The 56,040-nt window shown below is 65.4% G+C and carries 54 protein-coding genes and 1 pseudogene (1 of these 55 only partly in view); 33 read left to right on the top strand and 22 right to left on the bottom strand.

The genetic code is table 11. The annotated features are described in order from the left end of the window. Positions 1–14: the beginning of an ABC transporter substrate-binding protein gene (locus tag QX126_RS22900; RefSeq protein ID WP_315783819.1), read on the bottom strand. Its footprint begins 1,582 nt before the window's first position; 14 of the gene's 1,596 nt are visible here — the first part of the coding sequence; the start codon lies at positions 12–14; the stop codon falls past the left edge of the window. Positions 15–232: 218 nt separating this feature from the next. Between QX126_RS22900 and QX126_RS22895 the strand changes: the two genes are divergently transcribed. From QX126_RS22895 to QX126_RS22850, 10 genes are all read left to right on the top strand, one after another. After that, the gene (locus tag QX126_RS22895; RefSeq protein ID WP_409999117.1) at positions 233–1,882 is read left to right on the top strand and encodes an ABC transporter substrate-binding protein; all 1,650 of its coding nucleotides are present in this window, start codon (positions 233–235) and stop codon (positions 1,880–1,882) included. A 192-nt stretch (positions 1,883–2,074) separates the two neighbouring features. Then, positions 2,075–3,028, top strand: coding sequence for an ABC transporter permease (locus QX126_RS22890; RefSeq protein WP_315783817.1), 954 nt, complete (start codon positions 2,075–2,077; stop codon positions 3,026–3,028). A gap of 28 nt (positions 3,029–3,056) precedes the next feature. After that, on the top strand, positions 3,057–3,935 hold the full coding sequence (locus tag QX126_RS22885; protein ID WP_315783816.1) for an ABC transporter permease: 879 nt from the start codon (positions 3,057–3,059) through the stop codon (positions 3,933–3,935). Between the two features lie 5 nt (positions 3,936–3,940). Further along, positions 3,941–4,990 carry an oligopeptide/dipeptide ABC transporter ATP-binding protein gene (locus tag QX126_RS22880; RefSeq protein WP_315783814.1) on the top strand — a complete coding sequence of 350 codons (1,050 nt, stop codon included), beginning with the start codon at positions 3,941–3,943 and terminating at the stop codon, positions 4,988–4,990. 28 nt (positions 4,991–5,018) lie between these two features. Continuing rightward, positions 5,019–5,216 carry a hypothetical protein gene (locus QX126_RS22875; RefSeq protein WP_006611297.1) on the top strand — a complete coding sequence of 66 codons (198 nt, stop codon included), beginning with the start codon at positions 5,019–5,021 and terminating at the stop codon, positions 5,214–5,216. Further along, positions 5,213–6,625: an amidase gene (locus QX126_RS22870; protein WP_315783812.1), complete on the top strand. Its 1,413-nt coding sequence runs from the start codon at positions 5,213–5,215 to the stop codon at positions 6,623–6,625. Before QX126_RS22875 ends, QX126_RS22870 begins: the two co-directional genes overlap by 4 nt. Positions 6,626–6,880: 255 nt before the next feature. Further along, entirely contained in the window at positions 6,881–7,864 is a 984-nt protein-coding gene (locus tag QX126_RS22865; protein ID WP_315783810.1) for an ABC transporter ATP-binding protein, read from the top strand. Positions 7,865–7,988: 124 nt separating this feature from the next. Next, entirely contained in the window at positions 7,989–8,258 is a 270-nt protein-coding gene (locus QX126_RS22860; RefSeq protein ID WP_315783808.1) for a GlsB/YeaQ/YmgE family stress response membrane protein, read from the top strand. Positions 8,259–8,452: 194 nt separating this feature from the next. Next, a complete protein-coding gene (locus QX126_RS22855; RefSeq protein ID WP_315734816.1) occupies positions 8,453–10,195 on the top strand; it encodes a type I secretion system permease/ATPase in 1,743 nt (580 codons plus the stop codon). Further along, positions 10,192–11,532 (top strand): HlyD family type I secretion periplasmic adaptor subunit, encoded by a 1,341-nt coding sequence (locus QX126_RS22850; protein WP_315753615.1) that lies wholly within the window; start codon positions 10,192–10,194, stop codon positions 11,530–11,532. Before QX126_RS22855 ends, QX126_RS22850 begins: the two co-directional genes overlap by 4 nt. 217 nt (positions 11,533–11,749) lie before the next feature. Here the strand turns inward: QX126_RS22850 and QX126_RS22845 are convergent, their stop codons facing one another. The 3 genes from QX126_RS22845 to QX126_RS22835 form a co-directional block, all read right to left on the bottom strand. Next, complete coding sequence (locus QX126_RS22845; RefSeq protein WP_315783806.1) at positions 11,750–12,232, bottom strand: CinA family protein; 483 nt, start codon at positions 12,230–12,232, stop codon at positions 11,750–11,752. A 108-nt stretch (positions 12,233–12,340) separates the two neighbouring features. Continuing rightward, complete coding sequence (locus QX126_RS22840; RefSeq protein WP_315783805.1) at positions 12,341–13,651, bottom strand: MFS transporter; 1,311 nt, start codon at positions 13,649–13,651, stop codon at positions 12,341–12,343. A gap of 120 nt (positions 13,652–13,771) precedes the next feature. Then, the gene (locus QX126_RS22835; protein ID WP_315783803.1) at positions 13,772–14,692 is read right to left on the bottom strand and encodes a transcriptional regulator GcvA; all 921 of its coding nucleotides are present in this window, start codon (positions 14,690–14,692) and stop codon (positions 13,772–13,774) included. Positions 14,693–14,805: 113 nt separating this feature from the next. On the opposite strand from QX126_RS22835, the gene QX126_RS22830 reads away from it, so the two are divergent. Then, complete coding sequence (locus tag QX126_RS22830) at positions 14,806–15,009, top strand: DUF1127 domain-containing protein (protein ID WP_315734806.1); 204 nt, start codon at positions 14,806–14,808, stop codon at positions 15,007–15,009. A 78-nt stretch (positions 15,010–15,087) separates the two neighbouring features. Next, a complete protein-coding gene (locus tag QX126_RS22825; protein WP_315734804.1) occupies positions 15,088–15,702 on the top strand; it encodes a GNAT family N-acetyltransferase in 615 nt (204 codons plus the stop codon). A gap of 158 nt (positions 15,703–15,860) precedes the next feature. Here QX126_RS22825 and QX126_RS22820 read toward each other — a convergent pair whose 3' ends face one another. Further along, positions 15,861–16,562, bottom strand: a complete 702-nt coding sequence (locus tag QX126_RS22820) for an SDR family NAD(P)-dependent oxidoreductase (RefSeq protein ID WP_315734802.1) — start codon at positions 16,560–16,562, stop codon at positions 15,861–15,863. Positions 16,563–16,657: 95 nt separating this feature from the next. Beyond that, entirely contained in the window at positions 16,658–17,677 is a 1,020-nt protein-coding gene (locus QX126_RS22815) for a glutathione S-transferase family protein (RefSeq protein ID WP_315783801.1), read from the bottom strand. Positions 17,678–17,787: 110 nt separating this feature from the next. On the opposite strand from QX126_RS22815, the gene QX126_RS22810 reads away from it, so the two are divergent. Continuing rightward, the gene (locus QX126_RS22810) at positions 17,788–19,572 is read left to right on the top strand and encodes an acyl-CoA dehydrogenase family protein (protein WP_315783800.1); all 1,785 of its coding nucleotides are present in this window, start codon (positions 17,788–17,790) and stop codon (positions 19,570–19,572) included. A 41-nt stretch (positions 19,573–19,613) separates the two neighbouring features. Beyond that, complete coding sequence (locus QX126_RS22805) at positions 19,614–20,702, top strand: Zn-dependent alcohol dehydrogenase (RefSeq protein ID WP_315783798.1); 1,089 nt, start codon at positions 19,614–19,616, stop codon at positions 20,700–20,702. 188 nt (positions 20,703–20,890) lie between these two features. Here the strand turns inward: QX126_RS22805 and QX126_RS22800 are convergent, their stop codons facing one another. The 3 genes from QX126_RS22800 to mbfA form a co-directional block, all read right to left on the bottom strand. Then, a complete protein-coding gene (locus QX126_RS22800; RefSeq protein WP_315783796.1) occupies positions 20,891–22,360 on the bottom strand; it encodes an amidase in 1,470 nt (489 codons plus the stop codon). Positions 22,361–22,443: 83 nt separating this feature from the next. Beyond that, positions 22,444–22,974: a cytochrome b gene (locus QX126_RS22795; RefSeq protein WP_315783794.1), complete on the bottom strand. Its 531-nt coding sequence runs from the start codon at positions 22,972–22,974 to the stop codon at positions 22,444–22,446. A 78-nt stretch (positions 22,975–23,052) separates the two neighbouring features. After that, positions 23,053–24,024, bottom strand: coding sequence for an iron exporter MbfA (gene mbfA, locus QX126_RS22790; RefSeq protein WP_315713729.1), 972 nt, complete (start codon positions 24,022–24,024; stop codon positions 23,053–23,055). A gap of 202 nt (positions 24,025–24,226) precedes the next feature. On the opposite strand from mbfA, the gene QX126_RS22785 reads away from it, so the two are divergent. Then, positions 24,227–24,949 (top strand): hypothetical protein, encoded by a 723-nt coding sequence (locus QX126_RS22785; RefSeq protein ID WP_315753591.1) that lies wholly within the window; start codon positions 24,227–24,229, stop codon positions 24,947–24,949. 72 nt (positions 24,950–25,021) lie between these two features. Here QX126_RS22785 and QX126_RS22780 read toward each other — a convergent pair whose 3' ends face one another. The 4 genes from QX126_RS22780 to QX126_RS22765 form a co-directional block, all read right to left on the bottom strand. Next, positions 25,022–25,399, bottom strand: a complete 378-nt coding sequence (locus tag QX126_RS22780; RefSeq protein WP_315734788.1) for a hypothetical protein — start codon at positions 25,397–25,399, stop codon at positions 25,022–25,024. 95 nt (positions 25,400–25,494) lie between these two features. After that, on the bottom strand, positions 25,495–26,565 hold the full coding sequence (locus QX126_RS22775) for an alpha/beta hydrolase (RefSeq protein ID WP_315783987.1): 1,071 nt from the start codon (positions 26,563–26,565) through the stop codon (positions 25,495–25,497). Positions 26,566–26,817: 252 nt separating this feature from the next. Then, positions 26,818–28,356 (bottom strand): acyl-CoA synthetase, encoded by a 1,539-nt coding sequence (locus QX126_RS22770; RefSeq protein WP_315783792.1) that lies wholly within the window; start codon positions 28,354–28,356, stop codon positions 26,818–26,820. A gap of 169 nt (positions 28,357–28,525) precedes the next feature. Beyond that, positions 28,526–29,698 (bottom strand): acetyl-CoA C-acetyltransferase, encoded by a 1,173-nt coding sequence (locus QX126_RS22765; RefSeq protein WP_315775533.1) that lies wholly within the window; start codon positions 29,696–29,698, stop codon positions 28,526–28,528. 138 nt (positions 29,699–29,836) lie between these two features. Between QX126_RS22765 and QX126_RS22760 the strand changes: the two genes are divergently transcribed. The 8 genes from QX126_RS22760 to QX126_RS22725 all read left to right on the top strand — a co-directional run bounded on the left by QX126_RS22760 (position 29,837) and on the right by QX126_RS22725 (position 39,108). Beyond that, positions 29,837–30,496 (top strand): TetR family transcriptional regulator, encoded by a 660-nt coding sequence (locus QX126_RS22760; RefSeq protein ID WP_315783790.1) that lies wholly within the window; start codon positions 29,837–29,839, stop codon positions 30,494–30,496. 83 nt (positions 30,497–30,579) lie between these two features. Next, entirely contained in the window at positions 30,580–31,338 is a 759-nt protein-coding gene (locus QX126_RS22755; protein WP_315783788.1) for an SDR family NAD(P)-dependent oxidoreductase, read from the top strand. Between the two features lie 153 nt (positions 31,339–31,491). Then, entirely contained in the window at positions 31,492–32,298 is an 807-nt protein-coding gene (locus tag QX126_RS22750; protein ID WP_315775530.1) for an enoyl-CoA hydratase/isomerase family protein, read from the top strand. A gap of 41 nt (positions 32,299–32,339) precedes the next feature. Then, positions 32,340–34,208 (top strand): AMP-binding protein, encoded by a 1,869-nt coding sequence (locus QX126_RS22745; RefSeq protein ID WP_315783786.1) that lies wholly within the window; start codon positions 32,340–32,342, stop codon positions 34,206–34,208. A 135-nt stretch (positions 34,209–34,343) separates the two neighbouring features. Next, on the top strand, positions 34,344–35,471 hold the full coding sequence (locus QX126_RS22740) for an acyl-CoA dehydrogenase family protein (RefSeq protein ID WP_315783784.1): 1,128 nt from the start codon (positions 34,344–34,346) through the stop codon (positions 35,469–35,471). Positions 35,472–35,591: 120 nt separating this feature from the next. After that, a complete protein-coding gene (locus QX126_RS22735) occupies positions 35,592–36,836 on the top strand; it encodes an acyl-CoA dehydrogenase (protein WP_315783782.1) in 1,245 nt (414 codons plus the stop codon). 122 nt (positions 36,837–36,958) lie between these two features. Then, positions 36,959–38,206: an acyl-CoA dehydrogenase gene (locus QX126_RS22730; protein ID WP_315783780.1), complete on the top strand. Its 1,248-nt coding sequence runs from the start codon at positions 36,959–36,961 to the stop codon at positions 38,204–38,206. Positions 38,207–38,460: 254 nt separating this feature from the next. Beyond that, complete coding sequence (locus QX126_RS22725; RefSeq protein WP_315783985.1) at positions 38,461–39,108, top strand: nitroreductase; 648 nt, start codon at positions 38,461–38,463, stop codon at positions 39,106–39,108. Between the two features lie 632 nt (positions 39,109–39,740). Here the strand turns inward: QX126_RS22725 and QX126_RS22720 are convergent. The 4 genes from QX126_RS22720 to QX126_RS22705 all read right to left on the bottom strand — a co-directional run bounded on the left by QX126_RS22720 (position 39,741) and on the right by QX126_RS22705 (position 43,302). Then, positions 39,741–40,424, bottom strand: a complete 684-nt coding sequence (locus tag QX126_RS22720; RefSeq protein WP_315734768.1) for an acyl-homoserine-lactone synthase — start codon at positions 40,422–40,424, stop codon at positions 39,741–39,743. An 82-nt stretch (positions 40,425–40,506) separates the two neighbouring features. Next, positions 40,507–41,241, bottom strand: a complete 735-nt coding sequence (locus QX126_RS22715) for a LuxR family transcriptional regulator (RefSeq protein ID WP_315734766.1) — start codon at positions 41,239–41,241, stop codon at positions 40,507–40,509. Between the two features lie 157 nt (positions 41,242–41,398). Beyond that, the gene (locus QX126_RS22710) at positions 41,399–42,193 is read right to left on the bottom strand and encodes an enoyl-CoA hydratase/isomerase family protein (protein WP_315783778.1); all 795 of its coding nucleotides are present in this window, start codon (positions 42,191–42,193) and stop codon (positions 41,399–41,401) included. After that, on the bottom strand, positions 42,190–43,302 hold the full coding sequence (locus tag QX126_RS22705; RefSeq protein WP_315783775.1) for a cyclic nucleotide-gated ion channel: 1,113 nt from the start codon (positions 43,300–43,302) through the stop codon (positions 42,190–42,192). The genes QX126_RS22710 and QX126_RS22705 overlap by 4 nt, the downstream gene beginning before the upstream one ends. A 293-nt stretch (positions 43,303–43,595) precedes the next feature. On the opposite strand from QX126_RS22705, the gene QX126_RS22700 reads away from it, so the two are divergent. The 4 genes from QX126_RS22700 to QX126_RS22685 all read left to right on the top strand — a co-directional run bounded on the left by QX126_RS22700 (position 43,596) and on the right by QX126_RS22685 (position 46,337). Then, a complete protein-coding gene (locus tag QX126_RS22700; protein ID WP_315713745.1) occupies positions 43,596–44,264 on the top strand; it encodes a cyclic nucleotide-binding domain-containing protein in 669 nt (222 codons plus the stop codon). 19 nt (positions 44,265–44,283) lie between these two features. Beyond that, the gene (locus QX126_RS22695) at positions 44,284–45,165 is read left to right on the top strand and encodes a DUF6537 domain-containing protein (protein ID WP_315783773.1); all 882 of its coding nucleotides are present in this window, start codon (positions 44,284–44,286) and stop codon (positions 45,163–45,165) included. A 294-nt stretch (positions 45,166–45,459) separates the two neighbouring features. Continuing rightward, complete coding sequence (locus tag QX126_RS22690) at positions 45,460–45,810, top strand: DUF3307 domain-containing protein (protein WP_315735691.1); 351 nt, start codon at positions 45,460–45,462, stop codon at positions 45,808–45,810. Positions 45,811–45,944: 134 nt separating this feature from the next. After that, entirely contained in the window at positions 45,945–46,337 is a 393-nt protein-coding gene (locus QX126_RS22685; RefSeq protein ID WP_315735689.1) for a hypothetical protein, read from the top strand. Positions 46,338–46,361: 24 nt separating this feature from the next. On the opposite strand, the gene QX126_RS22680 is transcribed toward QX126_RS22685, so the two are convergent. Next, on the bottom strand, positions 46,362–46,682 hold the full coding sequence (locus QX126_RS22680; protein ID WP_315734757.1) for a YkgJ family cysteine cluster protein: 321 nt from the start codon (positions 46,680–46,682) through the stop codon (positions 46,362–46,364). Then, positions 46,675–47,373 carry a YafY family protein gene (locus tag QX126_RS22675; RefSeq protein WP_315734755.1) on the bottom strand — a complete coding sequence of 233 codons (699 nt, stop codon included), beginning with the start codon at positions 47,371–47,373 and terminating at the stop codon, positions 46,675–46,677. The genes QX126_RS22680 and QX126_RS22675 overlap by 8 nt, the downstream gene beginning before the upstream one ends. A gap of 218 nt (positions 47,374–47,591) precedes the next feature. Here QX126_RS22675 and QX126_RS22670 point away from each other — a divergent pair, with 218 nt between their 5' ends. After that, complete coding sequence (locus tag QX126_RS22670) at positions 47,592–48,320, top strand: glutathione S-transferase family protein (RefSeq protein ID WP_315734752.1); 729 nt, start codon at positions 47,592–47,594, stop codon at positions 48,318–48,320. A gap of 194 nt (positions 48,321–48,514) precedes the next feature. Here QX126_RS22670 and QX126_RS22665 read toward each other — a convergent pair whose 3' ends face one another. Continuing rightward, complete coding sequence (locus QX126_RS22665) at positions 48,515–49,147, bottom strand: pyridoxamine 5'-phosphate oxidase family protein (protein WP_315783771.1); 633 nt, start codon at positions 49,145–49,147, stop codon at positions 48,515–48,517. A gap of 120 nt (positions 49,148–49,267) precedes the next feature. On the opposite strand from QX126_RS22665, the pseudogene QX126_RS22660 reads away from it, so the two are divergent. After that, positions 49,268–50,151 (top strand): annotated as a pseudogene (locus QX126_RS22660) (LysR family transcriptional regulator). A 222-nt stretch (positions 50,152–50,373) separates the two neighbouring features. On the opposite strand, the gene QX126_RS22655 reads toward QX126_RS22660, so the two are convergent. Further along, entirely contained in the window at positions 50,374–50,787 is a 414-nt protein-coding gene (locus QX126_RS22655; protein ID WP_315783770.1) for a PaaI family thioesterase, read from the bottom strand. A gap of 411 nt (positions 50,788–51,198) precedes the next feature. On the opposite strand from QX126_RS22655, the gene QX126_RS22650 reads away from it, so the two are divergent. The 4 genes from QX126_RS22650 (at position 51,199) to QX126_RS22635 (ending at position 54,772) form a co-directional block, all read left to right on the top strand. Next, positions 51,199–52,215 (top strand): TRAP transporter substrate-binding protein, encoded by a 1,017-nt coding sequence (locus QX126_RS22650; RefSeq protein WP_315783768.1) that lies wholly within the window; start codon positions 51,199–51,201, stop codon positions 52,213–52,215. Between the two features lie 242 nt (positions 52,216–52,457). Then, the gene (locus QX126_RS22645; RefSeq protein WP_315734741.1) at positions 52,458–52,967 is read left to right on the top strand and encodes a TRAP transporter small permease; all 510 of its coding nucleotides are present in this window, start codon (positions 52,458–52,460) and stop codon (positions 52,965–52,967) included. Positions 52,968–52,973: 6 nt separating this feature from the next. Next, the gene (locus tag QX126_RS22640; RefSeq protein WP_315734739.1) at positions 52,974–54,293 is read left to right on the top strand and encodes a TRAP transporter permease; all 1,320 of its coding nucleotides are present in this window, start codon (positions 52,974–52,976) and stop codon (positions 54,291–54,293) included. Further along, positions 54,293–54,772 carry a DUF3237 domain-containing protein gene (locus tag QX126_RS22635; protein ID WP_315783766.1) on the top strand — a complete coding sequence of 160 codons (480 nt, stop codon included), beginning with the start codon at positions 54,293–54,295 and terminating at the stop codon, positions 54,770–54,772. Before QX126_RS22640 ends, QX126_RS22635 begins: the two co-directional genes overlap by 1 nt. A gap of 302 nt (positions 54,773–55,074) precedes the next feature. On the opposite strand, the gene QX126_RS22630 is transcribed toward QX126_RS22635, so the two are convergent. Then, on the bottom strand, positions 55,075–55,434 hold the full coding sequence (locus QX126_RS22630) for a hypothetical protein (protein WP_315783765.1): 360 nt from the start codon (positions 55,432–55,434) through the stop codon (positions 55,075–55,077). Positions 55,435–56,040: the final 606 nt, after the last annotated feature.

Here is a 56,040-nt window from a genome sequence, read left to right as displayed (position 1 = left end):
TTGAGGATACGCATGCGGGTGAAGCTCCGTGGCAATCGGATCAATTCGATCCGCGAAACCTGCAATCCGGGTGCCAAGCCCCGGTCGTGATCATTTGAGTACAAACGGTTGTGACCTCGCGTCGCAGGGCCGTGCGCGAAGGCACCGCTGGCATAGCCGTTGCATAACGATGCACAGAATTTAGCCAGCTTGATCGGAGATGTTGATCGTGCTTTCGCGTATTGCGACCTCAATGAAGGAACGTGCGGCTGTTGCGGCTGCCATGATGACGACGGTCTCGGCCCTCGCGCTGCCGGTGCAAGCCAGCGCGGAATCCGTGCTGCGCATCGGCATGACTGCGGCGGACATTCCGCGCACGCTCGGCCAGCCCGACCAGGGCTTCGAGGGCAACCGCTTCACCGGCCTCACCATGTATGACGCGTTGACGGCGTGGGACCTGTCGTCGGCGGACAAGCCGAGCGTCGTCATTCCCGGCCTTGCCACCGAATGGAAGGTCGACGACGCCGACAAGACCAAATGGACGTTCAAGCTGCGTCCCGGCGTCACCTTCCATGACGGCGCGCCGTTCAACGCCGATGCCGTGGTGTGGAACGTCGAGAAGGTGCTGAAGCAAGACGCGCCGCAGTTCGATCCGAGCCAGGTCGGCGTCACCGCCTCGCGCATGCCGACGCTGGCGTCTGCGCGCAAGATCGACGACCTCACGGTGGAGCTGACGACCAAGGAGCCGGACAGCTTCCTGCCGATCAACCTCACCAACCTGTTCATGGCGAGCCCGACCAAGTGGCAGAAGCTCTATGAGGCCGCGACCGGCGCCGACGACAAGGCGAAGTCGCAAGCCGCCTGGGCCGCCTTCGCCAAGGACGCCTCTGGCACCGGCCCGTGGAAGATGACCAAGTTCACGCCGCGCGAGCGGCTCGAGCTGTCGAAGAACGAGGCCTATTGGGACAAGGCGCGCGTGCCGAAGTCCGACAAGATGATCCTGCTGCCGATGCCGGAAGCCAATGCGCGCACCGCGGCGCTGCTGTCCGGTCAGGTCGACTGGGTCGAGGCGCCGGCGCCGGATGCGCTGCCCGAGATCAACCAGCGCGGCTTCAAGCTCTACGCCAATGAGCAGCCGCATGTCTGGCCCTGGCAGTTCTCGCGCGTCGACGGCTCGCCGTGGAACGACATCCGCGTCCGCAAGGCCGCCAATCTCTGCATCGATCGCGAAGGCCTGAAGGATGGTCTGCTCGCCGGACTGATGGTGCCGGCGACCGGCACCTTCGAGAAGGGCCATCCCTGGCGCGGCAACGTCACCTTCGAGATCAAGTACGACAAGGCGGCCGCACAGAAGCTGATGCAGGAGGCCGGCTACGGCCCGAACAAGAAGCTCGAGGTCAAGACGCAGACCTCGGCGTCGGGCTCGGGCCAGATGCAGCCGCTGCCGATGAACGAGTATCTGCAGCAGGCGCTGGCCGAGTGCTATTTCGACGTCAAGCTCGACGTCATCGAGTGGAACACGCTGTTCACCAACTGGCGCCGCGGCGCCAAGGATCCCTCGGCCAACGGCGCCAACGCCACCAACGTCACCTACGCGGCGATGGATCCGTTCTTCGCGCTGGTCCGCTTCCTGCAGTCGTCGATGGCGCCGCCGGTCTCGAACAATTGGGGCTTCATCAACAATCCGAAGTTCGACGAGCTGGTGAAGAAGGCGCGCCAGACCTTCGATCCCACCGAGCGCGACAAGGCGCTCGCCGAGCTGCATGCGGCCTCGGTCGACGATGCGGCGTTCCTCTACGTCGCCCACGACGTCGGCCCGCGCGCCATGAGCCCGAAGGTCAAGGGCGTGGTGCAGCCGAAGAGCTGGTTCATCGACTTCTCGCCGATCTCGGTGGAGCCGTAGCATCAGGCGGTGCTTACCCTCTCCCCTTGTGGGAGAGGGTGGCTTCGCGAAGCGAAGCCGGGTGAGGGGTTGTCTCCGCGAATCGGATCTCTCACTCAGGGCACAGTCCGCGGATAAAGCCCCCTCATCCGTCGCGGACTGCGTCCGCGCCACCTTCTCCCACAAGGGGAGAAGGTAAGAACAAGGTGACTCGTGCTCTCTTATGCTGCCAGGCGGATGGTCTATGCGATTCCGATCATCATCGGCGTCGCGCTCGTCTGCTTCATGCTCGTTCACATCACGCCCGGCGATCCCCTGGTCGCGGTGCTGCCGGCCGACGCGTCGCAGGAGCTCGCGCAGCAGCTCCGCGTCGCCTATGGCTTCGACAAGCCGCTGCCGGTGCAGTTCGGATTGTGGCTGTGGCGCGCGGTCAATGGCGACCTCGGCAACTCCATCGCCACCGGCCGTCCCGTGCTGGCGGAGGTGCTGCGCGCGGTGTCCAACACGGTGACGCTCGCAATCGCCGCCGCCATCATCGGCTTCTCGCTCGGCCTGTTCTTCGGCCTCGTCGCCGGCTATTTCCGCGATAGCTGGATCGACAAGGTGGCGACGTCGATCGCGATCGCCGGCGTCTCGGTGCCGCATTACTGGCTCGGCATGGTGCTCGTCATCATCTTCTCGGTCGAGCTGAACTGGCTGCCCGCGGTCGGCGCGGGTCCGTCCGGCTCGGGCGCGTGGTCATGGGACTGGGCGCATATCCGCTTCCTGGTGCTGCCCGCGATCACCACGTCGGTGATCCCGATGGGCATCATCACCCGCACCGTGCGCGCGCTGACGGGCGACATCCTGAGCCAGGATTTCGTCGAGGCGCTGCGCGCCAAGGGGCTGCGCGAGACCCATGTGTTCCGCCATGTGCTGAAGAACGCCGCACCGACGGCGCTGGCGATCATGGGGCTGCAGCTCGGCTACATGCTCGGCGGCTCGATCCTGATCGAGACCGTGTTCTCATGGCCAGGCTCGGGCCTGCTGTTGAACTCGGCGATCTTCCAGCGCGACCTGCCGCTGCTGCAGGGCACGATCCTGGTGCTGGCGATGTTCTTCGTCATCCTCAACCTCGTGGTCGACATCGCGCAGGCCGCGATCGATCCGCGCATCAAGCGAGGCTAGTGCGGTGAGCGTCAGTCCCACGAGCACGATGAACGACGCCTCTCTGCAGGCCGCCCCGGTGGCGAATGCACGCGGCTATTGGGCAACCGTCGGCCGCCGCATCATCAGGGACAAGGTCAGCATGGTCTGCGTCGCGATCCTGCTGCTGATCCTGCTCTCCGCATTGCTCGCGCCCTACCTGCATCTCGCCGACCCCTATCAGGGCTCGATGATCCGCCGTCTGCGCCACATCGGCACGCCGAGCTATCCGCTCGGCACCGACGAGCTCGGCCGCGACATGCTGGCGCGGCTGATCTATGGCGGCCGGCTGTCGCTCTTGATCGGCATCTCGCCGGTGATCCTCGCCTTCGGCATCGGCACCCTGCTCGGCCTCGTCGCCGGCTATGTCGGCGGCTGGGTCAACACCGCGATCATGCGCACCATCGACGTGTTTTACGCCTTCCCCTCGGTGCTGCTGGCGATCGCGATCTCCGGCGCGCTCGGCGCCGGCATCACCAACTCCATCGTCTCCTTGACCATCGTGTTCGTGCCGCAGATCACCCGCGTCGCCGAGAGCGTCACCACGGGTGTGCGCAACCGCGATTTCGTCGAGGCGGCGCGGGCCTCCGGTGCCTCATCGTTCACGATCATGCGCGCGCACATGCTCGGCAACGTGCTCGGGCCGATCTTCGTCTACGCCACTGGCCTGATCTCGGTATCGATGATCCTCGCTGCGGGTCTCTCGTTCCTCGGTCTCGGCACCAAGCCGCCGGAGCCGGAATGGGGCCTGATGCTGAACACGCTCCGCACCGCGATCTACGTCAATCCGTGGGTGGCGGCGCTGCCGGGCGCGATGATTTTTGCTGTCTCCATCTGCTTCAACCTGCTCAGCGACGGCCTGCGCAGCGCCATGGACATCCGGAGCTGATGATCATGAGTGAAGCAACGGCAGTCACCGGCCTGGAGCCGATCGAGGACCTCGGCGGCAAGGCGCAGCCGCTGCTGCGGGTCGATGGTCTCACCAAACATTTCCCGGTGCGTGGCGGCCTGTTCGGCGCACGCAAGACGGTGCGCGCGGTCGATGATGTCTCGTTCGTCATCGGCAAGGGCGAGACCGTCGGCATCGTCGGCGAGTCCGGCTGCGGCAAGTCGACGACGGCGCGGCTTTTGATGCACCTGATGGAGCGGGATGCCGGCGAGATCATCTTCGACGGCCGCCAGGTCGGGCATGAGATGTCACTGCGCGAGCTGCGTCGCGGCATGCAGATGGTGTTCCAGGATTCCTATGCCTCGCTCAATCCGCGGCTGACGATCGAGGAGTCGATCGCGTTCGGGCCGAAGGTGCACGGCATGACCGACATCGCGGCGCGCTCGCTCGCCCGCGAGCTGCTCGGCAAGGTCGGCCTGCGGCCCGAAACCTTCGCCAACCGCTATCCGCACGAAATCTCCGGCGGCCAGCGCCAGCGTGTCAACATTGCGCGGGCGCTGGCGCTGTCGCCGCGGCTCGTCATTCTCGACGAGGCGGTGTCGGCACTCGACAAATCGGTCGAGGCGCAGGTGCTCAACCTGCTGATGGACCTCAAGCGCGAGTTCGGCCTGACCTATCTGTTCATCAGCCACGACCTCAACGTCATCAACTATATCTCGGATCGGGTGCTGGTGATGTATCTCGGCGAGGTCGTCGAGCTCGGCCCGGTCGAGCAGGTCTGGGCCAGGCCGGCGCATCCCTATACACGGGCGCTGCTGGCGGCGATGCCGTCATCCGATCCGGACCGGCGCACCGAGACGCCGCCGCTCTCCGGCGATCCGCCGAATCCGATCGATCCGCCCCCGGGCTGCCGTTTCCACACCCGCTGCCCGTTTGCGGAAGCGCCCTGCTCGAATGTCGCGCCAAGATTGACGGAGCTGGATACAATGGGCCATCAGGCCGCCTGCCACATGGCGATATCAGGTTCGGGACACAGCCGTGCGCCGGCCGCCTGAAGGGCAGACACCAGCAGCGAGAAGCGGAATGACCAGACCCACGCCCCAACAAGTCAGTGCCATCGCGGAGGCCTCCGGGCTGCCCGTCGACAAGGAGGTTGCGACCCGCATCGCCGACTCGATCGGACCGGCCTTCGACAACTTCGCCGCGGTCGCCGGCACCCTGCCGTTCGACCTGGAGCCTGCGAGCTACGTCGTGGCGCAGACGCTGAAGGTGGGCCGATGAGCACCGAACCTGCCTTGATGACCCTGACCGACGTCGCGAAGGCGATCGCGGACAGGAAGCTCTCTTCGGTCGAGGTGACGCGCTCCTGCCTGCACCGCATCGCGCAGTGGCAGCCGAAGCTGAACGCCTTCATGGCGATCGAGTCCGAGCCGGCGTTGAAGGCGGCCGCCGAGGCCGATTCCGCCCTGGCCAAGGACGGCCAGAAGGGCCCGCTGCATGGCGTGCCGCTCGCCCACAAGGACATGTACTACGAGGCCGGCCACATCTCGACCTGCGGCTCGCTGATCCGGCGCGACTTCGTGGCGACGACGACGTCGACCGCGCTGCAGCGGCTGAAGGATGCCGGATCGATCCGGCTCGGCACCTTGCAGATGGCCGAGTTCGCCTATGGCCCGACCGGCCACAACGCGCATTACGGTCCGGTGCACAATCCCTGGAAGCTCGGCTACGTCACCGGCGGCTCGTCGTCCGGCTCCGGCTCGGCGGTCGGCGCGCGTCTCACCTTTGCGGCGCTCGGCTCCGACACCGGCGGCTCGATCCGCATGCCCGCGAATTTCTGCGGCGTCACCGGCCTGAAGGTCACCTGGGGCCGCGTCAGCCGCGCCGGTGCGATGCCGCTGTCGCAGTCGCTCGACACGGTCGGACCTCTTGCTCAGACTGCCGAGGATTGCGCGTTGCTGCTCGGGCTGATGGCTGGTCCTGATCCCGAGGATCCGACCGCCAGCGCCGCGCCCGTGCCGGACTATGTCGCGGCCACCCAGGCCTCGATCAAGGGTCTCAGGATCGGCGTGCCCAAGGCGTTCTATGTCGACGACCTCGATCCTGAGGTGGCGCGCTGTCTCGATGCGACGATCGCGGTCCTGAAGACCGAGGGCGCCGATGTGGTTCAGGTCGAGCTGCCGGATCAGCGCCAGCTCACCGCGGCCTGCCAGCTCGTGCTCGCGGTCGAGGCGGCCGCCTTCCACAAGCGCTGGATGATCGAGCGGCCGCAGGACTACGGCCCCCAGGTGCTGATGCGGCTGCAGAACGCGCTGGCCGTCTCCGGCGTCGCCTATCTCGAAGCGCTGCGCTGGCGCGGTGCGGCCCTGGCGGCGCATGTCGCAGCGACGTCAGGCGTCGATGCGGTGGTCGCACCGGTGTCGCCGCTGGTGACACCTTCGATCGTCGAGAGTGACGTTGGCGGCGCGCCGGGTGCGGAGGCCGTGATCCAGCGCATCACCCGCTTCACCCGCCCGGTGAACTATCTCGGCCTGCCATCGCTGGCGATCCCGACCGGCTTCACGTCGATGGGTCTTCCGGTCGGCATGCAACTGATCGGCCGCGCGTTCGATGAGGCTACGATCCTGACCATCGGCGCCGCCTTCCAGCGCGCGACTGATTTCCACGCCAGGGTGCCGACGCTGCCATGAGGGAGACCTGTGCATACCGTCCGACGATCTCACCCTCCCCTGGAGGGGGAGGGTCGATTGCGCATGGCATGCGCAATCGGGGTGGGGTGACGGTCTTTCCGTTTGAGTGCGAGTCAATGGAGGGGCTTTCACCCCACCCCGGCTCGCATTTCGCTGCGCTGCATGCGCGCCGACCCTCCCCCTTCAGGGGAGGGTGGCGGTTTGGATCGGCAATCTGCCAAGGCGCTCCTGAAGGCAAGGTGAAGTAGACCCGCCATGACCAACCTCGTCGAGATCGAGAACCTCACCATCCGCTTCACCGGCGAGCGCACCGTGCATGCCGTGAACGATGTCAGCCTGTCGCTCGCCGACGGCGAGGTGCTGGGGCTGCTCGGCGAGTCCGGCTCGGGCAAGAGCGTGACGATGCGCGCGCTGATGCGGCTGTTGCCGAACAAGCGGACGCAGATCTCCGGCAGTGTCAAGGTGCTGGGCCGCGACGTGCTGGCGATGAACGACGAGGAGCTGTCGCAGTTTCGCGGCCGCTCCGTGTCGATGATCTTCCAGGAGCCGGGGCTTGCGCTCGATCCGGTCTATACCATCGGCCGGCAGATCGCCGAGACCGTCATGCGGCACGAGGGCAAGAGTTTTGCAGAAGCGCAGGCGCGGGCGCTGGAGATGCTCGACGTCGTCAGGATTCCCTCGGCGAAGCGTCGCCTGGAGTCCTATCCGCACGAGATGTCCGGCGGCATGCGCCAGCGGGCGATGATCGCGCTGGCGCTGGCGTGCCGGCCGAAAGTGTTGCTGGCGGACGAGCCCACCACCGCACTCGACGCCACCGTGCAGATCCAGATCCTGCTGCTGCTGCGCGAACTGCAGCGCGAGTTCGGCATGTCCGTCATCTTCGTCACCCACGACATCGGCGTCGCGATCGAGATCTGCGACCGCCTCGCCGTGATGTATGCCGGAGAGATCGTGGAGCAGGGCAGCTTGCGCGAGATCGTGCGCCAACCCGTGCACCCCTACGCGCGCGGCCTACTGGCTTCGACGATCCACGGTGCCAAGCGCGGCGAGCGGCTGCAGACCATTCCCGGCACGCCACCCTCGCTCGACCGGGCGCCGCGGAGCTGCTCGTTCGCACCGCGCTGCAGCCTGGCGCAGCCGCGCTGCTCGGTGGCGATGCCGCCGAACATTGCGCTCGGGCCGCAGCGGCTGGCGCGCTGTATCCTGGCCGAGGCGCCGGCAAGTGTGGCGGCGACGTAACGGTTCGCCCGAAACGCGCTACTCACCGGCCGAAACCGTGCATCGCGTGTCGAAGCGTCGCGGCGGCCTCGCTAAGGTGCTGGCACGCGTGGGACCGATCGTCCGCGCCGGATGAGGACGCGCCATGCACGTATCGAACGAAGGTATCCTGGTCATTCTGTTCGTTGGCCTGGTTGCAGGCTGGCTCGCGGGCAAGATCGTGCGCGGCACCGGCTTCGGGCTGGTCGGCGACATCGTGATCGGCGTGCTCGGCGCTTTGGTCGCGAGCCTGATCTTCCCGCGGCTTGGCGTCCGGATCGGGACCGGCCTCGTGTCGGAAATCGTCTATTCCGTGCTCGGCGCCATCATTCTTCTGCTGGTGGTGCGGCTCGTGCGGACCGGCGGGCGGCTCTAGGGCTTGCGATCCGGCGCGGCTGAACGTTTGCACTGCGCCACGCGACATACCTAAGCACATAGCTAATTTACGCTAAAGTGAGCATCGTTGGACGCTCACCGCAGGAATCAGTATATTTCGCCTTGTTTGCCGCCAGTTTGTGCTTTTGATCGGCGGTCATGCAGCTCATTTGATCAATTGAAGAGATGGTGGTGATGGCGGCCGCACCTCACGTGAGGCAATCCGAGCTCAGCGATGCCTTGCGCGGTTGCCGCAGCGCCTTCATCGGCGTTGGGGCGATGAGCTGCATCATCAACCTGCTGTACCTCACCGGCTCGATCTTCATGCTCGAGGTCTACGACCGGGTGCTGCCCAGCCGGTCCGTGCCGACCCTGATCGGCCTGATCATCATCGCCGCCGGGCTTTACGCCGCTCAGGGCGCGCTCGACATGATCCGTAGCCGTATTCTCGGCCGCATCGGCACCGCCCTGGATGAGAGCCTGAACGCGCGGGTGTTCGACACCGTGGTGCGGTTGCCGCTGGCGGCCGGCGGTCGCAACGAAGGGCTGCAGCCGTTGCGCGACCTCGACAACATCAGGAGCTTTCTCGGCAGCCAGGGGCCGGGCGCGTTCTTCGATCTGCCGTGGCTGCCGCTGTATCTGGCAATCTGCTTCGCCTTTCACGTGATGCTCGGCGTCACCGCGCTGGCCGGCGCCATCATCCTCGTCACCCTGACGCTGATCACCGAATTCCTCACCCGCACTCCCGCAAAGGAGGCGATGGGGCTCGCCGCCCGCCGCAATGATCTCGCCACCGCAAGCCGGCGCAACGCGGAGGTGCTGGTCGCGATGGGCATGACCGGGCGCATGCTGTCGCGCTGGAGCGAGACCAACGAGAAATATCTCGCCGGCAACCAGCGCGCCAGCGACGTCGCCGGCGGCCTCGGCGCCATCGCCAAGGTGCTGCGCATGATGCTGCAGTCCGCGGTGCTCGCGGTCGGCGCCTATCTCGTGATCCATCAGGAGGCGACCGCGGGCATCATCATCGCCGGCTCGATCCTGAGCGCGCGGGCGCTGGCGCCGGTCGATCTCGCGATCGCGCATTGGAAGAGCTTCGTTGCCGCGCGCCAGAGCTGGCGCCGTCTCAGCCATCTGTTGCAGACGATGCCGCAGCGACCGGCGCCGACCCTGCTGCAGCCGCCGGTCGGCAAGCTCTCGGTCGAGGCCATCTCGATCGTCGCGCCCGGCGATCAGAAGGCGATCGTGCAGGACGTGAGCTTCGCGCTGTCCGCCGGCAACGGCCTTGGCATCATCGGCCCGAGCGCGTCGGGCAAGTCGTCGCTGGTCCGCGCGCTGGTCGGCGTCTGGCGTCCGGTGCGCGGCCATGTCCGGCTCGACGGCGCGGCGCTCGACCAATGGTCGACGGACGAGCTCGGCCGCCACATCGGCTATCTGCCGCAGGATGTCGAGCTGTTCGGCGGCACCGTGGCGCAGAACATCTGCCGCTTCGATCCGAAAGCCTCCGCCGACGGCATCATCGCCGCCGCCAAGGAGGCCGGCGTGCACGACATGATCATCAAGATGCGCGACGGCTACGATACAGAGATCGGCGAGCAGGGCGCCGCGCTCTCGGCGGGCCAGGCGCAGCGCGTGGCGTTGGCGCGCGCGCTCTATGGCAACCCGTTCCTGATCGTGCTCGACGAGCCCAACTCCAATCTCGACACCGAAGGCGACGAGGCGTTGTCGCGCGCGGTGCGCTCGGCGCGGGCGCGCGGCGCGATCGTGGTCATCGTCGCACACCGGCCGATCGGCATCGAGGCGGTCGATCAGGTCCTGGTGATGAAGGATGGCCGCGCGCAGGCCTTCGGTCCGAAGGAGACGGTGCTGGCGCAGGTGCTTCAGCCGCGCCCGCCGGCACCGATCAAGATCGTCTCGGAGGCCGGAGTGACGAAGTCATGAGCAGTCAGGTCGTCGCTGGTCCTCTTCCGAGGGCGCGCAAGCCGGAGAGCGTGCGCGAGTCGATAAGGCGTCACCTGCTGGTCGGCATGGGCGTCGTCGTTGCAGTCGCCGGCGGGCTCGGCGGCTGGGCCGCGACGCAGCAGATCTCCGGCGCGTTGATCGCGCCGGGCCAGATCGTGGTCGAATCCAATGTCAAGAAGGTGCAGCATCCGACCGGCGGCGTGGTCGGCGAGCTCCGGGCGCGTGACGGCGACGTCGTCAAGTCCGGCGACATCGTGGTGCGGCTCGACGACACCGTGACCAAGGCTTCTCTCGCCATCGTCACCAAGAATCTCGATGCGTTGCAGGCGCGCGCCGCCAGGCTCGAGGCCGAGCAGCGCGGCTGGGCCAAGATCCTGTTTCCGCCGCAGTTGCTGCAGCGCATGAGCGATCCCGAGGTCAAGAGCCTGACGGCGAGCGAGACCAAGCTGTTCGAGGTCCGCGTCAACGGCCGCATCGGCCAGAAGGCGCAGCTGCGCGAGCGCGTCACCCAGCTGAACGAGGAGATCGAGGGCCTCTCGGCGCAGGTCAGCGCCAAGGACCAGGAGATCGCGCTGGTGCAGAAGGAGCTCGACGGCGTGCGCCAGCTCTATGAGCAGCATCTGGTGCAGCTGTCGCGGCTGACGACGCTGGAGCGCGACGCCGCCCGCCTCAACGGCGAGCGCGCGCAATTCATCGCGGCGCGGGCGCAGGCCAAGGGCAAGATCAGCGAGACCGAGCTGCAGATCATCCAGGTCGACAAGGACATGGTCAGCGAGGTGTCCAAGGATCTGCGCGAGACCACCGACAAGATCGGCGAGTTCGTCGAGCGCAAGGTCACCGCCGAGGACCAGCTCCGCCGCGTCGACATCCGCGCGCCGCAGGACGGCATGGTGCTGCAGTCCTCCGTGCATACCGTGGGCGGCGTCATCACCGCCGGTGACACCATCATGCTGATCGTGCCGCAGAGCGACGACCTCCAGGTCGAGGCCAAGGTCAATCCGCAGGACATCGACAAGCTGCAGGTCGGCCAGAAGACCTTGCTGCGGCTCTCCGCCTTCAACCAGCGCACCACGCCGGAATTGAATGGCGTCGTCAGCCGCGTCTCGCCCGACGTCACCACCGACCAGCGCACCGGCCAGAGCTATTACACCATCCGCGTCTCGATGCCGCCGGAGGAGATCGCCCGGCTCGGCGACGTCAAGCTGATTCCGGGCATGCCGGTCGAAGCCTTCGTCCAGACCGGCGATCGCACTGTGATCTCCTATCTGATGAAGCCGCTGCACGACCAGCTGATGCGTGCGTTCCGGGAGAAGTGAGGCAAGGGCGACACGCCGCTGCTTCGAGACCATTGGCGCTGCCCCAAACTCAGTGTCATCCCCGCGAACGCGGGGATCCATAACCACCGGCGGACATTGGCTTGCCCGAAGGCTCAACGTGTGGCCTGCCTCAAGCGAGATCACGCGGTATGGGTCCCGGGTCGGCGCCCGCTGACGCTTTGCGTCACCGGGCTTGCCCGGGACGACACCGGAGCACTTACTGTTCGAGCTTCGTCAGCAACAACTCCAGCGCGCTCTGCGCGAACAGCTGCATGTTGGCAAAGCGGTCGCTGCGGCCGCTCTCCAGAGTGACCACAGCGGTCGCGGGGCCGGCCACCGCGAAACAGGCATGGCCAGCGGCGTCGCCATAGCGGTTACCGGTCGGGCCGGCCGCGCCGGTCTCCGACAAGCCCCAATCGGTCGCAAAGCGTGTCCTGATCTGCCGCGCCAGCAGCTCCGCATAGGGCTCTGACGCCGAGCGAATGCCCTTCATCGCCTCGTCCGGAATGTCCATCAGCACGCGGCGGCCGTCGCGCGTATAGACCACGGCGCCGCCGAGGAAATAGGCGGAGGCGCCGGGCACCGCGAGCAGCGCCGCCGCGATCAGGCCGCCGGCGGAGGACTCCGCAACGGCAATGGTCTGCTTGTTGGCGATCAGCCGCGCCGCGACCTTCTCGGCGACAGCGATGAGGTGCTGCATGGCGGTCATCCTTCGGCAGCGTCGACACCCGCTGCCGCCGGCTGCTGTTCATTCCCACCATCATGCGCCGAAAGCGCGCGCCAAGGAAGGCGCTGCCCCTCGCAGCGATCACGCAATGACCGGCTCGCGCGCCGCGACGGCCTGGCGGCCGCCGCGATAGACGGTCATCGCTGCGATGATACCGAGCACGGCGGCGCACATCAGCCAGTAGCCGGGCGAGGCCTTGTCGCCGGTCTTGTTGATGAGCCAGGTCGAGACCGCCGGCGTCGCGGTGCCGAACAGCCCAGCCGCCAGCGCAAAGGCGATCGAGAAGCAGGTGGTGCGGACATGCGCAGGCACGATCTCGACCAGGCAGCCCAGCATGGTGCCGCTGTAGACGCCGAAATAGAACGAGAACAGCATTTCGACCGCGAGCAGCTTGCCGAAGCTCGGCGCCGCCGCGAGCCAGTGCAAGGCGGGATAGGCGGTCAGCAACGCCAGAGCCGCGATGGTTAGCAGCACCGGCTTGCGTCCGATCCGATCCGACACCGCGCCGCCAACCGGATTCCATAAGAAGTTGGTCACGGCGACCAGCAAAGTGACGAGCAGTGAATCCGCCGCCGACAGCTTCAGTTCCTTGCCGAAACCGGGACCGTAGACGGTGATGAAGTAGAACATCGTCGTGGTCAGGACCGCGATCATCATGCCGAGGATCACGATGCGCCAGTTCTCCAGCGCCGAGGCGAACACTTCGCGCGCGGTCGGGTGCTTCTTCATGGCGAGGAAGGCCGGCGTCTCCTCCAGCGTGCGGCGCAGGAAGAAGATCAGCGGAATGATCAGGCAACCGATGAAGAACGGGATGCGCCAGCCCCAGGCCGCCACCATGTCCGCCGGCATGGCCTGGTTGAGCACATAGCCGATGACCGACGCGACGAAGATCGCGACCTGCTGGCTGGACGACTGGAACGAGGTGTAGAGGCCGCGATTGCCGGGCGTGGAGATCTCGGACAGATAGACCGACACGCCGCCGAGCTCGACGCCGGCCGAGAAGCCCTGCAACAGCCGCCCGAGCAGCACGATGATCGGGGCCGCGATGCCGATCGTCGCATAGGTCGGGCAGAACGCGATGACAACGGTGCCGACCGCCATGATGCCGAGCGTCACGATCAGGCCCTGGCGCCGGCCGATCTTGTCGACATAGGCACCGAGCACGATCGCGCCGACCGGCCGCATCAGGGCGCCGAGCCAGAACACGCCATAGGCATTGAGCAGAGATGCAGTCTCGTTCTCCGATGGGAAGAACGCCTTGGCGATGATCGGGGCATAGAACCCGAACAGGAAGAAGTCGAACTGCTCGAGGAAATTGCCGCTGGTGGCGCGCAGGATCGCGCCGATGCGCGAATGGATCGTAGCCGGCTGCGGGATTGACGTTGAGGACACGCGGGGAAACTCCTACCGTCGAGAGGCTCGTGCGGAGGATTTCTACGCCGGCCGAGGGGAAAGGTGCGACAATCTGCCACGCCAGGCCCTGGCGGCCAATAGCTTTGCGCTCAAGGCGCCCTAGGCCTGAACAGAATTGCCGGCGGCCGCCTTCTGCTGCGTTGCATCCTTCAGCCATTGCCGGAACGCCTTCAGCTTCAGCGGATCGGTTCGTCCCTCCGGGGTCACCAGATAGAACCCGGCGTCGCTCGGCAGCGCCATCTTGAACGGCACCACCAGCCGGCCCTTGGCGATGTCGTCCTGGACGTAGGCCGTGCGGCCGATCGCGACGCCGAGCCCGTCGATCGCGGCCTGGACGGTCATCAGCGACAGGTCGAAGCTCAGCCGGCCCTGCCTCGACATCTCCACCGGCAGACCCGCCGCGGTCAGCCAGAGCCGCCAGTCGTCGTCATAGCCGCCGCTCGCCTGCAGCAGCGTGTGATGCGCGAGGTCCTCCGGACAACGTAGCGGCTTGTCGCCCTGCAGCAGCGCCGGACTGCACACCGGAAACAGCTCGTCGGCCATCAGCCATTCGGCCCGGACGCCCGGCCAGTGGCCGCGGCCATAGCGGATCGCAGCGTCGACGTCGTCCTTGCGGAAGTCGACCAGGGTGGTCGAGGTCGTGATCCGCACGTCGATGCCGGGATGGGCTTCCTGGAATGCCGTCAGCCGCGGCAGCAGCCATTTGGCGGCCAGCGAGGCGATGGTGGAGACCGTCAGCACCTTGGCGTTGTCCTTGCGCACCAGCCGCTCGGTCGCCAGCCGGAGATCGTCGAACGCCGCCCGCACCAGCGGGAGATAGTCGCGGGCCTGCGGCGTCAACGCCAAGCTACGGTTCTGGCGGACGAAAAGGCGCAGCCCGAGCTCATCCTCCAAGCGCTTGATCTGATGGCTGATCGCGGTCTGCGTCACGTTCAGTTCGGAGGCCGCGCGGGTGAAGCTCAGATGCCGCGCCGCGGCCTCGAACGCCCGCAATCCATTCAGCGACGGCAGCCGGGTCACTCAGGGTCTCCCGTTTGCATGACGTTATATCATCCGAAGCGGTAGTAAATGTCGTTTGTAGATGAAAGGCAAGCCTCCGATAGTGCAGGTTCAGTGCAATACAGGAGGCTTTCATGTCTTTCTACGTCTCCTCGTCAATGACGAAACATCATACTCCCGGCTTCTGGTCGGGGGTGGCCGAGCTACTCGCCGCCTGGCGCCTCCGCTACCGCACACGGCACGAGCTGGCGCAATGGTCGGAGCGCGACCTGCACGACCTCGGCCTGTCCCGTAGCGATATCGCCGCCGAGATCGACAAGCCGTTCTGGCGGGGTTGAGCCCCTCACTCGTCCCGTCGCGCCGGCGCCGCTCCGCAAAGGAGGGCGCCGGCAATTTGATCTCCGCCGGAGTCCGTCATGCCGACGTCCGCCGTTGCCGATTTCGCCGCCGCGTCCAACGCCATTCACACCCGGCGTGGCGACGAGGTGCGGCTGCGCTTCGTGACATCGGCTGATGCCGAGGCGCTGCAGACCTATGTGCGCTCCTTGAGCCCGCGCTCGCGTCACAAGCGTTTCCTCGGCGCGCTGAGCGAACTGCCTCCGGCTGTGCTCGACGATTTCGTCGCGCTCGGCCGCAACGACCGTTACAGCCTGATCGGCGTGATGGATCACGACGGCGTCGAGAGCATCGTGGCCGAAGCGCGCTACGCGCTCGACCGCGATACCGGCCGCGTCGAGTTCGGCCTGTCGGTGCAGGACCGCTGGCAGGGCCACGGCATCGGCCCGGCGCTGATCGCGAATCTCGAGCGCCGCGCGGTTGCGCTCGGCGGCGTCACGCTATCGGGCGATGCGCTGCGTACCAACGACGTGATGATTGCGCTCGCCAGGAAGTCCGGCTTCGATCTTCGCCAGTATCCCGATGACTGGACCTTGGTGCGATTCGAGAAGGAGCTGAGGCACCGGTCTACGGAATCGCCAAGCGGCGGCCTGAGGGTAGTGGACCGTGAGCCGCGCATCATAGCACATTCATGATATGACGTCCGTCATGCCACGCGCAGGCGGAGTATCCCATGCGCTGCGGTCTGTCCACGTTCCTCTCCGCGAGCTGCGCGTACTGGATCGCCCGGTCAAGCCGGGCGATGACAGTCGTTGTGAGGCGAGCATCGGCAATCGAATGACTACGCCGCGCCTCAAAACATCTCCACCCACGGCCTGAGCTCGATCTCCCAGCTCCAGGCGCTGCGCGGCTGCTGAAGCACGCTCCAATAGCTGGCAGCGATGGCGTCCGGGTCGAGCATCGAGTCCGGGCGCTCGGCGGGCTCCTGCCTTGCCGCACTCCTGATCCCGCCGTCGATGACGAAGTGCGCGACGTGGATGCCCTGCGGCGACAGTTCGCGCGCCATGCTCTGGGCGAGGCCGCGCAGCGCGAACTTGCCCATCGCGAACGGCGCCGACTGGGCGTAGCCCTTCACGCTGGCGGAGGCGCCGGTGAACAGGATGGCGCCGTGCTTGTTCGGCAGCATGCGCTGTGCCGCCTGCTGCGCCACCAAGAAGCCGCCGAAGGCGCTGACGGCAATCGACTGCTGCACGTCGGCCGGCACGAGATCGGTGAGCGCTCCGCGCGCCCGCGCGCTGGCATTGTAGACCACGAGATCAGGCGCGCCGATCTCGCGCTCGACGATGCCGAACAGCCGCTCGACCTCCTCCGGATTGGTCGCATCGCAGGGGTAGGCGCGGGCGCCGGTCTCGTTGCAGAGCGCGCCGAGCTTCTCGATCTTGCGCGCAGCCAGCGCCACGCGGATCTTCTCGCGCGCGAACAGCCGCGCCAGCGAGGCCGAGAGCCCTTCGCCGGCACCGACGATGAGGGCGATCTTGTAGGCTGGGATATCCATGGGCAGGTCCTTGGGCCAAAGCGTCCGCAGGAATCAAGCTAATGCACCGGCGGCCGACTTCCTACGGCTCGTCCCCACATTTTTGCCACGCGCCCTCAGGTGGGGCGCGGCTGCAATCCGGCGAGGCAACCAATCTCCTCCAGCACGACGTCGAGTCGGCTTCGATCGTGCAGGAACGCGTATTTGCCGCGGAGCATGGCCAACGAGCGCGCATGATATTTCTGCGGCTTCTGTGTCCACGTGAAGTCACCCAGCTGCACGCTGAAGACGTCGCGCTGTCCCGCCAGTGCCTGCTCGTTGGCGAGCGTCCACGGCATGAACAGCGCGCCGACTTGGCGGGTCAGGATCGGCATCAAGGTCAGTGACAGTTCCGGCCACAGCTCGAACTCGCCTTCGGCGCGCGGCCATAGCATGCGGTGGATCCAGGCCAGCACATGCGGCGCGCGGCCTTCGATCAGGGCGCCGGCGGTCGGATCGGTCCACAGCTCGTAGAGCTGGCCCCACAGTCCGAAATCGCCGTAGGCCGGACGGTGGCCGAACAGATACGGCCTGACCGAGAGATGTCGTTCGAGCAGGTCGAGCATTTCGGCAAAGCCCTGCTCGATCTGCGGCGCGTTGATCTCGTTCGAGCCGACATACCAGAGCCGCTCGACCATGCGGGCGCGGACTTTATCCGCCACTTCGCCGCACTCGGCCTCGTCCGCCCTGGGGGCGCGGATGCGGGCGATGCGTCCGGCCGAGGCGCGCTGATCGAGATCGCGGGCCCAGCGATAATGGAACATCCACTTGTTGCCCCACTCGTCGCCGAACTCCTCGATCAAGGCCGAGATGAAGCTCGTCAGCGCGTCGCCGGGATGAAGCGTGGGTTGCGGAAAGTCGAGCTCCAGCGCGTCGATGATCGGCGTCGAATCCTGCATCGGCATCTCGTCGGGGCCGACCACCAGCGGAATGATCGGCAGCTTGGCGTGCCGCGCGAACTCCGCCTCGCTTTCCGCATTGCGCAATATCCATTGATGCGGAATGCCCTTGTAACGCAGATACGATCGCACCTTGACCGAATAGGGCGACATCTCCGCCCCGAAGATGCGATAAACCTCCGTCGGCTGATTGGTCATGGATCTGCTCCCGGTTCGGCGCACGCCGCTGCTTGTTGTGTATCCCATCAGGCGCAACCTGTCGAAGAGTCCATCAGAGACTTGCGGAAACGAACGAGGGCTTAACGATCATGCATCAGTTCCTGAAACGCGATGACGTGATGACCGGCGGCGCGAGGCCGGAGTTGCTGGCGCCCGATACCACGGGGCTGAACTTCTATCGCGCCGATCCGGCGCTCACCGATCTCCTGCGCATCCATCTGCCCGAGACGCTGTTTCGGCACCTCGTGCCGCATCTCGACCGTCTCGGCGAGCTCGCCGGCTCCTATCTCGACGAATGCGCCCGCTTGGCTGACCGTCATGGCCCCGTGCTGCACCAGCGCGACCGCTTCGGCCGCGACGTGCAGTGGGTCGAGTATCATCCCGCGTATCGCGAGCTGGAGCGCGCCGCCTTTGGCGAGTTCGGCATTCATGCGATGTCGATCCGCAAGGGCATTCTCGGCTGGCCGAGCAAATATCCCGTCGCGGCAAAGCACGCCTTCACCTTCCTGTTCAACCAGGCGGAGTTCGGTCTGGGATGTCCGATCAATGTCACCGATGGCTGCGCCAAGCTGCTGGCGAGCTTCGGCAGCGACGGGCTCAAGGCCAAGTACCTCGATGGCCTGACCCAGACCGACATGAGAAAGCTGACCCAGGGTGGCCAGTTCATGACCGAGAAGGAGGGCGGCTCCGATGTAGGCACCTTGACGACGGTCGCCGTCCCGGAGGGCGACCATTGGCGCCTGCATGGCGAGAAATGGTTCTGCTCCAATGCCGATGCGAAAGTGGTGATGCTGCTGGCGCGGCCGCAAGGCGCCGAAGCGGGAACGCGCGGCGTCGGCCTGTTCTTGATGCCGCGCTTCCTCGATGACGGCAGCCAGAACCACTATCGGATCGTGCGCCTGAAGGACAAGCTCGGCACGCGCTCGATGGCCTCGGGCGAGATCAAGCTGGAGGGCGCGATCGCCTATGCGGTCGGGCGGCTCGATCGCGGCTTCGTGCAGATGGCCGAGATGGTCAACTCGTCGCGTCTCTCCAACGGCGTCAAGTCGACGGCGCTGATGCGGCGGGCCTGGCACGACGCGATCACGGTCGCGCGCAACCGCGTGGTGTTCGGAAAACGCATCGTCGACCTGCCGCTCGGGCGTCGGCAATTGATGAAGATCCTGCTCGCGACCGAGCAGGCGCTGTCGATGAGCTTCCTCACCGCCGACGCGCTCGACCGTGCCGAGGCCGGCAGCCAGGAGGCCGCGGCGCTGCTGCGCATCCTGACGCCGACATTGAAGTTCCGTGCCACGCGCGACGCGCGCAAGGTCTGCGGCGATGCCTTGGAGATGCGCGGCGGCATCGGCTATGTCGAGGAGTTCGTCACCGCGCGGCTGCTGCGCGACGCCCATCTCGGCTCGATCTGGGAGGGCACCGGCAACATCGTCGCGCTCGATGCGCTGAAGCGCGCCGTGGGCCGGCACGGTGCGGAGGCCGCGCTGGCAGCCGAACTGCATGCGCGGCTCGACGACAGCGCCGCCGTGCCGCAGGCCTGGCGCGATCAGCTGCATCGACTCGTGGATCGTGCCGTGGGCTTTGCGCGCGAGGTCGCGGGACGCGCCGACAATGAGTCCGAAGCGCGCCGCGCCACCAGCCTGCTGTATCACGTGGCGAGCGCCGTCTCGACGACCTGGGAAAGCGCGCGCATCCACGCGATGCGCGGCGACGCGCGCAGGCTGTTGCTGGCGAAGCTCATCGTCGCGCACCGGCTGACGCCGTCCGATCCGTTCCGGCTCGCGGAAAATAGGATGGATGATGCCATCGCGACACTGCTGCTCGGCGAACGTACCGCTGATATGGAGGAGGTTGGCGAACTGCTGTCAGCGGCGTAGGCTTGCCGCGACCAACAACAAACAAGATCGGGAGAACGCCAATGAAAGCCGCCGTGCTGATGGAGGTCAACAAGCCGCTGGTGATCGAGGACATCAGTGTGCCCAAGCCGGGGCCGCGGGAAGTGCTCATCCGCACGGCGGTGGCCGGTCTCTGCCATTCCGACCTGCACTTCATCGAAGGCCTGTATCCGCATCCGCTGCCCGCCGTGCTCGGCCATGAATCGGCTGGGATCGTCGAGCAGGTCGGCGCCGACGTAACCTATGTGAAGCCGGGCGATCATGTCGTCACGTGCTTGTCCGTGTTCTGCGGCACCTGCGACAACTGCACGACGGGCCGCCCGGTGCTGTGCACCGATACGACGGTGAAGATGCCGCCCGGCGCCTCCAACCGGCTGTCATGGGGACGAAGTGAGAAGCTGCACCAGTTCCTCAATTTGTCGTCCTTCGCCGAGCAGATGCTGGTGCACGAGAACGCGATCGTGAAGATCCGTCCGGACATGCCGCTCGATCTTGCCGCGCTGATCGGCTGCGGCGTCATCACCGGCTATGGTGCCGTGGTCAACACCGCGCGGGTTACGGCCGGTGAGACCGTCGCCGTGATCGGCTGCGGCGGCGTCGGCATGGCCGCGATCAATGGCGCCGAGATCGCGGGTGCCGGCCGCATCATCGCCATCGACACCAATCCGGCCAAGCTGCAACTGGCAACGAAGCTCGGTGCCACCGACATCATCAATCCGGCCGACGGCGACGTCGTGGCCCAGGTGCGCGAGCTGACCAAGGGCGGCGTGCACCACGCCTTCGAGGTGCTCGGGCGCAAGGAGACGGCGGAGCAGGCGTTTGCGATGCTGGCGCCCGGCGGCACCGCGACCATCGTCGGCATGATCCCATTCGGCCAGAAGATCGAGCTGCACGGCTTCGACTTCCTGCGCGAGCGCCGCATCCAGGGCTCGTCGATGGGCTCGAACCACTTCCGCGTCGACATGCCCCGTCTCGTCGAATTCTATTTGCGCGGCAAGCTGCATCTGGAGGACTGGATCTCCGCCAAGCTGAAGCTGTCCGAGATCAACGAAGGGTTCGCCAACATGAAGGCCGGCAAGACGCTGCGCAGCGTGATCATGTTCGACGCGTGAGGTGGGTGGTCGGGTGTGAGGCAGGTGATGAGGTTCGGCGGGTCTGCCTATTAGTTACCCGTCATGCCCGGGCTTGACCCGGGCATCCAGTCTCTCTGGAAGATGGATGGCCGGGTCAAGCCCGGCCATGACGATGTAGGACGACGGCGGAATTTGGCGAGGCGTTGTTGAACAAGCCCGATCGCTAACTAGTTCGCAAACAGCGGCGGCGGGACGAAGCCGCCGAACTCGCGCTCGATCAGTTCGGCGAGCTTGAGCGGCGTGCGGTCCTCGAAGAACGGGCCGACGATCTGCACCCCGACCGGCAGGCCGTCGGCAAGCCCAAGCGGAATCGCGGTGGCGGGCAGTCCGGGCAAGGTGGCGATGCCCGGCCAGGCGAGCTGATCGGTGTAGCAGTGCTCGACGCCGTCGATGCTGATGCGGCGCTGCTCCTGGTCGGCCGAATGGTCGTGCGGATAGGCCGGCGTCGGCATGATCGGGCAGATCACGGCATCGAACTGCTCGAACAGCGTTCGCCATTGCGCGCGCAGCCGTGCCCGCGCCCCGCCGGCCTGCACCCAGTCGCGATGGCTGAGCGCGATGCCGCGCAGCCGCTCCGCCGCGAGGCTCGCTGCCTCCTTCGGCAATTGCGCGGCCGCGTGGCTGGCGCCGGCGTGGACCTCCGCTGGCATGGTGGCGCCGATGAAGCCGAGCAGCATGCGCATGTAGAGCCGGCTCGATGCGGCGAAGTCCGGCAGCAGCGGGCTCTCCGTCGTGACGCTGACGCCGGCCCGCGCGAGGTCGGCCGCCAGCCGCTCGATCGCGCCGCGCACGGCGCTGTTGGTCGGCAGCAGCGGATCGCTCGCGACCACCAGCACGCGGAAATCCTGCAGGCGACCGTGACGCGGCGGCGGCAGGTCGAGGCGAAACGCCTTGCCGGCTTCGAGCGGGTCGGGGCCTGCGATCACATCGAGCAGCAGCGACAGATCAGCGGCCGAGCGGGCCATCGGGCCGACGACGGCGAGGTCCGCCTCGCCCGGCAGCGGCTGAAACGGCGGTGGCGTGTGGCCGCGCGAGGCCGCGAGGCCGTAGGTCGGCTTGTGCGCGGTGACGCCACAATAAAACGCGGGGACCCGGAGCGAGCCGCCGATATCGGAGCCGAGCGACAGCGAGCCGTAGCCGGCCGCCAGTGCCGCGGCCGATCCGCCGGACGAACCGCCTGGCGTGCGGCCGAGATCGTAGGGATTGTTGGTGGTGCCGTAGATGTCGTTGTAGCTCTGCCAGTCGCCGAGCCCGAGCGGCACGTTGGTCTTGCCGAGCACGATGCCGCCGGCATCCTTCACGCGCGTCACCGTCAGCGCATCCTCGGCCGCGATGAAATCCCTATGCTGCGGAAAACCCCAGGTCGTCGGCAGGCCGGCGACGTTGTAGGATTCCTTCACCGTGAGGGGAAGGCCGAGCAGGGGCCGCCGTTCGCCGCGCGCCAGCGCCGCGTCGGCGACGTCAGCGGCAGCGAGCGCGCGCTCGAAATCGCGCACGCAGACGGCGTTGATCTCGGAGTCATGACGTTCGATGCGGTCGATGGCGAGCCTGGTCAGCTCCACGGACGAGATCTGACGATCTGCCAATGCCTTCGCCGTGTCGACGGCGGTTGCGAACGTCCATTGCGGTGCGGCCAAGGTCGATCCTCCCGGTGCGATGTTTGCCGGGAGTCTTAACCGATGCGGATGGCGATCGCTTGACCAAAATTGCGGACTATCCTCTAGCCCGGCAGCATCCGCTGCATGACGCGGTCGCGATAGATGAAGACGTGCGCGATCGCGGCGGCGACGTGAACGACGATCAGGATCAGCAGCAGCCATTCGGAGGCCTGGTGCAGCCCGTCGATGGCGCGGTTACCGGCCGGGTTGCGCGCGGCCAGCATCGGCAACGGAAGCAGGTAGAAGAACGACACGCTCCAGCCGCGGAAGGAGGCGAACAGCCAGCCGGTGATGGTGCTCGCCAGCACCATCACATAGAGCATCCAGTGCACGACCTCCGAGCTCAGCCGCTGCCAGGGCGGCAGCGAGCTTTCCGGTGCGACCGGATGGGTGAGCCGCCAGACGAAGCGCACGGCGATCAATGCCAGAATGGTGAGACCGAACGAGATGTGCAGGATCATCGGCGCGCCGGGGGGAGTGTTCGCGTGCAGGTCCGGCATCAGCCAGCCGATCGGATACTGGATGGCGAGCAGCGCCACCACCAGCCAGTGCAGGATCTTCGCGGGCGTGCCGTAATGCAAGCGTGGCGTCATGACGAGTTTTCCGTTGTGATCGGTCTGGCGCCATCAGCCTCGCGGCTGGACGTTTCGCAAGACGCCGGGGTGCGGATGCTAGGCCGCTCCTATGAGAATTCCGACGCCGAGCACGATGATGCCGCCGAGCACGATCTGGAACACCGCCTGCAGGAACGGCGTGTCCATGTAGCGCGCGCGGATGTAGGCGATCGCCCACAGCTCGAAGAATACGACGAGACTGGCGATCGCGGTCGCAATCCAGAACGCGTTGGTCCAGGAGTCCGGGACGAGATAGGGCATCGTGTGCCCCAATCCGCCGAGCGTGGTCATCGCGCCGCACACGGCGCCACGCAGCCACGGCGAGCCGCGGCCCGTCAGCGAGCCGTCGTCGGACAGCGCCTCGGCAAAGCCCATGCTGATGCCGGCACCGATCGAGGCGGCGAGACCGACCAGGAAGGTCTGGAAGTTCTGATGTGTGGCGAAGGCGGCGGCGAACAGCGGCGCCAGCGTCGAGACCGAGCCGTCCATCAGGCCGGCGAGACCGGGCTGGACATATTGCAGCACGAACACGCGCCGCCGCGTCTCGTCCTCCTTGTGCCGGACGTCCGGGCTGAGGATCTTGTCGGTCAGTTTCGCCGCGACCTTCTCGTGGCCCTTCTCGGCCTCGGCGAGATCGCCGAGCAGCCGGCGCACGCCGACGTCCTTGGCCTGCTCGGCGGCCTTGGCGTAGAAGCGCTCGGCCTCGAACTCCATCGTGCCGACCTCGCGGCGGATGGCGTCGAGCGACAGGTTCTTGGTCAGCCAGATCGGCCGGCGCTGCATGAAGCCCTTGACGTTCTCGCGCCGGATCGGCGGCAGGTTCTTGCCGAAGCGCTCCTCATAGAGCTCGAGCAGCATGTGGCGGTGGCCCTTCTCCTCCTCGGCCATCTGCTCGAACAGCTTGGCCGAATCCGGATAGCGTTCCGCCAGATCCTCCGCGAAGCTCATATAGATGCGGCCGTCTTCCTCTTCGGCAGAGATCGCGATTGCCAGGATCTCGCGCTCGGTGAGGTCGGCGAAGTTCTTCATTCCAAGGTCCCCGGATCTTTCGCTCTCAACATTCGAGTATTTAGAACGCTTCTAAAGTCTATATGGATTTGCTGCACCGCGGTCAAACTCCGGCCGCAGATTGGTCGCGAAACCCTTTCGTGACGTCGCATTCAAGCTCCAGTCATGGAACTGCGAGGATAGTCCGTCGTTCGCGTTCCGCTCAGCCACCTAAGGAGTTCCAATGGATAGCGTCAAATATCGGCTCAACGATCCAGGGTTGGCGCCGCGCCGCACCCGGATGGACATCCCGGGCTGGGCGGGCGAACGCCAGCCACGCGCGAACGGCTCGCATGAGCAGGTCTGGCATTGCGTACCATTCTCGGAAGGTGCGCAATATGGCATCGAGCTGTTTTATCCCTACGACTTCGAGCTGCAGGTCACCACGCGCGACGGCAAGCTGGAGCTGTCCGGCGACTGGGGCGAGCCGCCGAGCCCGAGCCTGCAATGGCCGCCATTCCGCAATTTCGGCGATGCCTTCTACACCTACCAGATCCTGCTCGATCTCAAGGTGCCCAACGGCTTTGCGATCCGGACCGAGCCGCATCCGCGATTCTACACCGACCGCACCGATACCTGCCCGATCGCCGTGCCGGCGCTGGTGCGCAGTTTCTGGCCGATGCTGTTCTTCTGCGTGTTCAAGGCGCCTGCCGAGGGCCGGACCCACATCTTCCGCCCCGGCGAGCCGTTCGCGCAGGTGATCGTGATTCCCGAGGAGGCGAACTTCACGGTCGAGCCGATGAGCCCCGACGAGGCGGCGGAACGCGAGCTGCAGTCACGCCGGATCCATGCCAGCCGACCGGTGCTCGCCAAGGACACCGAATGGGTGTCGAGCACCGATACGGTGTTCGACGGCACCTACCGCCACCTGCATCGCGCAGCGAAGGAGAAGGCGCGCAAATCGTGAGGACGCCCTGCTGACATGAAAGAGGCGCCGACCTCGCGGCCGGCGCCCCGTCAAACCATCATCGCGATGCGATCAGTAGCGATCGTAGTACCAGTGATGGTGGTGATGATGGTGATGGTGGTGATACCAGCGCCGCGGCGGCACCACGTAGACGCGCGGACCATAGCCGTAGCCATAGCCATAGCCGCGCCAGTAGCCATGGTGGTGATGGTGATGATGATGGTGGTGATGGTACCATTGCGCGAGTTGAACCTTCGGCTCGGCCGTCGGCGGTCCCTGCTCGTCGAGTGCTTGAAGCACCTTGGCGGCGTTCGGAATCGGCTCGAGCAGGTCGGCGTAGGAATTGGCCTTCAGGACATCGGTCGGGGCGGGAGCCGCCGACGCCTGCGCCGTGCCGAGCGCGCCGACAGCGGCGACCGCGCCCAACAAGCCTGCGATCTTCTTATCCATAAATCATCTCCTGATGCGCATCGCCCGGATGCAGAAACGTCAACCCCGAATGTTCGTTCCTCGATTCGCCTGATAGTTCGAAACGGCGTCCGAAATCAGGCTGTCAGTCTGTTCAGGAACGTTAACAGGAGCTCATTGACTCGTTCATGTTGCTCCTGCTGCACCCAATGACCGGCGCGATCGATCAGCTCGCACAGTATCATGTTGGTGCACACTCGGGATTGCATCGCCTCAAACACGCCGGGCCGTTGGTAGATGCCCCAGTCTTGCAGGCCCGAGATGAATGCAGACGGAACGTCGATGGTGAGATCCGACCACGTCTGCAATTCAGCGTCGAATAGGCCGGACGCGCCGCAGCGGTACCACTGCAGTCCGCCCTGGAAGCCGTTTCGTTCATATTCGGCGGTGTAGACAGCGAGCTCATGGTCCGGCAGCCAGCGATTCGCCGCGATCGCCGCCGCATCTGGCATCTCCTCGGCGACGGTCCCGGCCATCGTCTTGCCGAGGTCCATCACGTAGTAGGTCGGTAGCTTCGCGAGCTCGCTCGCGCTCCACGCCTGCAGCGGGTAAGGCACGTTGCCCGTCCAGTCCGCACTTTTGTGATGGTAATAGGCGCGCAGGAAGTCATGCAGTCCCTGCGGCGCTCGATGCATGTCCGTATTGGCCTGCCGCGTCGCGTAGTACCATTGATAGTGCTTGCGCGGCCGCGGCAGCGCGGCCAGTTCGCGATGCACGGGATCCTCCTGCGGCACGAGGGGATGACCGGCGATGTCGAACGGTGCTGCCGGTGGCCCCGGGAACGGTGCGCTCATCATCACGACCGATCGAAAGACATCGGGGCGGATCACCGCGCACCACGCCGCGACGGGGCTGCCGAAGTCGTGGCCGATGACAGAAGCGACATGGCGATGGCCGAATGCATAGACCACGCCAAGCGCATCACGCACCAGATTGGTGAATCGAAACGGCGCGAGATCGTCGTCATAGTCGGCGCTCCACCCCGTGGTGCGGCCATAGCCGCGCTGGTCCGGCGCCAGCACGTGATATCCGGCGGCGGCCAGCGCCGGCATCACCTTGCGCCAGCTATAGGCCAGCTCGGGAAAGCCGTGTAGCAGCAGCACACAGGGGCGGCCGGGCGTCTCGAAGCCGGCTTCCAGCACGTGCATGCGCAGGCCGTTGATGCCGTCGACGAAGCGCGAGCGGATCGTGGATGGGAGGGGAAGCGGGGGAAGGGACTGGGACATGGCGTGCACTCTCCTCGCGTCGTCCCGGCCAAGCGAGCGAAGCGAGCGCGAGCCGGAATCCATAACCACAGGCGCTCATGTGACGCCAAGCTGGAGCTTATACCCTTCGCATCATCGGCTGCGGTGGCTATGGGTCCCGGCGCAAGGCCGGGACGACAGCTACCGTTATTGGAGCTACGCCGCGCCCTTCTTCGGCCAGTAGCGCTCGCGCAGGTGGCGCTTGACCAGCTTGCCGGTCGGCGTGCGCGGCAGTTCCGGCTCGAAGTCGATCGAGCGCGGGCATTTGATCGGTGACAGGTGCTTGCGGCAGAACAGGATCAATTGCTCCTCGAGCGCCTTGCCGGCGCGCGCCATGTCGTGCGGCTGCACCACCGCCTTGACCTCCTCGCCCATCTCCTCGTTGGGAACGCCGAACACCGCGACGTCGGCCACCTCCGGGTGGGTGACGAGGACGTCCTCGGTCTCCTGCGGGTAGATGTTCACGCCGCCGGAGATGATCATGTAGGACTTGCGGTCGGTGAGATAGAGGAAGCCGTCGGCATCGAGATAGCCGACATCGCCGAGGGTCGACCAGCCCTTGTCATTATAGGCGCGCTTCGTCTTCTCCGGATCGTTGTGATAGGAGAACACAGGTGCGTCGGCAAAGTAGACCGAGCCGATCTCCCCGATGGGCAGTTCCTGGTCGTCCTCGCCGAGGATCTTGATCTTGCCGACGACGGCACGGCCGACGCTGCCGCGGTGCTCCAGCCACTGCTTCGAGGTGCAGACGGTGACGCCGTTGCCTTCGGAGCCGGCATAATATTCAATCAGGATCGGACCCCACCAGTCGATCATCTTCGCCTTGACGTCGACCGGGCAGGGCGCTGCGGCGTGGATCGCACCCTTCAAGGTCGAGACGTCGTAGCGCTTGCGGACGTCCTCCGGCAGCTTGAGCATGCGCACGAACATGGTCGGCACAAGCTGCGACTGCGTGACCTTGTATGTCTCGACGAGCTTCAGGAACTCCTCGGCGTCGAAATGCTCCATGATGATCGAGGTGCCGCCGAGCACGGATACCATCATGTTGAAGCGCAGCGGCGCTGCATGATAGAGCGGTGCCGGCGACAGATAGATGCTGTCGGCGTTCATGCCGCACATGTCGGCGCAGAGCACGCGCAGGAACTGGTTCGGCTGATCGATCGGATTGCCTTCGAAATCCTTCTTGATGCCCTTCGGCCGTCCCGTGGTGCCCGACGAATACAGCATGTCGTAGCCGGCGACCTGGTCGGCGATCGGCGTCTTGGGCTGGGCGCCGGCCTCCTTGTCCCACGAGCGGAAGCCGGGCTCCGGCTCGTCGACCATGAAGAACAGCGGGCCGTCCGTGCCGCTCACGAGATCGCGGACCTGCTCGGCGCATTTCGGCGAGGTGATGAAGACCTTGGCGCCGCAATCCTTGATGATGTAGGCGATCTCGTCCTTGGTGAGATAGCGGCTGATCGCGGTATAGTAGAGACCGGAGCGCTGCGCGGCCCAGGCGATCTCCATGAAGGCCAGCCGGTTCTCCATCAGGAAGGCGATATGGTCGCCGGCTTTCAGGCCCAGCGCACGAAACAGCTGCGCGCCCTGATTGGAGAGCTCGTCGAGCTCGCGATAGGTGATGGCCTTGCCGGTGCCGGCCATCTGATAGGCGATCTTGTCGGGATGGCTTCGGGCGTGGATGGAGGGGTGGGTCATGAGGGCACACCGCTTGATCAGGATGGCTGTCGTCCCCGCGAAAGCGGAGACCCATAACCACCGAATGAAATTGGGAAGCGAGCTGGAGCTCCAGCTCAGCTCGACCACGAACACGTGGGCGTATGGGTCCCGGCGCAAGGCCGGGACGACACCATTGCTGTAGCGAGGACTACAGCCGCTCCACGATCGTCACGTTCGCCATGCCGCCGCCTTCGCACATCGTCTGCAACCCATAGCGCTTGTTGCGGGCCTTCAGCGCATGCAGCAGCGTGGTCATCAGCTTGGTGCCGGAGCCGCCGAGCGGATGGCCGAGCGCGATGGCGCCGCCATTGACGTTGAGCCTGTCAGGATCCGCGCGGGTTGCCTTCAGCCACGCGGTCGGCACCGAGGCGAAGGCCTCGTTGACCTCGTAAAGATCGATGTCGTCGATCGACATGCCGGCCTTCTGCAGCGCGCGCTGTGTCGCCGGCAACGGCGCCTCCAGCATGATGACGGGATCGCCGCCCATCATGGTCATGTGATGGACGCGGGCGATCGGCTTGACGCCGAGCGACTTCAGGCCGCGCTCGTTGACGACCATGACGCCCGAGGCGCCGTCGCAGATCTGGCTGGCTGTGGCCGCCGTCAGCTTGCCGTTCTCGGCGATCAGCTTGACGTTTCTGATGCCGTCGAGGCTGACGTCGAAGCGGATGCCCTCGTCGATGTAGTGGGTGTCGGTCGAGCCGTCGGCACGGGTGATCTCGAGCGGGATGATCTCGTCCTTGAATTGGCCTGCTTGCGTGGCGGCAATCGCGCGCTGATGGCTGTTATAGGCGTATTCGTCGAGCTCATCCTTCGAGAGTCCGTACTTCTCCGCCATCATTTCCGCGCCGGTGAACTGGCTGAACTGGATGTTCGGATAGCGGCTCTCGATGCCAGGGCTCTTGTAGTGCCCGAAGCCGTTCTTCGCCGGAAGCGTGGAGGAGAGACCCATCGGCACCCGGGTCATCGACTCCACGCCGGCGGCGATCACGACATCCATCGCGCCGGACATCACCGCCTGAGCAGCGAAGTGGAGCGCCTGCTGCGACGAGCCGCACTGCCGGTCGATCGAGGTGCCGGGCACGCTCTCCGGCAGCTTCGACGCCAGCACCGCGTTGCGCGCGATGTTGGTGGACTGCTCTCCGGTCTGCATGACGCAGCCCATGATCACGTCCTCGACCTGGTCCGGCGCGGCGCCGGAGCGCTCGACCAGCGTATCCAGCACCTTCGCGGCGAGATCGGCCGGATGCCAGCCGGCCAGACGGCCACCCTTGCGGCCGCCGGCCGTGCGTGCGGCCGCGACGATGTAGGCTTCCGCCATGACGTGTCCTCCCTAGACTTGGTGTTCGTGATTGCGCGCGATTTAAATGCTCCAATGTCGGTTAGTCAATCGATCAATTAACTCTTGAGATCAACTCCGGCTTCGGCTTATCTGCCGCGATCAATTGCGAGATGCGTCTTGGGACCTCAGCTTCAGAACAGCGCGCCGGAAAAAGTTCCCGCGGGACGGAATGCCACCGCGGAGAAGCTGCTGGACGCAGCGAGCGAGCTGATGATTCAGAGGTCCTCGATCGAAATTTCGCTCAGCGACATCGCCCAGAAGTCCGGCGCCAACGCCGCCCTGGTCAAATATCATTTCGGCAACAAGGACGGGCTGCTGCTGGCGCTGCTCGCCCGCGATGCTGCGACCGAGGTCGCCAATCTCGATTATCTGCTGGCGCAGCCACTTGCGCCGACGGCCAAGCTCAAGCTGCACATCAGCGGCATCATCCGCGCCTATCACCGGTTTCCCTACATGAACCGGCTGATCCACTATCTGCTGCACGAGAGCAGCGCCGAAGCCGCGGATGAAGTGTCGAAGTTCTTCGTCGCGCCGCTGTTGGATTTCCATCGCCGGCTGATCGAGGAGGGCGTCGCCAAGGGCGAGTTTCGCGCCGTGGATCCGGTGCTGTTCTATACCAGCCTGATCGGCGCCTGCGATCATCTGTTCTTCGGCCGCCACGCGATGTCGCGCGCGATCGGCGTCGGCCCGGTCACCGATGATGTCTGCCGTCAGTACATCGCCCACATGGAGGCGCTGATCTGCGGCGGAATATTGAAGAGGGCGAATGGCGAATAGGGAGTAGCGAATAGAGGTTCGCCCTATTCGCTACTCCCCATTCGCTATTCGCAAACAAAAAACGTCCAAGGAGGAAGCGTATCATGCAGTTGAACAACGTTGCCGTTCTCATCACCGGCGGTGGCTCGGGCCTGGGCGCCGCCACGGCGCGCGCCATGGCTGCCAAGGGCGCCAAGATCGCCGTGCTCGACCAGAGCAAGGAGAACGCGGAGAAGGTTGCCGCCGAGTTGAAGGGCGTCGCCATTCATGCCGACGTGACCGACGAGGAGCAGGTCAAGGCCGGCCTCGCCAAGGCCGAGGCGGCGCATGGCGTCGCCCGCGTGCTGGTCAACTGCGCCGGCATCGGCGGCTCGCAGCGCATCGTCGGCAAGGACGGCGTCTATCCGCTCGCGAAGTTCGCCCGCATCATCAACGTCAACCTGATCGGCACCTTCAACGTGCTGCGGCTGTTCGCCGAGCGCCTCGTCACCGCCGAGCCGATCGGCGAGGAGCGTGGCGTCATCATCAACACGGCCAGCGTCGCGGCCTATGAAGGCCAGATCGGCCAGATCGCCTATTCGGCCTCGAAGGGCGGCGTCGTCGGCCTGACCTTGCCGGCGGCGCGCGACCTCGCCAGCCAGAAGATCCGTGTCAACACCATCGCGCCGGGCCTGTTCCTGACGCCGCTGCTGATGGGCCTGAACGAAGAGGCGCGAAAGAGCCTCGGCGCCCAGGTGCCGCATCCGGCCCGCCTCGGCGACGCCTCGGAGTACGGCAACCTCGCGGTTCACATCGTCGAGAATCCGATGCTGAACGGCGAGACCATCCGCCTCGACGGTGCCATCCGCATGGCGCCGCGCTAGCGGCAAGCTCCGCTGTCGTCCCGGCCTTGCGCCGGGACCCATACTCCGCGGCGTCTGAAACAGGCAATCTGACAGACGCCGTAGGTACAACACAAGCCGGTGGCTATGGATCCCGGCGTTCGCCGGGATGATACTAAGGGTGGAGCGCGCGTCATGTCCCAACCGCTGCTGATCGAGCACGACAATGGTGTCGACCGGGTGACGCTCAACCGTCCGGACAGCCTCAACGCGCTCGATCCGGCGCTGATCGACGCGCTCAATGCCTATTTCGAAAGCCTGCAGCGCAATCGTACCACGCGGGTCGTCGTGCTGAAGGGCGCCGGCAAGAACTTCTGCGCCGGGCTCGATCTGAAAGCCGCGATGCAGCGGCGCGGCGGTGTCAATGAGCCCCCTGGCGTCACCGAGTCCTTGGATTCGCAGCGGCGCATCGCCGATATCGTGATGCTGATGCGGCGCTGTCCGCAGCCGATCATTGCGCTGGTGCAGGGCGCAGCCGCCGGCGGCGGCTTCGCCCTGGCGCTCGCGGCCGATATCCGCATCGCGTCGCGCTCGGCGCGGATGAACTGCGCCTTCATCAAGCTTGGCTTAGGGGGCTGCGACATCGGCACCAGCTACTTTTTGCCGCGCCTCGTCGGCGTCTCCGTCGCGTCTGAGCTCATTCTCACCGGCCGCTTCATCGGCGCCGAGCGCGCGCTCATGGTCGGGCTGGTGTCGGAGATCGTCGAGGACGATATGCTCGAGAGCGCGGCCGCGCCGTTCATCGAGGCGATGATGACCGCATCGCCGGTCGGTCTTCGACTGTCGAAAGAATGCCTCAACATGAGCGTCGATGCGTCGTCGATCGAAGCCGTGATCGCCATGGAGGATCGCAACCAGGTGCTGTGCAGCCGCTCCGAAGATTTCAAGGAAGGTATTCAAGCCTTTCTTGAGAAGCGAAAGCCGGTCTATACCAACCGCTAGATATCAAGATCCGCAAAGGACGATATTTCGGGAGACGCAAAATGGACGGGACGGCAGCGAAGGTGCTGGAGAAGCCGGCATTCCGCAAGGTCAATTGGCTGGCGCGCGACATCGATGTCGTCAGGCGCGGTGACGGCGTCATCGTCATCAAGTCGCGCATTCCGCTGCAGGCCTATGAGCCGCATTTGGCGGCGCCGCTCGCCCGCTGGGCCAAGGAGGCGCCGACGCGGACCTGGCTCGCGCAACGCAGCGGCCCCGATCGACGTTGGCGCAAGCTGTCCTATGCCGAGGCGAAACGGACCGTCGACGGGCTGACGCAGGGTCTGCTCAATCTGAAACTCGACGGCCGCCCGGTCGCGATCCTCTCCGGCAATTCGATCGAGCATGCGCTCATCACCATGGCCGCGATGCAGGCCCGTTCGCCGGCCGCTCCGGTGTCGCCGGCCTATTCGTTGATGAGCCATGATCATCTCAAGCTCAAATATCTGTTCGGGCTGGTGAAGCCGGGCGTTGTCATGGTGCAGGACGGCCCGACCTTCGAGAAGGCGTTGAAGGCGCTCGATCTCGACGGCGTCACGGTCGTTCACGTCGCCCGGCCCTGCGAGGGCATCCCAAGCATCAGCTTCGCCGATCTCGCCGCGACGCCGGCGACACCGGAGGTCGAGGCCTCGATCGCGCAGATTACGTCCGAGACCGTCGGCAAGCTGCTGTTCACCTCCGGCTCGACCGGCATGCCGAAGGCCGTCATCAACACGCAAGCGATGATGTGCGCCAATGCGGCGATGATGATGCAGACCCGCCCGCGCGGTCCGGACGCGCCGATCTCCACGGTGCTCGACTGGATGCCGTGGAATCACACCATGGGCGGCAATGCACTGTTCAATCCGCTGCTGATCGAGGGCGGCACGCTCTACATCGACGACGGCCGGCCGATGCCCGGTCTGTTCGACGAGACGCTCAGGAATCTACGCGAAGTCTCCCCGACCTATTATGCCAACGTGCCTGCGGGCTACGCGGCGCTCGCAGCCGCAATGGAGAAGGACGACGCGCTGTGCCGCTCCTTCTTCAAGGATCTCGGGATCATGGCCTATGGCGGCGCGCGGCTGCCGGACGATCTCTATGAGCGCATGCAGGCGCTCGCGGTGAAGACTACCGGCGAGCGCATCGTGTTCTACACCGGCTGGGGCTCCACCGAGACCGCGCCGACCTCGACCGGCACCTATTGGAACACCGAGCGGGTCGGCCTCATCGGCCTGCCGTTCCCCGGCGTCGAGCTGAAGATGGTCCCGACCGGCGACAAATATGAGCTGCGCCTGCGCGGCATCAACGTCATGCCCGGCTATTTCGGCCAGCCCGAGCTGACGAAGAAGGCGTTCGACGAGGAAGGGTTCTATTGCATCGGCGATGCCGGCGTGTTCGTCGATCCCAATGATCCGACGCAAGGCATCATCTTCGCCGGCCGCGTGGTCGAGGATTTCAAGCTCACGACCGGCACCTTCGTCCATGTCGGCTCGCTGCGCACGGATGCGATCGCAGCCGCAACGCCGGCGATCCACGATGCGCTGGTGACGGGGCAGGACCGCGAATATGTCGGTCTCCTGGCCTGGCCCAATCTGCACGCCTGCCGCCAGTTGGTCGGTGATCCCAATGCGACGTTCGAGGATGTGGTGAAGCATCCTGCCGTCATCGACTGCGTCCGCCGTGGTCTCGAAGCCCATAATAATGAGTGCGAGGGCGCGACCAGCCGGCGCATCGGCCGCGCCATGTTGATGGTCGAGCCGCCCTCGATCGATGGCCATGAGCTGACCGACAAGGGCTACATCAACCAGCGCGCCGGCCTCGAGCGCCGCGCCGCGCTGGTCGAACGGCTCTACGCGGCCAAGCCCGACAGCGACGTGATCGTGCTGTGATGACGCATTTTGAAACCGTCATTCCGGGGCACTCGCGAAGCGAGTGAACCCGGAATCCAGAGATAAATCAGATCGAGATTCTGGGTTCGATGCTGCGCATCGCCCCGGAATGACGATCAGGAAGCAGGTGAGGCCATGAACTTCGATTTCTCCGACGACCAGAAGCAGCTGCGGGACCAGGCGCGGAAGTTCCTCGCCGAGAAGTGTCCGCCCAAGGCGGTGCGTGTCGTGCTCGACGGCAAGGAGCCATACGACCGCGCGCTGTGGAAGGGCTTTGCCGAGATGGGCTTCCTCGGCGTGGCCATTCCGGAAGAATATGGCGGTGCGGGCGCCGGCCATCTCGAGCTCTGCGTGATCGCCGAGGAGGTCGGCCGCGCGCTGGCGCCGGTGCCGTTCTCGTCCACGGTCTATCTCGCCGCGGAAGCGCTGATGCTGGCTGGCAGCGATGCGCAGAAGCAGACCTGGCTGCCGAAAATAGCGAGCGGCGAGGCAATCGGCACGCTGGCGCTGTTCGAGGGCACCGGTAATCCGTCGCCGAAAGCGATCAAGTGTGAGGCCCCCAACGGTGTGCTCAACGGCACCAAGAAGCCGGTCGCCGACGGCGCCATCGCCGATCTCATCATCGTTGCCGCGCGTACCGGCTCGACCGGCCGCGACAGCGACATCTCGCTGTTCCTCGTCGACACCAGGGCGGGCGGTGTCGAAGCGAAGGCGCTGACCAATCTCGATCCGACCCGCGGCCAGGCCGAGCTCACCTTCAAGAACTGCAGGGCGGAGCCGCTCGGCGCCGCCGGCGAGGGCTGGGGCATCATCACCCAGGTGCTCGATCGCGCCGCGGTGCTCACCGCCTTCGAGCAGGTCGGCGGCTCCGACCGCGCGTTGGAGATGGGCCGCGACTACGCGCTCGACCGCATCGCCTTCGGCCGGCCGATCGGCTCGTTCCAGGCGGTCAAGCACATGCTGGCCGACATGTATGTGTCCGCGACCCTGGCGCGCTCGAATTCCTATTACGGCGCCTGGGCGCTCTCGACCAACGCTCCTGAGCTGCCGGAGGCCGCGGCCTCGGCGCGCATCAGCGCGACGCAGGCCTATCAGCACTGCGCCAAGAACAACATCCAGGTCCATGGCGGCATGGGGTTCACCTGGGAGTTCGACTGCCACATGTACTACCGCCGCGCCAATGCGCTCGCGCTCGGTCTCGGCAGTCTGTCCTATTGGGAGGACCAGCTGATCGACCGCATGCGCAAGCGCAATGCGGCGTGAGGCAAGGTGAGAACTCGTAGGGTGGGCAAAGCGAAGCGTGCCCACCATCGCGTCATGTGATTGCAACGGTGGGCACGGCGCGCTGCGCCTTTGCCCACCCTACGAAAGCAGGGTTTGACCATGAACTTCGATGACACCCCGCAGGAGGCTGCATTTCGCGCCGAAGCCCGCGCCTGGATCGCGGCCAATGCGCCAAAGCAGTATGAGGACGAGCTGCGCGCCTCCTCGCTCGGCCGCGTCGCGCTGAAGGACGCCAATATCCTCGACGTCGCCAAGGCTTGGCAGAAGAAGAAGGCGGAGGCCGGCTGGGCCTGCCTGCATTGGCCGAAAGACTATGGCGGCCGCGGCGCCTCGCCGATCGAGCGCGTGATCTGGCAGCAGGAGGAGGGGCCTTACGGCAAGCTCTCCGGCATGTTCATCATCGGTCATGGCATGTGCGGCCCGACCATGATGGCCTACGCCTCCGAGCAGCATAAGCGTGAATATCTGCCGCCGCTCGCGTCGGGAGAGAAGGTCTGGTGCCAGCTGTTCTCCGAGCCGGCCGGCGGCTCCGACGTCGCTGGCCTGCGCACCCGCGCCGAGAAGCGTGGCGACGACTGGGTGATCAACGGCCAGAAGATCTGGACCTCGGGCGCGCATTACTCCGACTACGGCATCCTGCTGACGCGCACCGATCCCACGGTGCCGAAACACAAGGGGCTCACCATGTTCTTCCTGGACATGAAGAGTCCGGGCGTCGAGATCAGGCCGATCAAGCAGGCCAGCGGTCACTCCGATTTCAATGAGGTCTATTTCACCGGCGTCGTGATCCCGGATTCGCAGCGTCTCGGCGCCGTCAATGACGGCTGGAACGTCGCGCTGACAACGCTGATGAACGAGCGCATGTCGATCGGCGCCGGTGTCTCCACCGGTTTTCCGGAGCTGTTCGACTTCTGCTCCAACCTGATGCTGGACGATCGGCCCGCGATCGAGGACCGCAACGTTCGCTCGAAGCTCGCGAGCTGGGCGGTGAAGGCGAGCGGACTGAAATACACCAGCATCCGCGCCATCTCGGCGCTGTCGAAGGGCGAGCGGCCGGGACCTGAGAACTCGATCGGCAAACTCGTCGCCGGACCGATGATCCAGGACGTCGCGGCTTACGCGCTGGACCTGCAGGGCGCCGCCGGCGTGCTGAGCGGCCCGGAGGCTGAGCTCGCCGGAAAATTCCAGGCGATGCTGCTGCGCGCGCCCGGCACCCGCGTCGAAGGCGGCACCGACGAGATCATGCGCAACATCATCGCCGAGCGCGTGCTCGGGTTGCCGGGTGACATCCGGGTCGACAAGGACGTGCCGTTCAATCAGGTGCCGACCCGGGGACGAAACTAACACGTGCAGTCGTAGGGCGGGTTAGCGCAGCGTAACCCGCCGTCAGCTCGTACAACGCTGATCAAGTGGCGGGTTACGCCTTTGGCTAACCCGCCCTACGCATCGGGAGTGAGGGTTAGACCATGAACTTCGACGACACCCCGCAGGAAGCCGCTTTTCGCGACACCGCGCGCGCTTGGATCGCGGCCAACGCGCCGAAGGAGCTGGAGGAGGAGCTGGCGAGCTCCTCGCTCGGGCGTATCCGGCTCAAGCATGCCGACATCGTCGAGGTCGGCAAGGCTTGGCAGAAGAAGAAGTCCGATGCCGGTTGGGCCTGCCTGCACTGGCCGAAGGAGTATGGCGGCCGCGGTGCGACGCCGATCGAGCGCGTGATCTGGCAGCAGGAGGAGGGCGTGTACGGCAAGCTGACGCAGCCGTTTCAGATCGGCGAGGGCATGTGCGGCCCGACCGTGATGGCCTATGGCAGTGAGGACCACAAGCGGCGCCATCTGCCCAAGCTCGCTTCCGGCGAGGAGATCTGGTGCCAGCTGTTCTCCGAGCCGGCGGGCGGCTCCGACGTCGCGGGTCTGCGCACCCGCGCCGAGAAGCGCGGCGACGACTGGCTCATCAATGGTCAGAAGATCTGGACCTCGGGCGCGCACTATTCCGACTATGGCCTGTTGATCACGCGCACCGATCCCACCGTGCCCAAGCACAAGGGCCTGACGATGTTCTTCCTGGACATGAAGAGTCCGGGCGTCGAGGTCCGCCCGATCAAGCAGGCCAACGGCATGCAGGAGTTCAACGAGGTCTATTTCACCGACGTGGTGATCCCGGATAGCCAGCGGCTCGGCGCGGTCGGCGACGGCTGGAACGTGTCGCTGACCACCTTGATGAACGAGCGCATGTCGATCGGCGCGCGGCTCGCCACCGGCTTCCCGGAGATGTTCGAGTTCTGCGCCAATCTGATGACCGAGAGCGGACTCGCCATCGACGATCGCGCCACGCGCTCGAAACTGGCGTCGTGGGCGGTCAAGGCCAGCGGGCTGAAATATACGAGCTATCGCGCGATCTCGGCGCTGTCCAAGGGCGAGCGGCCGGGACCTGAGAATTCCATCGGCAAGCTGGTCGCCGGCGTCATGCTGCAGGACATCGCCACCTATGCCATGGATCTCGAAGGCGGCGCCGGCGTGCTGACCGGCGCGGACGAGGCGGTGACGCAGGGCCAGTTTCAGCAGATGCTGCTGACCTCGCCCTCGATGCGCATCGCCGGCGGCACCGACGAGATCCTGCGCAACATCATCGCCGAGCGCGTGCTCGGCCTGCCCGGCGATATCCGTGTCGACAAGGACGTGCCGTTCAACAAGGTGCCGACCAAGGGGCGGAGCTAATCCACGGCATCACGACGACTGTCATTCCGGGGCAAGGCCGCAGGCCTTGAAGCCGGAATCTCGATGTCGGCTTGGGTTTATTCTGAACAATGTCGAGATTCCGGGGGCGGCCGCCGCGGCGACCGCCCCCGGAATGGCGGGGTGTGGAGGGCGAGCACAACGCGAGCGCCTCCGGTCGAACTGTACGGAAGGTTGTCATGTCATCAGCGGCGCCAAAGTCAGAGCAAGATCCCATCACCATTCTCGAAGAGCTGATGGCCGCGCGCTTCTCCTGCCGCAGCTTCCGCGCGGAGCCCGTGCCGCGCGCCACCATCGAGCGCATCCTGGCGGCGGCGCAGAAAACCGCGTCCTGGTGCAACAGCCAGCCCTGGCAGGTCGAGATCACGTCGGGCCCGGCGACCGAGGCTTTCCGGAAGGTGATGTATGCGGCGGCCTCCAGCGGCAAGCCGCCGTCAGGCGACTTCTCGTTTCCGCGCGAATACACCGGCGTCTATCTGGACCGGCGGCGCGAGAGTGGTTTCCAGCTCTACAACGCGCTCGACATCCCGCGCGGCGACAAGGCCGGCTATGCCCGGCAGGCGCTGGAGAACTACAACTTCTTCGGCGCGCCGCATGTGGCGATCATCCACAGCGACGAGGCGCTCGGCACCTACGGCGCGATCGACTGCGGTGGCTACGTCACGAGCTTCATGCTGGCGGCGCAGGCGCTCGGCATCGCCACCGTGCCGCAGGCGGCGCTGGCATTTCATTCCGACGTGGTGCGGCAGCATTTCGGATTAGGTGACGACCGCAAGGTGGTCTGTGGCATCTCGTTCGGTTATCCCGATCTCGGTCACAAGGCGAACTCCTACCGCACCAGCCGCGCCGCGGTTGCCGAGACGGTCCGATTTCACGACGAATAACTTCGCGTCCGTAAGTCGTGCGCGCGTATTTGTTGCCGGCGGAGTTCCGTTTTGCGGGACTCCGGACGGGGCAAGACGACCCACGAGTCCCTTTTTGTAAACCGAGTTTGCTGAACAGGGAGCAGCTCGGGCGGCGGTGCCATGATTTTGCCGAGCTGTCGTCCACGTTCGGCGAGCGCGTTTCGGCAACGATGCTCGCGCTCTCCTGCCCGACCTTCACATCGAAAGCCGCTCTGAAATCAACAGTTTGTCCGCGATCTGCCAATCGAGGCTCACTGCTGCAGGGACCGGAGGGGTGGCGAGGGTCGGTGCAGGAGCGCTAGTGGTTGCTGTTGCCCGATTTGGGCGCGCACTTTTCCCTGAGCTCGTGGGCTTCAAGCAATGATATTGACAAAATCCTCTCCAACATTTTGAGTTGCATTGCCCGAGCGTCAACGATGCAAAATTGTAGTAGCTCGATGATCTTCTCGATTGAAGGTTCAGTCACGGCTCAAAACCTGAAGTGTCAGCGATGGATTCCATGAATACGCCCTCCAACCTTTACGTCCTCGAGGTGGATGAGGCGACGCTCCTTGGTCACCGCCTCTTGAAGGCTTTCCATAAGCTAAGGCTGAAGCGGCACCGGGAACAGCTCATTGCGCTGGCTGAGCGGCTCGTGGAAGATGAAGAAAGATATCCGGCAGGGCCTGGCGGCTGACGTCTTCGAGACCTTGCCACGTCAGCGTCGGCCGCGTCAGGCCGATCTGCTTGCAGAGTGACTTCCACGTCGTTTCATCGCAGTCGACGAGCACGGCCATTACCGACATCCCATCCATCATGTGAGGTACGCCGAGCGGCCGCGCCTTCCAGCCGCACTTCTCGAACCGCGGCAGCCACCAGGTTTCGAGCACGATCGAAAAGCCGGTCAACCCGATCGAGATGCCGTACTCCATGATCGCAGTCAGCAGCAGCATGTCGATCCGCGGGCCCGCATGCTCGCCGCGGCGCTCGGGGATCACGAAGATGCGCGACAGCTCGTAGACGTCCGGGCGTTGGATCGTGCCGCGCAGATTCAGATACGGGAAGATGTCGCTCATCAGCGTCGGCATCAGCGTTGGCACCGCGCGCATCGAGCCGATCAACTGGCCGTTGTCGATGCAGAACAGATAGACCGAATCCTCGGTGTCGAACTGATCGATCTCGCGCCCGTCGGGACGATCGAGCGCCGTCCACTTGCGCTGCTTGACGTAAATCTCGTGGCGCAGCCGGTAATACGGATCGAAATATTTCTCGTACAGAGCGCGATTATCTTTTCGAACGACATGAATCTCAGGCATCGAAACCCCCGGTCGTCTGAATCAAATTGGGGTTTGCAGATTGCCGATGCGCTCGAATTGATCCAGTGGGAGAAACGCCAGATCAGATCGAGATCTCGCCGTTGACAAGAGCGGTCGCAACCGTCGCCGTCTTGTTCTTGGTCGAAAGCTTGCGCTGCGCCTCCTCCAGATGCCAGCGGACGTTGCGTTCGGAGACGCCGAGGATGCGCGCCGTCTCCCACGCGGTCTTGCCGCGCGCCGCCCAGCTCAGCACCTCGGCCTCGATCCGCGACAGGCGTCGGCTTTGGTTGCTCGCGGCGGAGCGCGCCAATGCGCGCAGCCTGCTGTGCGTGAAGATGCTGATCAGGTGCAGCGCGCCCCGCGCGTCGGGGGCGAGATTCGGATTTTCGCCTGCAAGGCTGACGGCGCCCACGGCATCGTCGTAGTGGATGGGAACGCAGAAGCCTTCGTTCAACCGGAAGTCCTTCGCGCGCATCATCACCTCATGCGCGCCGGGCTCGTCCTCGCGGTTGTAGGGCACCTCCGTCCACGCGAATGGATTCAATGTCGAGATGCAGTGCCGCGGAATCGGATCGCAGCGGTGGAATTGCTCGCGCGCATACATGTCGAACCATTCCCGCGGCCAGCCGTTGGCGAGAATGGTCTGCTGCAGCGATTGGCCCGAGGTCGGCACGCCGGCCATGATGTAGGCGTGAAAGCCCAGGTCGCTGATCATCTTCTCGAACTGGGAGAGCACGCTTGCGCTGGTCTTCGACGCCTCGATCGCATCGACGTACTCCAGAGCTCGTCGTCCCCAATACGCGTCCATCACTTGCATGTGAAAGTCTCCGCCCGCGGTTCAAGCTAGCCACGGACAAAAAGCTGTCAACCGCAAATTGGAGGTTTAGGTCGATAGTTCGTTGAGCGTGTGTCAGAACACCGGCTGGATACAGACGTTTGCATGCAAAATTTATCAGTTCGGAGCGCAGCTGCGCTCAGAATCTTGGCATTCTCTTCTCTGCAAACGATTTCATGCCTTCGCGGATCTCGGCTCCACTCATGCTGTCCTGATGCCTGCGGCGAGCGGCCGCATCGTCGAGGGCTCCGCGGGCAAATTCGTTGATGGCGCGCTTCATGCCGCGCATGGCCGACGGAGCATTGCCGGCCAGAATGGCCGCCAGCCGGTCGACCTCCGCATCGAGCGCATCGGCCGCCACCAAGCCGGTGAGATAGCCGATGCGCAGCATTTCAGCCGCGTTGATCTTCTCCGCCGTCAGGAACAGACGCTTCGCATTGTCGATGCCGAGACGGGAGACGTAGCGCTTGATGCCGTTGGGGTAGTAGTGCAGCCCGAGCCGCGCCGCCGGCATGAACATCTCGCTCGTATCGACCCCGATCCGGAAATCGCAGGCCAGCGCCAGATCGGTCGAACCCCCGTAGACCCCGCCGTTGAGCCGGCAGATCGTTGGCAGAGCGAGGTCTTCCAGCCGGTCGACGACCTCTTCGAATGCCGGGCTGGAAGCCTCGGCCGTATCCGCCGGCGTTGCGCCGATGGCGCCAAGGTCGAAGCCGGCGCTGAAGGCGCGTCCGGTGCCGGTCAAGACCAGCACGCGCAAGGCGGGGTCGGCCTCGACCTGGTCGAACAGCGCCAGCAGCGCGCCGAGATCCTCCGGCTGCAGCCGGTTGAGATGGCGCGGACGGTTGAGCCGAATGGTGGCGCGGGCGCCGTCGATGGTCAGGAGCGGCTTGCTCGGCGCGTCATCGGCCTGGGTGGTCCGTCCGGTCGTCATGTCCTGTTCTCCATGGTTCGGCGCTTGGCCTCGGCATCGATGCTCTGCGCCAGATCGGGGTGGCGTGCCATCAGCACGCGGAAATCGACGAGGTCGAGGACCAGCAGCTTCGACAGCCCGGTCGTGCTGATGTCGGCCGAGCGCAGGTTGTTCCCGAGCAGCGCCATCTCGCCAAAGAACGCGCCCTCGCCGAGCCGGACCTTCTTGCCGGGAAGGTCGACCTCGACCTCGCCGGAGGCGATGAAATACATGCAGCCGCCCGGCTCGCCCTTGCGGATCACGGTGGCGCGCGGCGGCAGGTCGATGGTGCGCAGCATCTGCGCAACGTCGGCGATCGTGGAGGGCCCGAGGCTGGCGAAGAACGGTACCCTGCTGACCGATTCCCAGGTCTTCAGAAAGTTGTCGCGCCGGGTTTCCGCGGCGAAGGCGGTGGGCAGGATGCCGGTCCACAGGCCGAACACGCCGAGGCCGGAGATCATCACCGTGGCGGCGACCACCCGCCCGAGCGGCGTGATCGGCACCACGTCGCCATAGCCCGTGGTGGTGAGGGTCGCGACGGCCCACCATAGCGCGGACGGGATGGTGCCGAAGGTGGCCGGCTGCTCGTCGTGCTCGAGCGCGTATTCGGCGACCGATCCGAGAAGCAGCACCAGCAGGAACAGCACCAGCACCGACAGCAGCGGGCGTGCTTCGACCACGAGCACCCGGCGGAGTTGGCGTAGGCCCGGGACGCCGGGGATCACCTTGAGCACCCAGATGACCGCCAGCAGCCACGCGGTGCGTACCTCCATGCCCGAGGCCAGCGCGACCGGAACGGCAAGGACGGAGAGCGTGTCCAGCAGCCCCCGGCCCGACATCAGGTAGGCGGCGGCGCGATACGCCCGCGCCGCCTGCTGAACCCGAACGGCCCATTCGACGACGAAAAAGACAAGGCATCCCCACAGCAGGGCGATGATCCAGCGCCGTCCAGCCTCGTAGGCCGGGTCCATCGTCAACAGCACCGTGGCGCTCATGCCGAGCGCCACGGCCACATAGGCCGCTCTGGTCATGTTGCGTCCGGCCAACGCGGTGACGAATGCCGCCAGGGCAGGGTGCTGCGGTTTGGTCATGGGCGGCGGGCGTCAGTCGCTGGTCTCAGAGCCGCAGGAGATCGCGGCGGCGTCAAGGTGCCCCGATCGGGGAAATCCCGTCAACGATGCGGGTCGGTCGGTTGGGCAGCGTCATCCGGCAGGTCTAGCCGTTCTACTTCGAGCGGGGAATTTTTCCGTGCCGGCTCAAATACCGGTTCAAACGTCGTCTGATCGCCGTATATCAGAGGCCGGCATGGACACGCTAAATTAGGCAAAAGGAGGCCGGAACCGAGCGTCCGCCCTCCTGCGTCCCAAGAGTCTGGTTGATCCCGATGGATACCTCACACCTGGTCGAACATGCGGGCGCCGCCGGCAGCCTCTTCGCCTCGATCTTCGTGGTCGCCACGCTGTCGATGCGGACGATGATTCCGCTGCGGGTTTTCGCCATCCTCACCAACATCGTCCTGATCGCGACTGCGGTGCCGATGCACAACTATCCGGTCCTGATCCTGCACGGGGTGCTGCTGCCGCTCAACAGCTACCGGCTCCACCAGATGCTGCAGCTGGTCCGCGACGTGAAGCAGTCGGTCAACAGCGACCTCTCCATGGAATGGCTGAAGCCGTTCATGACCGAGCGCAAATGCGGTCCCGGCGAGGTGCTGTTCTACAAGGACGAGAAGGCCGACAGCATGTACTACATCGTCAGCGGCCGCTTCCGCCTGGTCGAATCCGGTATCGAGCTGCCGGTCGGTGCGATCGTCGGCGAGTTCGGCATGATCTCGCCGTCCAATACGCGCACGCAGACACTGGAATGCGTCGAGGGCGGCCTGATCCTGTCGGTCTCCTACGACCAGGTCGAGCAGCTCTACGTCCAGAACCCCGCCTTCGCCTTCTACTTCCTGCGCCTCGCCAGCGCCCGGCTGTTCCAGAACATCGAAACGCTCGAGCGGCGTCTGGCGCAACAGACCACCGCGCCGGCGCCCGTCGCCAAGCCGGCGTGATCCGGGAGCCTGAAGCCCAGTGAAAAGCGTCCGGTCCTCGCTGCGATATCTCTTCGCCGACGTCATCGGCGGCGACGATGGCGAGCCGCCTTTTCTGCCTCAGGGCCTTCCTGACGCCGCCGTGCCGGCGGTGAGCGATGGCATCCATCTGCTGATGGAGTATCAGGGCGCGAGCTACGCGCAGCTCTATGTCGATCGCATCAAGCGGTTCGTGCGCAGATCGAACGTCGATGCTGGCATGCTGTCCGAGATCGCGCTGCTGCTGGCCGCCCGCATGGCCTATGAGGATCCGATCCGGATCGCCCAGCTCAGATTGATCAGCCTCGACATGGGGCGGCGCCCGGGGGGGCGCGAGAGCGACGACGTCAGGAGGTTCCGCCTCGACGAGCTGATCGGTGCGCTGCCGCAAGCCGTGGCGGAATCGTTGCTGGCAGTCTTCGAGCAGATCGGCTGGCTGGGTCGGCGCCGGGTCAAGGTCCGCTTTTCGGTCCGATCGCGGTTGGCCATTCGCCGCCTCAAGCTGATGGCCGGCCTGCGGCGCTGGCGGCTGCAGTCGGTGCGCTATGGCGAGGAGCGCGCCTGGGCCGAGCGGTGGCTGCACATGATCGCGCGCGCGCTGGACAAGCAGCCTGCGGCGGCGCCCGCCGTGATCGCGACGGCGACCATGATCCAGGGGCAGGGCGACGGCTACCGGCAGGGTCTCGCCGATTGGCATGCCATCATCGATGGCCTGGCCAAGCCCACCTTCGATGGCGTCCTGCCGATCTCGGATCTTGCCTCCGCCATCGCCGAGGCGCGCGCCGTTGCGCTGGCAGAGCCGGGACAGGGGGCGCTGAAGCGGACCATCGCGCAGATCCGGGCGAGGGCGCTCTCAGTGCCGAAGGCCAACGCCGCGGAATGACGCCGCCGCAGCGACGGTTGCCGCGGCGTGGGTAACCTTACCCCCGGCGGGATTGCCGCGAAGGGTAGCAGGGTGCGATTTGAAGTTCCCTTTCGCGTGCAATTCGCTACCGGAGATGTCATAAGCGTCGCATACGCGTCGAATTGGCCGGGTATTCTCATCAGATTGCGCTGAACGCCTCCAGTTCCCCGTGCGTCCAAGGTTGGGTTCCAAGGGTCAGTCGTAGCGAGAGCGTCAGCTTTGTCTTTTCCCTCTTTGTCGTCGCAGGTTCCGGTTGGTGCGCTGGTCGGCTGGATGCTGCTGCTGACCTTCAAGCACATCATTGGCGACTTCGTGCTGCAGAACGCCTGGATGGCCTATGGCAAGGACCAGCGGAAGGGCTGGGCGCTGCCGCTGTTGGTGCACTGCCTGATCCATCTCGCCGTCGCCATGGTCCTGATCCTGATCGTCGCGCCGAGATTCTGGTTCGTCGCCGTGATCGACTTCGCCATTCACATCACCATCGATCGCCTGAAGGGCATCTGCTCGTCGCGGTTCGGCATGAATACCGAGCACCCCTGGTTCTGGACCCTGATCGGCGTCGATCAGGCGCTGCATCACCTCACCGGCTTCGGGCTCTCGATCTTCATGGCCGCGAACGGCTGAGCCCGGCCACGGCGCGTCTCGGCGCACCGGCCGCGGCAGCCCCCGTGTCAAGCCGGGGGTGGGACGACCGTTCGGTTTGGTTAACCGACCGTTAGCGATTCGCGCTGCATCGTCGCGGCATGGCAATCAAACCGATGCTTCAAAGCCGCGATGCGTTCGAGAGCGATTCGTGCCCGGTCGGCGACGAGCTGCTCGGCGAGCTCTACCGTGCCGACGCCAACGGGCTGCCCGCGCTGGTCGAGAGCGTGTCCGCCGATGTGAGGGCCATGCTGGCGCTGTTCTGCTACAGGCGCACGCATCTTCACCCGCTGGCGCTTGCGATTGCATCCACCTGCAGCGAGCAGGACCTGTCGCAGTTCGGCGGCCGGGTCGGATCGGCGCTGTATGCGCAATCCCGCGGGGGCCGGGCGGGTCCGGCCAGCACGACCTCGAGCCGCAAGCCGATCTCGCTGTCGACCAAGCCGCTCTCGGTGATGAAGCCGTTCGAGGACGATCTCGACGACAGCCCCGAGCCGGTCATGGCCTGACTTCCCGTCTTCCTCGCCTTTGGCTCAGGCGAGCACTTGCAGCCCGAACTTGCGTCGGGCCATCGCGCATTCGGCGTCACCGGGCATGCAGGTCCGGCACACCTCGGGGCGGATCGCGTAGATCCGGCACGCGACGGAACGCGCGATTTCGCCATCGAGCGCGCAGCAGCGGTCGCCGTCGCAGCGCATGCCCGACAGCCGCTCGTTGACCAGCTCCGCCGGGATGAGGTCGAGCGCGGCATCTTCCTCGATGGTGAAGCGCGGCCAGTTCGACGAATAGGCGCAGCACGCGCCGCAGCTCTGACAGGGGCTGACGTCAAGGTCATCGGGCATCGGTTCAGACATCCTTGGGAACCTCCCACACCAGGCTGCGCCGCCATTTGGCGCGCAGCGCCTCGCGCCTTTCCGGATATTTGTCGTCGAGATAGTCCGCCTCGACGACACGGTCGGTCCTGAAGCTGCGGAAGTCGTGGCGCAGCTCGCACCAGGCAGCGAGGATGCGGACCGCGTCGTGATAGCCGATCGCGATCGGCCAGATCACGCGCTCGCTGTCGCGGCCCTGCTCGTCGCGATAGCGCAACCTGATCTTGCGGCCCTCGTGGATCTGCGAGCGTGTGCGCGCCATGTCGATGTGGTCCGGCTCGCGCATCCACGGCCGCGGGGCGCGACTCGCCGGCTCCAGCACGAACGGCCGCAGCCGCTCCGGCACGGTGTCGGCGATCTTGGCCATCAGGTCCTCCGCCGCGCGCGCCAGCACCGGGTCGGCGTTGACCGCGACCCATTGCGCGCCAAGCACCGCCGCCTCGATCTCGTCCGGCGTCAGCATCAAGGGCGGCAGATCGAAACCTTTCTCCAGGATGTAGCCCATGCCGGCCTCGCCGCGAATCGGCACGCGCTGGCCGATCAGCGTGGCGATGTCGCGATAGATCGTGCGCTTCGACGTCTCGAGCTCGGCCGCGATCGCGTCCGCCGTCAAGGGGCGGCGCGTGCGTCTCAGCACCTGGATGATCTGGAATAGCCGGTCGGCGCGTCTCATGGTGTGTCCTGCATGGGCGAGCACCCCCGCCGATGCTGACAGGATGCTGGCAGCAGCCCGCCTTTATACCGGGTCAACAACGAGATTGAAGGGGTGATGTCGATGATGATGTTTTATGGCCTTGGCCTTGCCACCACGCTACTGCCGCTGCTGACACCATGGTGGCAGCAGCATGCTCGTAGCGTCCGGCGTCTGCTCAGGAAGTCGGGAGTGCTGTCATGATCACATTGTTCGGTTTGGGCGCGGGCTTCGGCCTGCCGGAGATCAGCCCCTTCGTCACCAAGACGGAGGTGCAATTGAAGATGGCGGGCCTCGCTTTTCGGAAGCAGCGGGCGATGCCGCCGGCGTCGCCGAAGGGGCAACTGCCCTTCATCGACGACGGCGGCGAGCTGATTGCCGATTCGACCTTCATCCGCGCCCATGTCGAGCGCAAATATGGCTTCGACTTCGATCATGGACTCGACGTGCGCGCGCGGGCGCAGGCCTGGGGGTTCGAGCGCATGATCGAGCATCACCTGTATTTCGCGCTGGTCGGAGCGCGATGGGTCGATCCGGTCAACTTCGCCAAGGGGCCGGCGCATTTCTTCGACGGCGTGCCGGCCGACAAGCGCGAGAAGCTGCGCGAGGACGCGCAGTTTCGCGTCGCCGAGAACTACCTGATCTCCGGGCTCGGCCGCCATGCGCCGGATGAGGACGTCGATCTCGCCGCGCGCTCGCTGCGCGCGCTGTCGGTGCAGCTCGGCGACCGGCCCTATCTGATGGGCGACCGTCCGTGCGGCACCGATGCGACGGCGTTCGCCGTCATCGCCGGCATTCTCACCCCGTTCTTCGAATCCGAGCTGCGCCGGCGCACCGAAGGCTTTGCCAACCTCGTCGCCTATGCCGACCGGATGATGGCGCAATATTACCCCGAGTTCGAATGGGGCGGGGCAGCCGAGGCGGCGTGAGCTGATCAGTCGAGTCCGACTCACCGTCATTCCGGGGCAAGGCCGCAGGCCTTGAACCCGGAATCTCGATGTCGTCTTGCGTTCGTTGTTAACAATCTCGAGATTCCGGGTTCAATCGCCAGTGCGCCGCTGCGCACTGACGATTGCCCCGGAATGACTAACAAGCGAAAGGCGCGGCCCGCAGCGCGCAGGACCTAGGCGGAGGGCTTGCTCTCGCCCTTCAACGTCGCCAGCTCGGCCTCGAGCTCCGCGATGCGAGCATCGCGAAAGGCCAGCGCTTCCGCGACGTCGGCCGCGTCGAACTTCTGCGGGATGTGTTGCGGGCAGTTGGTGTCCCACGCGCTGATCGTGAACAGGATGACCTGCTCGGGCCGAGCCTTGTAGCCTCCCGGCATCAGCGAGGCCGTCAGCGCGGCATCGTCCTCCACCACCCGCGCCGTCCCCCAGATCTTCACCCGGCGGCGATGCGCGTAGTCCATAATGAAGATGTAGGCGTGCGGGTTCTCCGACAGATTGCCCTGCGTGATGTATTGCCGGTTGCCGCTGAAGTCGGCGAACGCCAGCGTATGGCTGTCCAGCACCTTGAGAAAGCCCTTCGGTCCGCCGCGATGCTGGATGTAGGGCTGGCCGTCGGCCGAGGCGGTCGCGAGATAGAAGCTCGTGGCCTCGGCGAGGCGGCCGGCGAGATCGGCGTCGACCGCGTGGCGAAAGCCGCGGCTCTGCTCCACATGCGCGTAGCTGTCGCGCGACCCTTTGCGCGCCTGGATCGCCTTCGCGGCGGGTGAGAACATGACGTCGCCGGGTGCCTGGATGGTTGTCTGGGTCATCGCAATGACTCCTTGTCGCTGCGGCAGTGACTGCCGCCATCACGCCAATATGGTCCGAATCCCCCTGGGAAATAATCCGGCTAGTTGACATTGTATTGTTGCAGATGTTGCAATAATCCCATGGACCGCATCGACGCCATGCAGGCTTTCGTCACCGTCGCCGAGCTGAACGGCTTCGCGCCGGCGGCGCGCCGGCTCAAGCTGTCGCCATCGGCGGTCACCCGTTTGGTCGCCGCGCTCGAAACGCACCTTGGCGTCCGCCTGCTGCAGCGGACGACGCGCTCGGTGACGCTGACCGATTCCGGACGACGCTATCTCGAACGCGCTGGCCGCATTCTGGCCGATCTGGCGGAGGCGGAGCGCGCCGCGGAGAGCGAGCGCCTGCAGCCGGTGGGGCGGTTGGTGGTCTCGGCGCCCGTCGGCTTCGGCCGGCTCCATGTCGGTCCTGTCATGGCTGCGTATCTGAGCCGCTATGCCGAGGTCGCGGCCGAGCTGCGCCTCGAGGACCGTCAGATCAATCTGGTGGAGGACGGCGTCGACTGTGCCGTCCGTATCGGCCATCTCGGCGATTCGTCGCTCGTGGCCCGCCAGGTCGGCAGCATGCGCCGGATCGTGGTCGGTGCTCCCGCTTACTTCAAAGTCCATGGTGAGCCGCGGATGCCCGAGGCGCTGGCGAAGCACCAGACCATCCAGTTCGGCCCGGCCGACGAATGGCGCTTCGTCAAGGACGGCAGGGAGCTGCGGATTGCGGTCAGCCCGCGGCTTGTCACCAACAATGCCGACGCAGCGATCCAGTATGCCGAGGCGGGCGGCGGCGTGACACGGGTGATGGCCTATCAGGCAGCGGACATGCTGCGCGGCGGGCGCCTCAAGCGGGTGCTGGCGAAATACGAGCGCCGCCACTCCCGATCCACATCGTGTTTCCGAGCTCCCGCCTGCTCTCCGCCAAAGTGCGCGCCTTCATCGACCTGATCACCGCAACCTGCGACTGGCGTTTCGACTGAAAGCGACTACAACGCCACACCCCGTCATTCCGGGGCAAGGCCGAAGGCCTTGAACCCGGAATCCCGATGTTGTCTTGCCTCTGTTCTTCATCATCTCGAGATTCCGGGTTCAATCGACAACGCGCAGATGCGCGTTGCCGATTGCCCCGGAATGACGAGTGGATGCGATTGCGCCGACCTTGGTGCGACACTGGTCTTGATGCGAAAGACCGGCGGTTTCGATCACTCCTTCTTCGGCACCACCCGGAAGGTCGCGTTCGCACGCGCGATCACGGCGTCGTCGGCCAGCACCAGGCTCTGGACGAAGCAGACGGTGCGTCCGCTCTTGATGACGTCGCTCTCAACGCTGAGCCACTGTCCGGTCCCGGCGCTGCCGATGTAGTCCACTGCGAGGTTGATCGTCACCAGCGACGCCTCCCAGCCTAGCGCCTGGGCGCAGCTATAGCCCATCGCATTGTCGGCCAGCGATGCGATCAGCCCGCCATGGATCAGCCCGCGCGAATTGGTGTGCGGCGTGGCGAGCCGCAGGCCGAGGATGACGGCCTTGTCGGCTTTCTTGGCGTAGAGCGGCTCCCAAGGATCGGTGAACGGGCTCTTGCGGAAATGCGGTTCGAATCCGGCGGGGATGCTGCTCATGCGTGTCTCGATCGTTGCTGGCGATGTCCGCAGTCAACGACATCAGCGCGGATTTTGCACCGCCTACAAAGTTTCAAACGTCTTTTGCGCGGGCGTTTGACACGTTGCGCATCGGATGCACGGGATGGGCCGAGCGCGATGTCGCCGGCCGTCCGGTGCGGCCCTGCGGCAATTTCGTGGTGCGATGCTCCCGCCGGGCAATTTCGGGTGCAGGCGAGATCCTTAACGTGTTAATGAAATGGCCATGTGCCTGCAACTTTCGTCTGCCAGACTTGCGCTGGCGGGCGCGATAGGCTCCGCTTGGCGCGTGCACTGGTGGCCAACCTGCCGCCGTGCTTGCAATGATGCTTATATGCTATAACAATGAAGCAAAGGGCCCTCGAAGGCCCCCTGATGGAGGAGACGATCCCGATGAGGAAGACGCTTCTGGCGTTGGCTCTGGCCGCCGGTGTGACCCCCGCGCTCGCGCAGGACAAGACATTCGAATTGAAGATCTCGCACTGGGTGCCGGCGAGCCATCCGCTGCAGAAGGCGCTGGAGGACTGGGCCGCGTCGGTCGAAAAGGCCTCGGGTGGCACCATCAAGGGCAAGGTGTTCCCGGCCCAGCAGCTCGGCAAGGCCTTCGACCATTACGACATGGCGCGCGACGGCATCGCCGATGTCACTTATGTGAATCCCGGCTATCAGCCCGGCCGTTTCCCGATCATCGGCGCCGGCGAGTTGCCGTTCCTGATTTCCGACGCCAAGGGGGGCTCGGAAGGTTTGGACGCGTGGTATCGCAAATATGCCGAGAAGGAGATGAAGGACGTCAAGTACTGCCTCGCCTTCGTCCACACGCCGTCGGCTTTCCACACCCGCACCAAGAAGGTCGTCGTGCCCGAGGACGTCAAGGGCATGAAGATCCGCCCGGCCGATGCGACGATCGCCAATTTCGTCACCCTGCTCGGCGGCACCAACGTGCAGTCGTCGGCACCGGAAGTGCGCGACATCATCGAGCGCGGCGTCGCTGATGGCGTCACCTTTCCGGCGGGCTCGCTGGTGCTGTTCGGCGTCGACAAGGTCACGAAGTACCACATGGATGCGCCGTTCTACGTGACGACCTTCGTCTTCGTCATGAACAAGGACAAGTACAACCAGATGTCGGCGACGCAGAAGAAGGCGATCGACGACAATTGCAACACGGAAGCCGCCGGCCGGGTCGGCGAGCCCTGGGGCAAGTTCGAGGACGCCGGCGTCGACAAGATCAAGGCCGAGTCCGGCCAGGAGGTCTACAAGCTGTCGCCGGAGCAGACCGCCTTGTGGAAAAAGGCCTCCGAGCCGCTGTTCAAGACCTGGGCCGATGGCGTCAAGAAGACCGGCGTCGACGCCGAGGCCGCCATGACCGAGCTGAAGGCCTCGCTCGCCAAGTACAAGGCGCTGGCGCAGTAGCGATCGCGATCATCGCAGATGCCGCGCCTCCCGCCTCATTCCGATGGATGCGGCAACAGGCGCGCCCTCGACGCGCGCTCCGATCCACCGCGCCCCGCTTGCCTCACCCCAACCCTCTCCCCGCATCCGCCTTCGCTCTTCGAGCTACGGCGGACAAGAGCGGGGCGAGGGGGCCCACCGCCTGCTGAGCAACAGCTCGCGCTCAATCTTCAGGTTTACGACTAAGATCAAACGGGGACGCCATGCAGCGCGCCTTCATGGACCGGATCATCGACGGGATCGAGTGGATCGCCGCGTTCTTCGTCGGCATCGTCGCGCTCGACATCTTCTTGTCGGTGCTGCTCCGCAACACGCTGAACTATTCAATCCCCGATTCCTTCGACATCGGGCGGATGCTGCTCGGCATCCTGATCTTCTGGGGCATTGCCGCGACATCGTACCGCGGCACCCACATCACGGTGGACCTCATCTGGGGCAATGTCGGCCCGCGCTATCAGCGCTGGATCGACATCTTCGCAACGCTGGTGCTGCTGTTCGTCGTCACGGTGCAGACCTGGACCCTGTTCGACAAGGTGCGCGGCACCTATGAGGACAACGTCCTCACCTTCGATCTGCACATGCCGACCTGGCCGTTCTTCGCCATCGCCTGGATCGGCGACGTTTCGGCGGTGCTCCTGATCGCCATCCGGACCTATCGCCTGATTTTCCACCCCGAGGAGATTCATGACCCTCACATCAAGCCCACGGAGTAGCGCCGCATGAGCACGGATGCGGTTGCCGTCATCGGCTTCGTTGCGCTGTTTGCGCTGATGCTGCTGCGCGTGCCGGTGGGCATGGCGATGGGACTCGTCGGCGTGTCGGGCTTCGCCTATCTCGTCAACGGCACGGCCGCGTTGAAGCTGGTCGGCCAGACCTCGATGCGCACGGTCACGGACTACACGTTCGGCGTGATCCCGATGTTCCTGCTGATGGGAACGTTCGTGTCCAACTCGGGCATGAGCCGCGAGCTGTTCCGCGCCGCCAACGGCTTTGTCGGCCATCTGCGCGGCGGGCTCGGCATCGCCACGGTCGCGGCCTGCGGCGGCTTCGCCGCGATCTGCGGCTCGTCGGTGGCGACCGCCGCGACGTTCTCGGCCGTGGCCTATCCGGAGATGCGCCGCTTCGGCTATCCGCAATCCTTCGCCACCGGCGTCATCGCCGCCGGCGGCACGCTCGGCGCGATGCTGCCGCCCTCCACCGTGCTCGCCGTCTACGGCATCATCACCGAGCAGGACATCGGCAAGCTGTTCATCGCCGGCATCATCCCCGGCCTGCTCGCCATGACCATGTACATGATCACCATCACGGTGATCGGCCGCGTCCGGCCGGATTTCCTGCCCAAGGGCGAGGCGCTGCCCTGGAGCGAGCGTATCAAGGGCCTCAAGGGCATCTGGGCGCCGATGCTGCTGTTCCTGTTCGTGATCGGCGGCCTCTACGGTCTCCCCTTCCTGCCGCGCTTCACGCCGACCGAGGCCGGCGGCGTCGGCGCCACCGGCGCGTTCCTGATCGGCGTGTTCACGGGACGGCTGAACAAGGACAAGATCCTGGCCTCGCTGCTGCAGGCCACGCGCACCGCGGCGGCCGTGTTCACGGTGCTGATCGGCGCCTTGATCTTCGGCTACTTCCTGACGGTGACGCAGACGCCGCAGAAGGTGACCGAATTCCTCACCGGTCTAGGCCTCGGGCCCTACGGGGTGCTGGCGCTGATCATGGTGATGTATCTCGTCCTCGGCTGCCTGATGGACGCGATGGCGATGATCATCCTGACCGTGCCGATCATCTTCCCCGTCATCTCCCATCTCGGCTTCGATCCGATCTGGTTCGGCGTTATCATTGTGATGACCGTCGAGCTCGGCCTGATCCATCCGCCGGTCGGCATGAACGTGTTCGTGATCAAGAGCGTGGTGAAGGACGTGTCGTTCTCGACGATCTTCAAGGGCGTGCTGCCGTTCGTCGCGACCGACCTGATCCGGCTGGTGATCCTGATCGCCTTTCCGCTGCTCGCCACCTGGCTGCCGCAACAGATGATGAACCGCTGATGACGACGCCCATCCTCGATACCCGCTACGTCTTCACCCTCACCGTCATGATCGGCGAGGTGACCTCCGCCGGCGAGACCGGCATCGGCGTGCGCCGGATCATCCCGATCCATGGCGGCGAGGTGAAGGGGCCGGGCCTGGATGGTGAAGGCATCAGCGGCACAATCTGCAACTTCGGCGCCGACTTCCAGATCATCCGTCCCAACGAGCTGATCGACCTCGAAGCGAAGTACGCCTTCGAGACCGACGACGGCGCCACCATCTATGTCGAGAACCGCGGCATCCGCTTCGGGCCGGTCGACCTCCTGCAGAAACTCAAGCGCGGCGAGCCTGTCGATCCCAAGCTGATCTACTTCCGCACCCACCCGCGGTTCGAGACAGGCCATCAGAAATATCGCTGGCTGACGGAGCGCATCTTCGTCGGCTCCGCCGCGCGGCATCTGGACCGCGTCATCGTCGACGTGCACATGGTGTCGTAGGCAGACGCTCTGCCGTGGAAGGACTGTGGGCCGCTCTTCTGTGCGGCGCGATCACGTACGGGGTGGCGCCGCTTGGGGCCTCATGGTTCGAGACGCGCCGCGAGCGGCGCTCCTCACCATGAGGGTTGAGATCTCACGGCGAAATCAGCCCTCGTCCTGAGGAGCCCGCCGGAGGCGGGCGTCTCGAAGGACGGTGGAGGGCACACTGCCGCTGCACGCGATCGTTAAATGCGATCGCCCCCCTCTTGCGGAAGAGGGGGGCTGAGATGTGAAGGCAACGATGTCCAGGGGAGACGAAATGCTTAGTCCTCGTCGTCCCAATCCGAAGCCCTGCGGTAGCCGTGGTCGCAATTGCGATCGCGGTGAGCCGGCACGTAACTGTAGCCCTCGTCGCCGTAGCCGTCATACGCCGCATCGCGATAGTGGGAGCGGTATTGGTATTGGGGCCGGTATTGGTATTGGGAGCGGTAGACCGGCGCAGGCTCATACGCTTGCGCTTCCGACGCCAGCGCGCCGCCGATGAGAGCTCCGACGAGCAGGCCGCCGATCAGCGCCCCATTGCGTCCGTCGTGCGCCTGGGCTGGCGCCGAACCGGCGAACAGGGTTGCGGTCACGGCGAGAGCGGCGATGCCGCCTGCGATAGATTTCTTCAGCGAAACCATGGTCCCCTCCATTGGGAAGTGTGGTGACGTTCTACATGGCGCGCCTTGAAGCCGTGCTGAATGCGACGTTGTCGGCCGTTCATCTGCGAAGCCGCCAGCCTTTGCGGGCCGGAGCGCCCCTTGCGAGCATCAGCAGCCGTTTGGCGTTGGATGACGATGGGACGTCGCCACGGAGAGCGAAGCACTGTCTGGCGATGCCATACGGCGCTTCAGGAAGTCAGAAAAATACTTGCGTATTTCCGAAAAACATGATTGTATCACCCCATCCCGTCCCAAGCCGAGGGGCGTTGCGCGCGATCGTCACGACACGCGGGGCGGGGAGCGGTGGCCGCGATGATGCCGCAGCGTGTCTTCGGATGCGTGGACGAACGGCATGGCGCGGACGCGAAGTCGTGTGGTCCTGACCTCCCGGTGCCGAGGTCAAGCGCGCGACGAGGGCGTTGCCCTCGCGCGAGCGACGGGGTCAATCAGCCGGTCCCCGGGGAGAGCACGAAGTAAGCGTGAAGACCATCGCGCAGGGAATGCCGGAGGTGGATTCAATTGGTCGTCGCAACACTCGATGAGGAGGTTGCGATGGGCATTCGAAAGAAACGGTCAACGCGGGGC

Origin of the sequence: Bradyrhizobium sp. SZCCHNPS1003, from assembly GCF_032381555.1 — a bacterium.
Taxonomy (GTDB): Bacteria; Pseudomonadota; Alphaproteobacteria; order Rhizobiales; family Xanthobacteraceae; genus Bradyrhizobium.
This window is presented reverse-complemented; position numbering and strand designations above follow the sequence as displayed.

Excerpts from the sequence above, each read along its gene's own strand:
- QX126_RS22895 (WP_409999117.1), top strand. The coding sequence starts at position 233 with ATGAAGGAACGTGCGGCTGTTGCGGCTGCCATGATGACGACGGTCTCG.
- QX126_RS22885 (WP_315783816.1), top strand. The coding sequence starts at position 3,057 with ATGAACGACGCCTCTCTGCAGGCCGCCCCGGTGGCGAATGCACGCGGC.
- QX126_RS22880 (WP_315783814.1), top strand. The coding sequence starts at position 3,941 with ATGAGTGAAGCAACGGCAGTCACCGGCCTGGAGCCGATCGAGGACCTC.
- QX126_RS22875 (WP_006611297.1), top strand. The coding sequence starts at position 5,019 with ATGACCAGACCCACGCCCCAACAAGTCAGTGCCATCGCGGAGGCCTCC.
- QX126_RS22870 (WP_315783812.1), top strand. The coding sequence starts at position 5,213 with ATGAGCACCGAACCTGCCTTGATGACCCTGACCGACGTCGCGAAGGCG.
- QX126_RS22865 (WP_315783810.1), top strand. The coding sequence starts at position 6,881 with ATGACCAACCTCGTCGAGATCGAGAACCTCACCATCCGCTTCACCGGC.
- QX126_RS22860 (WP_315783808.1), top strand. The coding sequence starts at position 7,989 with ATGCACGTATCGAACGAAGGTATCCTGGTCATTCTGTTCGTTGGCCTG.
- QX126_RS22855 (WP_315734816.1), top strand. The coding sequence starts at position 8,453 with ATGGCGGCCGCACCTCACGTGAGGCAATCCGAGCTCAGCGATGCCTTG.
- QX126_RS22850 (WP_315753615.1), top strand. The coding sequence starts at position 10,192 with ATGAGCAGTCAGGTCGTCGCTGGTCCTCTTCCGAGGGCGCGCAAGCCG.
- QX126_RS22845 (WP_315783806.1), bottom strand. The coding sequence starts at position 12,232 with ATGCAGCACCTCATCGCTGTCGCCGAGAAGGTCGCGGCGCGGCTGATC.
- QX126_RS22830 (WP_315734806.1), top strand. The coding sequence starts at position 14,806 with ATGTCTTTCTACGTCTCCTCGTCAATGACGAAACATCATACTCCCGGC.
- QX126_RS22825 (WP_315734804.1), top strand. The coding sequence starts at position 15,088 with ATGCCGACGTCCGCCGTTGCCGATTTCGCCGCCGCGTCCAACGCCATT.
- QX126_RS22820 (WP_315734802.1), bottom strand. The coding sequence starts at position 16,562 with ATGGATATCCCAGCCTACAAGATCGCCCTCATCGTCGGTGCCGGCGAA.
- QX126_RS22815 (WP_315783801.1), bottom strand. The coding sequence starts at position 17,677 with ATGACCAATCAGCCGACGGAGGTTTATCGCATCTTCGGGGCGGAGATG.
- QX126_RS22810 (WP_315783800.1), top strand. The coding sequence starts at position 17,788 with ATGCATCAGTTCCTGAAACGCGATGACGTGATGACCGGCGGCGCGAGG.
- QX126_RS22805 (WP_315783798.1), top strand. The coding sequence starts at position 19,614 with ATGAAAGCCGCCGTGCTGATGGAGGTCAACAAGCCGCTGGTGATCGAG.
- QX126_RS22795 (WP_315783794.1), bottom strand. The coding sequence starts at position 22,974 with ATGACGCCACGCTTGCATTACGGCACGCCCGCGAAGATCCTGCACTGG.
- mbfA (WP_315713729.1), bottom strand. The coding sequence starts at position 24,024 with ATGAAGAACTTCGCCGACCTCACCGAGCGCGAGATCCTGGCAATCGCG.
- QX126_RS22785 (WP_315753591.1), top strand. The coding sequence starts at position 24,227 with ATGGATAGCGTCAAATATCGGCTCAACGATCCAGGGTTGGCGCCGCGC.
- QX126_RS22780 (WP_315734788.1), bottom strand. The coding sequence starts at position 25,399 with ATGGATAAGAAGATCGCAGGCTTGTTGGGCGCGGTCGCCGCTGTCGGC.
- QX126_RS22775 (WP_315783987.1), bottom strand. The coding sequence starts at position 26,565 with ATGCACGTGCTGGAAGCCGGCTTCGAGACGCCCGGCCGCCCCTGTGTG.
- QX126_RS22770 (WP_315783792.1), bottom strand. The coding sequence starts at position 28,356 with ATGACCCACCCCTCCATCCACGCCCGAAGCCATCCCGACAAGATCGCC.
- QX126_RS22765 (WP_315775533.1), bottom strand. The coding sequence starts at position 29,698 with ATGGCGGAAGCCTACATCGTCGCGGCCGCACGCACGGCCGGCGGCCGC.
- QX126_RS22755 (WP_315783788.1), top strand. The coding sequence starts at position 30,580 with ATGCAGTTGAACAACGTTGCCGTTCTCATCACCGGCGGTGGCTCGGGC.
- QX126_RS22750 (WP_315775530.1), top strand. The coding sequence starts at position 31,492 with ATGTCCCAACCGCTGCTGATCGAGCACGACAATGGTGTCGACCGGGTG.
- QX126_RS22745 (WP_315783786.1), top strand. The coding sequence starts at position 32,340 with ATGGACGGGACGGCAGCGAAGGTGCTGGAGAAGCCGGCATTCCGCAAG.
- QX126_RS22740 (WP_315783784.1), top strand. The coding sequence starts at position 34,344 with ATGAACTTCGATTTCTCCGACGACCAGAAGCAGCTGCGGGACCAGGCG.
- QX126_RS22735 (WP_315783782.1), top strand. The coding sequence starts at position 35,592 with ATGAACTTCGATGACACCCCGCAGGAGGCTGCATTTCGCGCCGAAGCC.
- QX126_RS22730 (WP_315783780.1), top strand. The coding sequence starts at position 36,959 with ATGAACTTCGACGACACCCCGCAGGAAGCCGCTTTTCGCGACACCGCG.
- QX126_RS22725 (WP_315783985.1), top strand. The coding sequence starts at position 38,461 with ATGGCCGCGCGCTTCTCCTGCCGCAGCTTCCGCGCGGAGCCCGTGCCG.
- QX126_RS22720 (WP_315734768.1), bottom strand. The coding sequence starts at position 40,424 with ATGCCTGAGATTCATGTCGTTCGAAAAGATAATCGCGCTCTGTACGAG.
- QX126_RS22715 (WP_315734766.1), bottom strand. The coding sequence starts at position 41,241 with ATGCAAGTGATGGACGCGTATTGGGGACGACGAGCTCTGGAGTACGTC.
- QX126_RS22710 (WP_315783778.1), bottom strand. The coding sequence starts at position 42,193 with ATGACGACCGGACGGACCACCCAGGCCGATGACGCGCCGAGCAAGCCG.
- QX126_RS22705 (WP_315783775.1), bottom strand. The coding sequence starts at position 43,302 with ATGACCAAACCGCAGCACCCTGCCCTGGCGGCATTCGTCACCGCGTTG.
- QX126_RS22700 (WP_315713745.1), top strand. The coding sequence starts at position 43,596 with ATGGATACCTCACACCTGGTCGAACATGCGGGCGCCGCCGGCAGCCTC.
- QX126_RS22690 (WP_315735691.1), top strand. The coding sequence starts at position 45,460 with ATGCTGCTGCTGACCTTCAAGCACATCATTGGCGACTTCGTGCTGCAG.
- QX126_RS22685 (WP_315735689.1), top strand. The coding sequence starts at position 45,945 with ATGCTTCAAAGCCGCGATGCGTTCGAGAGCGATTCGTGCCCGGTCGGC.
- QX126_RS22680 (WP_315734757.1), bottom strand. The coding sequence starts at position 46,682 with ATGTCTGAACCGATGCCCGATGACCTTGACGTCAGCCCCTGTCAGAGC.
- QX126_RS22675 (WP_315734755.1), bottom strand. The coding sequence starts at position 47,373 with ATGAGACGCGCCGACCGGCTATTCCAGATCATCCAGGTGCTGAGACGC.
- QX126_RS22670 (WP_315734752.1), top strand. The coding sequence starts at position 47,592 with ATGATCACATTGTTCGGTTTGGGCGCGGGCTTCGGCCTGCCGGAGATC.
- QX126_RS22665 (WP_315783771.1), bottom strand. The coding sequence starts at position 49,147 with ATGACCCAGACAACCATCCAGGCACCCGGCGACGTCATGTTCTCACCC.
- QX126_RS22655 (WP_315783770.1), bottom strand. The coding sequence starts at position 50,787 with ATGAGCAGCATCCCCGCCGGATTCGAACCGCATTTCCGCAAGAGCCCG.
- QX126_RS22650 (WP_315783768.1), top strand. The coding sequence starts at position 51,199 with ATGAGGAAGACGCTTCTGGCGTTGGCTCTGGCCGCCGGTGTGACCCCC.
- QX126_RS22645 (WP_315734741.1), top strand. The coding sequence starts at position 52,458 with ATGCAGCGCGCCTTCATGGACCGGATCATCGACGGGATCGAGTGGATC.
- QX126_RS22640 (WP_315734739.1), top strand. The coding sequence starts at position 52,974 with ATGAGCACGGATGCGGTTGCCGTCATCGGCTTCGTTGCGCTGTTTGCG.
- QX126_RS22635 (WP_315783766.1), top strand. The coding sequence starts at position 54,293 with ATGACGACGCCCATCCTCGATACCCGCTACGTCTTCACCCTCACCGTC.
- QX126_RS22630 (WP_315783765.1), bottom strand. The coding sequence starts at position 55,434 with ATGGTTTCGCTGAAGAAATCTATCGCAGGCGGCATCGCCGCTCTCGCC.